Origin of the sequence: Streptomyces sp. NPDC058662, assembly GCF_042716255.1 — a bacterium.
Lineage (GTDB): Bacteria > Actinomycetota > Actinomycetes > Streptomycetales > Streptomycetaceae > Streptomyces.
Genome location: NZ_JBHXRU010000025.1, coordinates 1 through 57,474 on the forward strand (window position 1 = coordinate 1; position 57,474 = coordinate 57,474).

General features: G+C 72.9%; 48 protein-coding genes and 1 tRNA gene (1 of these 49 only partly in view). 23 read left to right on the top strand and 26 right to left on the bottom strand.

Translation table 11 applies throughout. The features are described from left to right. The 5 genes from ACFWUQ_RS12055 to ACFWUQ_RS12075 all read left to right on the top strand — a co-directional run. Positions 1-197: hypothetical protein (locus ACFWUQ_RS12055; RefSeq protein WP_384536569.1), on the top strand; the 197-nt coding region annotated here is incomplete at its 5' end. Between the two features lie 105 nt (positions 198-302). Then, positions 303-1,514: a polyprenyl synthetase family protein gene (locus tag ACFWUQ_RS12060; RefSeq protein ID WP_384536396.1), complete on the top strand. Its 1,212-nt coding sequence runs from the start codon at positions 303-305 to the stop codon at positions 1,512-1,514. Further along, positions 1,511-3,046 carry a phytoene desaturase gene (locus tag ACFWUQ_RS12065; RefSeq protein ID WP_384536399.1) on the top strand — a complete coding sequence of 512 codons (1,536 nt, stop codon included), beginning with the start codon at positions 1,511-1,513 and terminating at the stop codon, positions 3,044-3,046. Before ACFWUQ_RS12060 ends, ACFWUQ_RS12065 begins: the two co-directional genes overlap by 4 nt. Then, the gene (locus ACFWUQ_RS12070; RefSeq protein WP_384536402.1) at positions 3,043-4,014 is read left to right on the top strand and encodes a phytoene/squalene synthase family protein; all 972 of its coding nucleotides are present in this window, start codon (positions 3,043-3,045) and stop codon (positions 4,012-4,014) included. Before ACFWUQ_RS12065 ends, ACFWUQ_RS12070 begins: the two co-directional genes overlap by 4 nt. Then, positions 4,011-5,009 carry a DUF5914 domain-containing protein gene (locus tag ACFWUQ_RS12075; protein WP_384536405.1) on the top strand — a complete coding sequence of 333 codons (999 nt, stop codon included), beginning with the start codon at positions 4,011-4,013 and terminating at the stop codon, positions 5,007-5,009. Before ACFWUQ_RS12070 ends, ACFWUQ_RS12075 begins: the two co-directional genes overlap by 4 nt. Positions 5,010-5,105: 96 nt before the next feature. On the opposite strand, the gene ACFWUQ_RS12080 is transcribed toward ACFWUQ_RS12075, so the two are convergent. The 4 genes from ACFWUQ_RS12080 to ACFWUQ_RS12095 form a co-directional block, all read right to left on the bottom strand. Further along, a complete protein-coding gene (locus tag ACFWUQ_RS12080) occupies positions 5,106-6,659 on the bottom strand; it encodes an FAD-dependent oxidoreductase (RefSeq protein ID WP_384536408.1) in 1,554 nt (517 codons plus the stop codon). Further along, complete coding sequence (locus tag ACFWUQ_RS12085) at positions 6,656-7,366, bottom strand: class I SAM-dependent methyltransferase (RefSeq protein ID WP_384536411.1); 711 nt, start codon at positions 7,364-7,366, stop codon at positions 6,656-6,658. Before ACFWUQ_RS12085 ends, ACFWUQ_RS12080 begins: the two co-directional genes overlap by 4 nt. Positions 7,367-7,375: 9 nt before the next feature. After that, a complete protein-coding gene (locus tag ACFWUQ_RS12090; RefSeq protein ID WP_384536414.1) occupies positions 7,376-8,587 on the bottom strand; it encodes a lycopene cyclase family protein in 1,212 nt (403 codons plus the stop codon). 85 nt (positions 8,588-8,672) lie between these two features. Beyond that, positions 8,673-10,808, bottom strand: a complete 2,136-nt coding sequence (locus tag ACFWUQ_RS12095; RefSeq protein ID WP_384536417.1) for a SpoIIE family protein phosphatase — start codon at positions 10,806-10,808, stop codon at positions 8,673-8,675. A gap of 253 nt (positions 10,809-11,061) precedes the next feature. Here ACFWUQ_RS12095 and ACFWUQ_RS12100 point away from each other — a divergent pair, with 253 nt between their 5' ends. The 3 genes from ACFWUQ_RS12100 (at position 11,062) to ACFWUQ_RS12110 (ending at position 13,804) form a co-directional block, all read left to right on the top strand. Then, positions 11,062-12,246 (top strand): alpha/beta fold hydrolase, encoded by a 1,185-nt coding sequence (locus ACFWUQ_RS12100; RefSeq protein ID WP_384536420.1) that lies wholly within the window; start codon positions 11,062-11,064, stop codon positions 12,244-12,246. A 328-nt stretch (positions 12,247-12,574) separates the two neighbouring features. Further along, positions 12,575-13,261: a HemK2/MTQ2 family protein methyltransferase gene (locus ACFWUQ_RS12105; RefSeq protein ID WP_384536423.1), complete on the top strand. Its 687-nt coding sequence runs from the start codon at positions 12,575-12,577 to the stop codon at positions 13,259-13,261. 105 nt (positions 13,262-13,366) lie between these two features. Beyond that, positions 13,367-13,804 (top strand): hypothetical protein, encoded by a 438-nt coding sequence (locus ACFWUQ_RS12110; protein WP_384536425.1) that lies wholly within the window; start codon positions 13,367-13,369, stop codon positions 13,802-13,804. Between the two features lie 87 nt (positions 13,805-13,891). Here the strand turns inward: ACFWUQ_RS12110 and ACFWUQ_RS12115 are convergent, their stop codons facing one another. Both ACFWUQ_RS12115 and rph read right to left on the bottom strand, forming a co-directional pair. Further along, positions 13,892-14,434 (bottom strand): DapH/DapD/GlmU-related protein, encoded by a 543-nt coding sequence (locus ACFWUQ_RS12115; protein WP_384536557.1) that lies wholly within the window; start codon positions 14,432-14,434, stop codon positions 13,892-13,894. A gap of 182 nt (positions 14,435-14,616) precedes the next feature. Next, on the bottom strand, positions 14,617-17,241 hold the full coding sequence (rph, locus tag ACFWUQ_RS12120) for a rifamycin-inactivating phosphotransferase (protein WP_384536428.1): 2,625 nt from the start codon (positions 17,239-17,241) through the stop codon (positions 14,617-14,619). A gap of 493 nt (positions 17,242-17,734) precedes the next feature. Between rph and ACFWUQ_RS12125 the strand changes: the two genes are divergently transcribed. Further along, positions 17,735-18,238: a GNAT family N-acetyltransferase gene (locus ACFWUQ_RS12125; RefSeq protein WP_384536431.1), complete on the top strand. Its 504-nt coding sequence runs from the start codon at positions 17,735-17,737 to the stop codon at positions 18,236-18,238. A gap of 995 nt (positions 18,239-19,233) precedes the next feature. Here the strand turns inward: ACFWUQ_RS12125 and ACFWUQ_RS12130 are convergent. The 15 genes from ACFWUQ_RS12130 to ACFWUQ_RS12200 all read right to left on the bottom strand — a co-directional run bounded on the left by ACFWUQ_RS12130 (position 19,234) and on the right by ACFWUQ_RS12200 (position 37,342). Next, positions 19,234-19,309: transfer RNA gene (locus tag ACFWUQ_RS12130), tRNA-Gly, on the bottom strand. Between the two features lie 116 nt (positions 19,310-19,425). Beyond that, entirely contained in the window at positions 19,426-20,925 is a 1,500-nt protein-coding gene (locus ACFWUQ_RS12135) for an alkaline phosphatase family protein (protein WP_384536434.1), read from the bottom strand. Further along, positions 20,922-22,094, bottom strand: coding sequence for a metabolite traffic protein EboE (gene eboE, locus ACFWUQ_RS12140; protein WP_384536436.1), 1,173 nt, complete (start codon positions 22,092-22,094; stop codon positions 20,922-20,924). The genes ACFWUQ_RS12135 and eboE overlap by 4 nt, the downstream gene beginning before the upstream one ends. Positions 22,095-22,105: 11 nt before the next feature. After that, positions 22,106-22,954: a TatD family hydrolase gene (locus ACFWUQ_RS12145; RefSeq protein ID WP_384536439.1), complete on the bottom strand. Its 849-nt coding sequence runs from the start codon at positions 22,952-22,954 to the stop codon at positions 22,106-22,108. Further along, complete coding sequence (locus tag ACFWUQ_RS12150) at positions 22,954-23,607, bottom strand: EboA domain-containing protein (RefSeq protein ID WP_384536442.1); 654 nt, start codon at positions 23,605-23,607, stop codon at positions 22,954-22,956. Before ACFWUQ_RS12150 ends, ACFWUQ_RS12145 begins: the two co-directional genes overlap by 1 nt. Further along, positions 23,604-24,497 (bottom strand): sugar phosphate isomerase/epimerase family protein, encoded by an 894-nt coding sequence (locus ACFWUQ_RS12155; RefSeq protein WP_384536445.1) that lies wholly within the window; start codon positions 24,495-24,497, stop codon positions 23,604-23,606. Before ACFWUQ_RS12155 ends, ACFWUQ_RS12150 begins: the two co-directional genes overlap by 4 nt. After that, positions 24,494-25,645, bottom strand: coding sequence for an SCO3242 family prenyltransferase (locus ACFWUQ_RS12160; protein WP_384536448.1), 1,152 nt, complete (start codon positions 25,643-25,645; stop codon positions 24,494-24,496). The genes ACFWUQ_RS12155 and ACFWUQ_RS12160 overlap by 4 nt, the downstream gene beginning before the upstream one ends. 59 nt (positions 25,646-25,704) lie before the next feature. After that, entirely contained in the window at positions 25,705-26,853 is a 1,149-nt protein-coding gene (locus tag ACFWUQ_RS12165) for an inositol-3-phosphate synthase (RefSeq protein WP_384536451.1), read from the bottom strand. Positions 26,854-26,994: 141 nt separating this feature from the next. After that, a complete protein-coding gene (locus tag ACFWUQ_RS12170) occupies positions 26,995-28,002 on the bottom strand; it encodes a sugar phosphate isomerase/epimerase family protein (protein ID WP_384536454.1) in 1,008 nt (335 codons plus the stop codon). A gap of 12 nt (positions 28,003-28,014) precedes the next feature. Continuing rightward, the gene (locus ACFWUQ_RS12175) at positions 28,015-29,253 is read right to left on the bottom strand and encodes a Gfo/Idh/MocA family protein (RefSeq protein ID WP_384536456.1); all 1,239 of its coding nucleotides are present in this window, start codon (positions 29,251-29,253) and stop codon (positions 28,015-28,017) included. Positions 29,254-29,390: 137 nt separating this feature from the next. Then, complete coding sequence (locus ACFWUQ_RS12180) at positions 29,391-30,437, bottom strand: substrate-binding domain-containing protein (RefSeq protein WP_384536459.1); 1,047 nt, start codon at positions 30,435-30,437, stop codon at positions 29,391-29,393. Between the two features lie 133 nt (positions 30,438-30,570). Beyond that, on the bottom strand, positions 30,571-31,608 hold the full coding sequence (locus ACFWUQ_RS12185) for an ABC transporter permease (protein WP_384536462.1): 1,038 nt from the start codon (positions 31,606-31,608) through the stop codon (positions 30,571-30,573). Further along, a complete protein-coding gene (locus tag ACFWUQ_RS12190; RefSeq protein WP_384536465.1) occupies positions 31,605-33,128 on the bottom strand; it encodes a sugar ABC transporter ATP-binding protein in 1,524 nt (507 codons plus the stop codon). Before ACFWUQ_RS12190 ends, ACFWUQ_RS12185 begins: the two co-directional genes overlap by 4 nt. Before the next feature lie 273 nt (positions 33,129-33,401). Then, entirely contained in the window at positions 33,402-34,583 is a 1,182-nt protein-coding gene (locus tag ACFWUQ_RS12195) for an ROK family transcriptional regulator (protein WP_384536560.1), read from the bottom strand. 362 nt (positions 34,584-34,945) lie between these two features. Next, positions 34,946-37,342, bottom strand: a complete 2,397-nt coding sequence (locus tag ACFWUQ_RS12200) for a ricin-type beta-trefoil lectin domain protein (protein ID WP_384536468.1) — start codon at positions 37,340-37,342, stop codon at positions 34,946-34,948. 434 nt (positions 37,343-37,776) lie between these two features. Between ACFWUQ_RS12200 and ACFWUQ_RS12205 the strand changes: the two genes are divergently transcribed. From ACFWUQ_RS12205 to ACFWUQ_RS12220, 4 genes are all read left to right on the top strand, one after another. Then, positions 37,777-40,623 carry a lectin gene (locus ACFWUQ_RS12205; RefSeq protein WP_384536471.1) on the top strand — a complete coding sequence of 949 codons (2,847 nt, stop codon included), beginning with the start codon at positions 37,777-37,779 and terminating at the stop codon, positions 40,621-40,623. 17 nt (positions 40,624-40,640) lie between these two features. Further along, positions 40,641-42,392 (top strand): ThuA domain-containing protein, encoded by a 1,752-nt coding sequence (locus ACFWUQ_RS12210; RefSeq protein WP_384536473.1) that lies wholly within the window; start codon positions 40,641-40,643, stop codon positions 42,390-42,392. A 227-nt stretch (positions 42,393-42,619) separates the two neighbouring features. Beyond that, positions 42,620-43,246, top strand: coding sequence for a glyoxalase (locus ACFWUQ_RS12215; protein ID WP_384536476.1), 627 nt, complete (start codon positions 42,620-42,622; stop codon positions 43,244-43,246). A 158-nt stretch (positions 43,247-43,404) separates the two neighbouring features. Beyond that, entirely contained in the window at positions 43,405-43,590 is a 186-nt protein-coding gene (locus tag ACFWUQ_RS12220; RefSeq protein ID WP_384536479.1) for a hypothetical protein, read from the top strand. Positions 43,591-43,752: 162 nt separating this feature from the next. On the opposite strand, the gene ACFWUQ_RS12225 is transcribed toward ACFWUQ_RS12220, so the two are convergent. The 4 genes from ACFWUQ_RS12225 to ACFWUQ_RS12240 all read right to left on the bottom strand — a co-directional run bounded on the left by ACFWUQ_RS12225 (position 43,753) and on the right by ACFWUQ_RS12240 (position 46,910). After that, the gene (locus ACFWUQ_RS12225) at positions 43,753-44,325 is read right to left on the bottom strand and encodes a dihydrofolate reductase family protein (RefSeq protein ID WP_384536482.1); all 573 of its coding nucleotides are present in this window, start codon (positions 44,323-44,325) and stop codon (positions 43,753-43,755) included. 160 nt (positions 44,326-44,485) lie between these two features. Then, positions 44,486-44,824 (bottom strand): STAS domain-containing protein, encoded by a 339-nt coding sequence (locus ACFWUQ_RS12230; protein WP_384536485.1) that lies wholly within the window; start codon positions 44,822-44,824, stop codon positions 44,486-44,488. Then, on the bottom strand, positions 44,821-46,107 hold the full coding sequence (locus tag ACFWUQ_RS12235; protein ID WP_384536488.1) for a PP2C family protein-serine/threonine phosphatase: 1,287 nt from the start codon (positions 46,105-46,107) through the stop codon (positions 44,821-44,823). The genes ACFWUQ_RS12230 and ACFWUQ_RS12235 overlap by 4 nt, the downstream gene beginning before the upstream one ends. Continuing rightward, on the bottom strand, positions 46,107-46,910 hold the full coding sequence (locus tag ACFWUQ_RS12240) for an alpha/beta fold hydrolase (protein WP_384536491.1): 804 nt from the start codon (positions 46,908-46,910) through the stop codon (positions 46,107-46,109). Before ACFWUQ_RS12240 ends, ACFWUQ_RS12235 begins: the two co-directional genes overlap by 1 nt. 139 nt (positions 46,911-47,049) lie before the next feature. Here ACFWUQ_RS12240 and ACFWUQ_RS12245 point away from each other — a divergent pair, with 139 nt between their 5' ends. Further along, positions 47,050-47,472 carry a YjbQ family protein gene (locus ACFWUQ_RS12245; RefSeq protein WP_384536494.1) on the top strand — a complete coding sequence of 141 codons (423 nt, stop codon included), beginning with the start codon at positions 47,050-47,052 and terminating at the stop codon, positions 47,470-47,472. Between the two features lie 262 nt (positions 47,473-47,734). Then, complete coding sequence (locus ACFWUQ_RS12250) at positions 47,735-47,941, top strand: hypothetical protein (protein WP_384536497.1); 207 nt, start codon at positions 47,735-47,737, stop codon at positions 47,939-47,941. 122 nt (positions 47,942-48,063) lie between these two features. On the opposite strand, the gene ACFWUQ_RS12255 is transcribed toward ACFWUQ_RS12250, so the two are convergent. After that, a complete protein-coding gene (locus tag ACFWUQ_RS12255; protein ID WP_384536500.1) occupies positions 48,064-49,179 on the bottom strand; it encodes an AI-2E family transporter in 1,116 nt (371 codons plus the stop codon). Positions 49,180-49,505: 326 nt separating this feature from the next. Between ACFWUQ_RS12255 and ACFWUQ_RS12260 the strand changes: the two genes are divergently transcribed. The 8 genes from ACFWUQ_RS12260 to ACFWUQ_RS12295 all read left to right on the top strand — a co-directional run. Continuing rightward, positions 49,506-50,960: a hypothetical protein gene (locus ACFWUQ_RS12260; protein WP_384536502.1), complete on the top strand. Its 1,455-nt coding sequence runs from the start codon at positions 49,506-49,508 to the stop codon at positions 50,958-50,960. A gap of 107 nt (positions 50,961-51,067) precedes the next feature. After that, entirely contained in the window at positions 51,068-52,546 is a 1,479-nt protein-coding gene (locus ACFWUQ_RS12265) for a hypothetical protein (RefSeq protein WP_384536505.1), read from the top strand. 166 nt (positions 52,547-52,712) lie between these two features. After that, a complete protein-coding gene (locus ACFWUQ_RS12270; RefSeq protein WP_384536508.1) occupies positions 52,713-53,495 on the top strand; it encodes a lysophospholipid acyltransferase family protein in 783 nt (260 codons plus the stop codon). Between the two features lie 163 nt (positions 53,496-53,658). Continuing rightward, entirely contained in the window at positions 53,659-53,970 is a 312-nt protein-coding gene (locus tag ACFWUQ_RS12275) for a hypothetical protein (RefSeq protein ID WP_384536511.1), read from the top strand. Positions 53,971-54,213: 243 nt separating this feature from the next. Continuing rightward, positions 54,214-54,726, top strand: coding sequence for a toxin-antitoxin system HicB family antitoxin (locus ACFWUQ_RS12280; protein WP_384536514.1), 513 nt, complete (start codon positions 54,214-54,216; stop codon positions 54,724-54,726). A gap of 105 nt (positions 54,727-54,831) precedes the next feature. Continuing rightward, positions 54,832-55,674, top strand: a complete 843-nt coding sequence (locus ACFWUQ_RS12285; protein WP_384536516.1) for a DUF4097 domain-containing protein — start codon at positions 54,832-54,834, stop codon at positions 55,672-55,674. Positions 55,675-55,756: 82 nt separating this feature from the next. Next, positions 55,757-56,746, top strand: coding sequence for an ATP-binding cassette domain-containing protein (locus tag ACFWUQ_RS12290; RefSeq protein WP_384536519.1), 990 nt, complete (start codon positions 55,757-55,759; stop codon positions 56,744-56,746). Then, positions 56,743-57,474: the 5' portion of an ABC transporter permease gene (locus ACFWUQ_RS12295; protein WP_384536522.1), read on the top strand. It continues 54 nt past the right edge of the window; the window shows 732 of its 786 coding nt (coding positions 1-732); it begins with the start codon at positions 56,743-56,745; the stop codon falls past the right edge of the window. Before ACFWUQ_RS12290 ends, ACFWUQ_RS12295 begins: the two co-directional genes overlap by 4 nt.

Consider the following 57,474-nt stretch of genomic DNA (forward strand, 5'->3'; position numbering starts at 1 on the left):
TGCGCGACCTGCGCCGCTCGCTCGCGGACCCCCTGATGGACGTCCTGCACCGGGTCCTGGCCACCACCGGCCTGGAGGTCGAGCTGTCCGCCTCCCCGCAGGCGCTCGCCGCCCGCCGCCGCGCCCGCCCGCCCCGCGACCCCGGGCCGGTCACCCGATGCGTCCGTTGGGGCGATCGGCTGTCCCGTTGTGTCTGAGCCGCTCGCCCCGCGGGGGACGAATGGCTTGCGTCCCCAGCGCATCCGTCCGCCCGGTGAACGCCGAACAGGTGGCAAGCGCCACTTCACGACACGGAGGACTGAATGCACGCGAAGTCGGTTGCTCGGCATCTCATCACGACCCCCCAGAGGCAGACCACGTACACCACACCGCACAGCGCGGCGGCCGCCGTCGACACCGACGTGGCCGCCGCCGTCAACCGTGAACTGGATCTCGTCTGCGGCGAGTTCGTCGAGTACAGCCGCTCCCTCGACGCCGTCTTCGCGAGGGACGTCGCCGAGCGCCTCGCCGTCTTCGTCCTCGGCGGCGGCTCACGGATCCGGCCCCGCTTCCTGTGGTGGGCCATGCGGGCCTGCGGCGGTACGGACTCCCACGCGCCCGGGGCCCTGCGCGTCGCCGCCGCTCTCGAACTCATCCAGAGCTGCGCCCTCATCCACGACGACGTCATGGACCAGTCGACCGTGCGCCGCGGCAGGCCGTCCTTCCACACCCAGATCGCACTCCAGTACCCGGCGGCCGAGCCCCCGCACGGGGCCGGGCCGTCACCGTTCGCGCAGTCGGCGGCCGTCCTCGCCGGAGACCTCGCGCTGTCCTGTGCGGACGACCTGGTCGCGGACGTCGACCTGGAGCCGCCCGTACGCACGCACGTCCTGCGGATCTGGCGGGCCATGCGGACGGAGATGGTCGCCGGGCAGTACCTCGACCTGCACGGCCAGGCCACCACCTCCCGTTCGGCTGTCCAGGCCATCCGGACCGTCTGCCTCAAGACGGCCCGCTACACGGTCGAACGGCCCCTGGCCCTCGGCGCGGCGCTGGCGGGGGCCGACGACGCCACCACCCGCGCCCTGACCGCCGCCGGCCGCTGCGCCGGCATCGCCTTCCAACTGCGCGACGACCTCCTCGGCGTATTCGGGGACCCGCAGGTGACCGGCAAGCCCTCGGGGGACGACATCCGCTCCGGCAAGGCGACGTACCTGCTGGCCCTGACCCACTCCCGGGCCCGCGCCACCGGTGCCACAGCCGTCATCGACCTCCTCCGGGACTGCCGGGGCAGCGGCGACCTCTCCGGTCCCACCCTGTCCGCCGTCCGCGACGCCCTGCGGTCCACCGGGGCCCCGGCGCAGGTCGAACGGCGCATCGAGCGCCTGGTACGCGCCTCCGAGCGCCACTTGGCCGCGGCGCGCATACAGGGCCCCGCCGCCCACCACCTCGCCAAACTCCTCAGACGGGTCGCCTCACCCCCGCGCCACGCCACCGCCGCAGCACCGGCCGACCCCCAGGGAGACTCCCGATGAGGACGATCACCGGGCGCACCGACCATGTGGTCGTCGTCGGCGCGGGCCTCGCCGGCCTCTCCGCCGCCCTCCACCTCCTCGGCGCGAACCGCCGCGTCACCCTCGTCGAACGCGACCCCGTCCCCGGCGGCCGGGCCGGCCTCATCGAGCGCGGCGGTTACCGCTTCGACACCGGCCCCACCGTGCTCACCATGCCGCACCTGCTGGAGGAGGCCTTCGCGGCGGTGGGCGAGAAGATGTCCGACCGCCTGACCCTGCACCCCCTCCACCCCGCCTACCACGCCCGGTTCGCGGACGGCAGCAGCCTCGACATCCACACCGGCGCCGAAGCCATGGAGACGGAGATCGAACGTTTCGCAGGCGCCCGGGACGCGGCCGGGTACCGGCGTCTGCGCCGCTGGCTGCACGAGCTCTACCACGCGCAGACGGGCCGCTTCATCGAGTCCAACTTCGACTCGCCCCTCTCGCTCCTGCACCCCGACCTGGCCCGGCTCGCCGTGCTGGGCGGGTTCGGCCGCCTCCAGCCGAAGATCGCCCGGTTCATCACGGACGAGCGGCTGCAGCGCGTCTTCTCCTTCCAGGCCCTCTACGCGGGCGTCCCGCCGGCCCGCGCGCTCGCCGCCTACGCCGTGATCGCCTACATGGACACCGTCGCCGGCGTGTACTTCCCCGAGGGCGGTATGCACGCGGTACCCACCGCCCTGTCCGAGGCCGCCGCCGCCGCGGGCGCCACCCTCCTGCACGGCGAGACCGTCACCCGCCTGGAGCGCAGCGGTGACCGGATCACCGCCGTCGTCACCGACCGGCAGCGCATCCCCTGCGACGCGGTCGTGCTGACCCCGGACCTGCCCGTCGCGTACGGGCTGCTCGGCGCCCGCCCGCGCCGCCCGCTCGCGCTGCGCCACTCCCCGTCGGCCGTCGTCCTGCACGCCGGCACCGACCGCACGTGGCCCGAACTGGCCCACCACACGATCTCCTTCGGCGCCGCCTGGAAGCAGACCTTCCGTGAACTCACCCGCACCGGCCGCCTGATGAGCGATCCGTCGCTCCTCGTCACCCGGCCCACCGCCACCGACCCCGGCCTGGCCCCGCCCGGCAAGCACACCCACTACGTGCTCGCCCCGTGCCCCAACACCGCCGTGGGCCCCTCGGCCGCCACCTGGAAGGAACTGGGCCCCCGCTACCGGGACAGCCTGCTGCGCGAGCTGGAACGCCGCGGCCTGACCGGCTTCGAGGACGCCATCGACACCGAGGTCCTCATCACCCCCGCCGACTGGACGGCCCAGGGGCACGCGGCCGGCACCCCGTTCTCCGTCGCCCACACCTTCCCCCAGACCGGCCCCTTCCGCCCCCGCAACCTCGTGCGCGGCACCGCCAACGCCGTACTCGCCGGTTGCGGCACCACTCCCGGCGTCGGCGTCCCCACCGTGCTCATCTCCGGCCGCCTCGCCGCGGCCCGCGTCACCGGCCTGCCCGGCGCCCGCCGGTCCGCGGCCCGCCCCGCCACGGCGACGGAAGGCGACCGGGCATGACGCGACGCGAACTCGACGCCGCCGCCATCACCGACCCCGACCTGCGCGCGGCCTTCGACCGCTGCCGCCGGCTCAACGCCCGGCACGGCAAGACGTACTTCCTCGCCACCCGGCTGCTGCCCGCGTCCCGCCGCCCCGCCGTGCACGCCCTCTACGGCTTCGCCCGCTTCGCCGACGACATCGTCGACGACCTGTCCGCGCCCACCACCCCCGCCGACCGCGCCCAGCGGCTGCAGGCCCTCTCGGACGACCTGCGCGCGGCGATGGAGGGCGGCCCCGGCCGCCACCCCGTCGTCACCGCCGTGGCCCACATCGCGCACCGCTACCGCATCCCCTACGGCCACTTCGACGACTTCCTCGCCTCCATGCGCAGCGACCTGACCGTCACCGACTACGGCACGCTGGAGGCCCTGCGCCGCTACATGCACGGTTCCGCGGCCGTCATCGGGCTCCAGATGCTGCCCGTGCTGGGCCACACCGCCCCCCGGGAGGAGGCGGCCCCGCACGCGGCCGCGCTCGGCGAGGCCTTCCAGCTCACCAACTTCATCCGCGACGTCGGCGAGGACCTCGACCGCGACCGCGTCTACCTGCCCGCCGACCTCCTCGCCGCGGACGGCGTGGACCGGGACCTGCTGCGGTGGAGCCGGAGCACCGGCCGCCGCGACCCGCGCATCACCCGTGCCCTGCACGCCGCGGCAGCCCTCACCCGGCGGTTCTACGCGGAGGCGGAACCGGGTCTGGACATGCTCGATCCCGCCTCCCGGCCCTGCGTCCGCACCGCTTTCGTCCTCTACGGGGAGATCCTCGACGCCGTCGCCCGCGACGGGTACGCGAGCGTCCACCGCCGCTCCTCGGTCCCGCTCGCCCGGCGGGCCGCCGTGGCCGCCGCCGGACTGGCCAGGATCGCGGCGGTCCGCCTCAGGACCCCCGCCGCCCCCGCACCCGTGATGGAGGAGCCTTCCCGATGAGCCCGCGAGCCCCACGCCGCCGTCGCCTCCCGATCCGCCTGCGCCGCGGTCCGGTGGCCTGGCACCGGCAGGAACCGACCTGGCGGGACGCCTCACCCCGGCTCATCGACGCCGCCCTCAAGCGGGCCGGAGCCCGGCCCGCCGGCAACTGGTACGTCCTGGGCCCGAGCGCCGCCGTCCGCCCGGACGCCGCCTACGGGCGCACCGTCGAGGGGACGGAGATCGTGGCCTGGCGCGGCGCCGGTGGCGCCCTCGTCGCCGGCCCGGGCGCCTGCCCGCACCTGGGCGCGCCGCTGGCACAGGCGCCGACCCGCTGCGGCACCCTGGTCTGCCCCTGGCACGGACTCGCCCTCGACGGCGCCGCCTTCGCCGGCTGGAACCCCTACCCCGCTCACGACGACGGCGTCCTCGCCTGGGTGCGCCTGGACGAGCACGGGGGCGAGGAACCCCTCGACACCCCCGCCGTACCGCTCCGCCCCGCCGCCGCCCGCTCCCTGACCGCCGTCTACACCGGCACCGGCGTCTGCGAGCCCGAGGACGTCGTCGCCAACCGCCTCGACCCCTGGCACGGGGCGTGGTTCCACCCGTACTCCTTCGTCGACCTCACCGTCCTCGACGACGGCGCCGGGAGCGACGTCCTCACCGTGCGCGTCTCCTTCAAGCTGACCCGGCGCGTGGTCGTGCCCGTGACCGCCGAATTCACCGCCCCGGGCCCCCGTACCGTCGTCATGCGCATCACCGAGGGCGAGGGCGAGGGATCCGTCGTCGAAACCCACGCCACGCCGCTGGGAACCGCACGCGACGGCCGCCCCCGCACCCTCGTCACCGAGGCGGTCATCGCCGCCTCCGAGCGGCCCGGCTTCACCCTCGCCCGTACCGCGGCCCCCCTGCTGCGCCCCCTCGTGCGCCGCGCGGCGGGCCGCCTGTGGCAGGACGACCTCGCCTACGCGGAGCGCCGCTGGGACCTGCGCAGCACGGGCCGCTTCCCCGGCTGAGGCGGCGGCGCGCGGCCCGCCCGCCGCCCGAGCCGTCACCGCTCGCGGGCCGCCGGCCAAGGAGCCGTCACCGCTCGTGGGTTCCCGCCCGAGCCGTCACCGCTCGCGGGCCGGCTCCCGCCCGAGGCCCGCCAGCACCCGGCCCGCCGCCGAACGGCCCCGCGACGGCACCGTCCACAGCGTCTCGCCCCGCACGCCCCACCGCTCCAGCAGGGCGTTCGCCGCCATGAACCCGCTGGTGGCCGCCCGTTCCATCAGCGCCACGGGCAGCCCCGTACGCACCAGGTCGCCGGCGACCACGACACACGCGTCCCCCGTGCGTACGGCGGGCCGGTCCCGGTAGCCGCCGACGGTGAACAGCGGGCAGTCCGCGCGCCACTCGTGCCGCGCGTCGACGATCTCGGCGCCCGCCGTCTCCGGGTACACCTCGCGCAGTTGCCGCACCAGCCGCGCCTCCACCTCGGGGCGCCGCTCCGCCGCGTCGACGGCGTACGCGTGCAGTTCCACCACCGAGCCGCCCGTCCGCAACGCCCAGCGGTGCGCCTCGCCCTCCCACCGGTCCAGGACGCTCACGTTGTCGAGGCCGCCGAAGCCGCTCGTGCCGAGGAAGCCCTGGCGGCCGGCCGCCACGGGACGCGACAGCCACAGGCGCGACACCAGGAACGGCGGCGCCGTCCGCAGCCCGTCGACCCGGGCCCGCCACGCCGGGTCCACCAGCTGCGGGGACGCGCCGACCACCTCCCGCAGCCCGCCGGTGTCCAGGGCCAGCACCACCCCGTCGTACCGTTCGGCCGAGGCTTCCGCGACGACCTCCACCCGGTCCTCGCCGACGGGAGCCACCCCGCGGACCGCCGCGCCCGTACGGATCTCCACGCCGAGGCCGTCCAGGTGCCGGGCCAGCGGGTCCCACAAGGCCTGCGGGAAGGGCTCGCGCGGCACATCGAAGAGCAGTCCCTCGCTGGAGCCGAGGAAGTAGATGTGGAACATCAGCACCAGTTCCGCGGCGGAGAAGGTCGCCGGATCGGCGAAGAAGCTCCGCGAGAACACCTCGAAGGCCAGGTGGTGCGCCGCCTCGGGGAAGCGGATCGAGGCCAGGAAATCCGTGGCACTGACCCCGTCCAGGGACTCGTACACCTCCGGGACGCCCACGTCCAGAAGGGGCAGGGCGGCCCGCGCGTTCATCCGCCCCAGATCCCGCCAGCCGAAGGACGGGCTCCGCGCGACGAAACCGAGGGCGCTGAGCGGCGGCGTGCGCGGCACGCGCGCGAAGCTGTCCTGCCCGCCGTCGCGGTGGCGCAGCGGGTAGTCCGGCAGTCCCGTCAGGCCGTGCAGGCCCGGGTCGGTGCGGCGCAGCAGGGCGCGCAGGTTGTAGTACTGCCGGAAGAAGGCGTGGAAGCCCCGGCTCATCGTCACCTCCGAGCCGTCGGCCAGGCGCGTCCCCCACCCCGCCAGCCGGCCGCCCAGCTGCGCGTCCCGCTCGTACAGGACGACCCGTACGCCGCGCTCGGCGAGCACCGTCGCCGCCGCCAGCCCGGCGATGCCCCCGCCCACCACGGCCACCCGCGGGCCGACGCCCTCGATCTCGGAGCGGCCGGGTCGGGCGCCGACGCGCCGGGCCCGCCGGTCGCGGCCCGGGTAGGCCCCGTTCACGCGGCGACCCGTCCGACGAAGGTGTGGGTGATCCCGGTCTGCCACCCCGGCAGCGGCAGTGCCCGCACGTCCGTGAAACCGGCGGCGCGCATCCGGGCGGCGAACGCCGGCGCGGTGTCGAAGCCGAGCACACTGCGCCACAGGTGCTCGTACAGTCCCGCGTCCCCGCCCGCCCGGCCGAGCGGCATGATCACCGCCCGGCACACGGCCGTCCACAGCGCCCGGTGCACCGGCTTCCCGCTGAGCGCGTACTCGTGCACGGCGATCCGCCCGCCCGGCGCCATCCGGGCACGCACGGCGGCCAGGGTGCGGTCCGGGTCGGGCACGTTGCGCAGGAGGTAGGCGGCGAAGACGGCGTCGAACGGCCCGTCGACGCCGGCCTCGCCCAGCCGGTCGGCCGACGCCTCGACGAAGCGGACCCCCGTCGGCCATGTCTTGGCGGCGGCCCGCTCCAGCATGCCCGCCGAGGCGTCCACCCCGGTGATGTCGGCCCGGCGCGCGGCCGACAGCAGCGCGGCCGTCGACGCGCCGGTCCCGCAGCCCAGGTCCAGGACCCGGGCGCCGCGGCCCTCGTCCGGCAGGCCGAGCCTGCGCGCGGAGCGGCGCAGATGCCCGTGGTAGCCGGGACTCGCCGCGACCAGCAGGTCGTAGCGTGCCGCGGCACGGTCGAAGGCAACCGACAGGGCCTCGTCGCGCAGCAGTGACATGTCAGCCTTTCAACGGCGTCCCGGCACCGCGGCCGGGACGGTTCGGGGAAGCAGCGGCAGTTCGAGCAGCGACCGCAGCATGGGGACGACAGGGGTGCGCAGACCGATCCCCAGGTCCTCGAAGGGCGAGGTCGCCCCGTCCAGGAACCGCAGGACCCGCTCGGCCGGCACGGAGGAGAAGAGGTGGGCGAAGAACGGCCCGCCGGCGACCCGGCCGGTGTCCAGCGCCCGCAGCAGCACCGCGTCCATCGCCCGGGCCCGCCGCCCGTGCACGGCCGGCACCCGGGCGGGGGAGCGTCCCGCGCGCACCGCCCCGGCCAGCTGGCGGCTCTGGCGCTGGATCGCCGCGAAGGTGTATCCCGTCGACGGCCGGGTCGCCCCGCCGGCGGTTCCGATGAGGAAGACCCGTCGCCCGGCGCGGCGCGGGAAACGGCCGTCGCTCATCGGGATCACCCCCTGCTCGCGCTCTCCCACGGTGTAGTCGCCGAGGCCGAGGGCCGTCGCGCAGTAGTCGCGCAGCGCGCGCTCGTAGGCCGCGTCGTCCAGGACGGCGGGTGAGAACTCCGTGTACTCGACCAGCGCCTCGTACCGGCTGAGCGGCAGGACGTACCCGAAGGCGAGGCCGCGGGACGGCTGGGGCACCCGGAAGTCCATCAGGGTCGCCGCGCCCGGATCGAAGGCAGGCGCGGGCGTACGCACGAACCATCCCGTGAAGTGCTGGAGCAGCGTGGTCCGGGCGGCGGGCAGCAGCCGCGGTGGCCGCGAGTCGAAGACGAGCCCCGACCGGAGCACCGAGGGAGCCCCCGACGCGTCGCGGCCGCGGACCAGCGCCGCGCCGCCGGCGTCGTGGACCGACTCCACCGCCGTCCGCCGCACCTCCACCCCGTACCCGGCGAGCCGCTCCGCCATGGCCGCCTCGAACCGGTCGGAACGCAGCATCTTGTACCTCAGCGGCCCCAACGGCCGCTCGATCACGGCGCCGTCCGGGCCGTGGACGCGCAGCCGGTCCCAACTCGCCGCCAGCAGGCCGTCGTACGGCCCCGCGCCGGCCTCCCAGTAGCACCAGGTCCGCGAGGGGGACCGCAACGGCCCCGGCGGCGCCTCGACCACGAGCACGCGCGGCGCCGGCCCGCCTCCGGCCCGCGGCGCGGCGAGCTCGACCGCCAGGGACAGCCCGGCCGCCCCCGCGCCCACCACGGTCACATCAGCGTCCCAGCTCACCCCGGCCTCCCGCCCCGCGCGCCAACGGTCCCTCTTCCGCGCCGGGCCCGCCGGCGGATGCAGGCGACGGCCGGCTTCCGTCCGGTCACGGCGTGAGGGTCTGCTCGGTCCAGACCGTCTTCCCCGCGGCGTCGTAGCGTGTGCCCCATCTCTGCGCCAGCTGGGCGACGATGAACAGGCCGCGGCCGCCCTCGTCGACGGTGCGGGCGTGCCGCAGGTGCGGGCTGGTGGCGCTCGTGTCGTGGACTTCGCACGTGAGCGTGCGGTCCTTGATGAGGCGCAGCCGCAGCGGCGGGGTGCCGTAGCGGAGCGCGTTGGTGACCAGCTCGCTGACGATCAGTTCGGTGGCGGCCGCGGTGTCGCCGTCCACCTCCCACTCCTCCAGCGTCCGGGACGCGAGCGCGCGGGCGGTGGCGGCCTCGGTGAGCCGGTCGCCGAGGAGCCAGGTGGCCGCGGCGGAGGCGGGGAAGGCGTGGGCGCGCGCGAGCAGGAGGACCGCGTCGCCGTCGCCGCGGGGGTCGAGCGTGTACAGGGCGTCGTCGCACAGGTCCTGCAGGGACCGGTCGGAACGGGCGAGGACATCGTGGAGCGGGCCCGGGGCGCTCTGCGCGGAGGCGCTCAGGAACCGGGAGGTCGGGAGGGCGAGGGTGCTGCCCTCGGCGAGCTCCACGGTCGTGGTGGCGAAGGGCCAGCCCTCGGCGCTGCCCAGGGGCGGCCCGACGCTGATGTCCGCGCAGGTCGGGGCGCCGTGGGGAGCGACGACCACCGGCGGCGCGCTGTGGCCGGCGGAGGCGAAGGTGCAGACGCGGTTGAACGGGTCGTAGACCGCGTAGAGGCAGCTCGCGGACAGCGGCCGCTGGTACATCGGGTCACCGGCGGGGAGCGCCGCGCGCTCGGCCGCGAGGGAGACCGTCGTGTCGTTGACGCGCGCCAGCAGCTCGTCCGACTCCAGGTCCAGGGCCGCCAGGGAGCGCACGACGGTGCGCAGCTGGCCCATCGCGGTCGCCGTGTGGATGCCCTGCCCGGCCACGTTGCCGACGACCAGGGCCGTACGTGCGCCGGACAGTGCGATCGCGTCGAACCAGCCTCCGCCCCCGCCCCCGTCGGCGCCCGGGACGTGCAGGTGCGCCGTCTCCACGGTGCTCTGCCGCGAGGGGTGGCGGGGCAGCAGGTGGCGCTGGACCGTCGCGGCGACGGTGTGCTCACTCGTGAAGCGGCGGGCGTTGTCGACACACAGCGCCGTATGGGCGCTCAGGTCCCGGACCAGGCCGAGATCGTCCTCGGCGTAGGGACGGGAACGCCCGGTGCGGTAGAGGCTCACCAGGCCCAAGGCACTCCCGCGCAGCGCCAGGGGAGCCACGAGCAGGGAGTGGGCGCCCGCGGCACGGATCGCGGCCGCCCGGTCCGGGTCGGCCTCCAGCCAGGGGGTGTCGCCGCTGAGCGCGACCAGCCGCGGCCGCAGGTCGGCCAGGGCCTGGGTGAAGGGGGTGGGGGACTGGAGGCTGCGCACATCGCCCACCGGATGGGCCTGCGCCTCATCCGGCCCGCCGCGCGACCGGAACGAGGCGCGCCGCAACGGCACGTCCGGGGTCGCCGGCCCCGTGGGGGGCTCCTCACCGCGCACCACCGCCTCGACCACCTCGACCACGGCGACATCGGCGAAAGCCGGCACCACGGTGTCCACCAGCTCCTGGCACGTGGCGATCACATCGAGGGTCTGCCCCACCCGCTCGCGCACCGCGTCCAGGACACGCAGCCGGGCGCGCGCCTCCTCCGCCTCCGTGACGTCGACGGCCGCGACCGCCACCCCCAGGACCGCTCCCCGTGGGTCGCTCAAGCGGAACACCGAGACCGCGTGCGTCCTCTCCCGCCCCTCGTCGAGCCGCGAACGCACCAGGCGCCCGCGCACCGGCACACCGCTCGCCAGTACCCCGCGGATCAACCCCTCCGCCTCGCCGGGCGAGCGGAGACCGGCGAACACCTCGGTGAAACGGCGCCCCAGGAGCCGCTCCGCGGGAACGTGGTGCAGGGGCTGCGTCGCGGTGTTGATCCGCACCAGCCGCAGCTCCGGATCGAGCACGTGCAGGCCCACCGGAGACTGGGTGAACAGGGCGTGGAGAACCGCCGTGTCCACGTTCCCGTTCTCGTGCCCGTTCTCGTTGTCGTTCTCGTTGTCGGGGACGGGCTGCCGCGCCCGCCGGGACGGGTCTTCGAGCCCCACAGCGACCACCTCCGCTCCCCACCCTGCCCCACGCGGCCCACCACCGGTCCCGCGCACAGCCGCGCAGTACCCCGATCAGCCCCAGGGCCGGTGGTGGCGGTGGCGGCGGTGGTGGCCGTCGGATCGCCGCCCGGGGCATGCAGGACCGTACGGGGCATGAAAGACCGTGCAGGCGGAAAGGCGCCAGGGTATGGGGACACCGGCGAGGCGGGCGGCCGTCGAGGGCCGCTTCCGCCACCGTGGAGCCGAACTGGTGTATGACGACGCCGGGATCGGGCCGCTGGCCGTGTACGCGCACGGCGGACTCGCCAGCCAGGCGCTTGAGCAGCGGATGGACCTGTTCGACTGGACGCCCGTCCTCCGGGCGGGCCGGCGCCTGGTCCGCTACGACGCCCGCGGACACGGCCGCTCCACGGGCCGCCCCGTGGACGAGGACTACACCTACCCCTCGCTCGCCGACGACCTGCTGGGCCTCCTCGACCACCTGGGCACCGCGGAGGCCGTGGACGCCATCGGCGCCTCGATGGGCTGCGGAACCTGCCTGCACGCCGCCGTCCTGGCACCGGACCGCTTCTCCCGGCTGGTGCTGCTCCTCCCGCCGACCGCCTGGTCGACCCGGGAGCCGTACGCCCGCGCCAATCGGGCCGCGGCCGACACCGTCGAACGGCACGGGGCGGCGGCCTGGCTCAGTGCCCGGGGAGAACGGCCGCGCCCCGCCGTGGTCGCCGACGTCCCCGACCTCCCGCCCGCGCCGCCGGAGCCGCTCCTGCCGTCCGTGCTGCGCGGGCTGGCCCGCTCGGACCTTCCCCCGCCCGCCGTGCTCGTCGCGTTGCGCTGCCCGGTCCTGATCCTGACCTGGGCGGACGACCCCGGCCACCCCGTCTCGACGGCTGCCGCCCTCGCCGACTGCCTGCCGGACGCCGAGCTCCACGTCTCCCGGACCCGCGCCGACGTACGGACCTGGGGCTCGCGCATCGCGGACTTCCTCACCGCCCTCCCCGCCCGGACCCGGGGCGACGCCAGGGTCCCGCCCGGGGCGGGAGGCCCCGGCCTCCCGCGCGCGAGTGGGGCGCCGGGGGCGGGGCAAGCGGAAGGCGAAGGGCGGAGAACCGCACCGTCCCACCCCGCGCGCAAGGAGAGTGCCATGAACAGCGCCCCGCCCGAGCCCGAACTCCCGGACCGCGTTCCGGAGAAGCGCGACGCCGTCACCCCCGACCTGCCGCCGCTCGGCCCGACCGCCCCGGACCTTCCGGTCGCCGCGAAGGACCGGGCCGCCGGGGACGACCCCGAGGACGGCAAGGGCGAGCAGGCCCCCGCCGAGGGCGCCCCGGACGAGGCGGCCCCGGACGAGGCGGCCGGAGGGAACGACGCCGGCGAGAAGGGGGAGCGGCCCGCCGCCGGGCCGGGGAACGAGACGCCGCAGGAACCGACCGACTGACCCGCGGACCGGGGCCGGGCCGCCTCCGCCCGTACCTCCGTTCATCCGAATGGCCTAACGGGATCGCGCCACCGTCGCCGACCCGGCGGGCCGCTCCTCCCCTCGCGCACGGCCCGGGCGGCGCCCGGATCGCCGCACCGAACACCCCCGCGCGGTCCGCCGCCGCCCGGCGCGGTGCGGGGGAGCGGGCCTCCCCGAGCGGCGTTACGTTGGTCGCTCCGAAGATCGCCGACGGCCGCATGCGGGGCCCGACTCGGGGCAGTCGCAGCCTGTCGTCAGTGGAAGCGGTGTGCACGGCGCGTGCCGCGTTCGATCCCGGAGGTACGCGATGTCCAGTACGGCCCTGACCTCGGGAAGGCTGCCCGGCCGCTTGCTCGCCCTCCCGAACGTCTACCGCCCGCAGGCGGACACCCGCCTCCTCGCCGCGGCACTCGCCCACGAGGAGCTGGGGCCCCGTACGGACGTCCTGGAGATCGGCACCGGTACCGGCGCCCTGGCCCTGCACGCCGCGCGCAGGGGCGCCGCCGTCACCGCGGTCGACGTGTCGTGGTCCGCGGTGGTCACGGCGCGGATGAACGCCCTGCTCCACCGCGTCCCGCTGCGCGTCCTGCACGGCGACTTCGCGGTACGGACCGCCGACCGCCGGTTCGACCTGGTGGTGTCGAACCCGCCGTACGTGCCCGCTCCCGGGGCCCGGCTGCCCTCACGCGGCCCCGAGCGGGCCTGGGACGCGGGGCACGACGGCCGCACGGTCATCGACCGGATATGCGCCACCGCTCCGGCGCTCCTGCGCCCCGGCGGTGCTCTGCTGATGGTGCACTCGGGCATGTGCGGACCCCAGACGACCGTGGACCGGCTGACCGAGGCCGGCCTGTCGGCCGAGGTCACCGCGAAGGCCTCCGTCCCCTGGGGACCCGTCCTGCGGTCGCGACGGGCGTGGCTGGAGCAGCAGGGCCTCGCCGGCGAAGCCGAGCAGTGGGAGGAACTGGTGGTCATCCGTGCCCAGAACCTCTGACGCCGCCCCACGCAACAACCGAGCGACCCGGCCGGCCGGCCGAGGACAGGAACCCGTGATGCCCCCTCGCACCACCCCCCGCCCGAACCCGGCGGGCACCGCGTCATGACGCCCCGCGACGAAGGCCCCGACCCCGCCCACCGCCGGCCCGCAGGGGTCGGCGACACGACGGTGGAGGGCCTGGGCTCGCTGTCCAAGGCCCTGGAGACGGTCGAACGGGCCCGCGGCCACCTCTACGGATTCCATCAGCTGACGGGGACGGCCGACCTGGAGCTGGACCGTGCGGTCAAGCTGCTGCGGGATGCCGGCCACGGGGACTGGGCGGACCGCATCGAGCGCGAGGTCCTGGGGCGCAACGTCATCCCCGGCCACTGGACCTTCCAGATCGTGGAGGCGTACAACCGCACCTACTACGAGCCGTTCCGGGACATCGAGCGGCAGGCACTGCACGACCTGGCCGACGGCAAGGACCACCTCTACGAAGCGGAAATGAAAGAAGCCCGCCGCACCACCGGCCACCCCGACCACACGGCCGGCCCGTAGTCCCGGGCGCCGCGACACGGCTCTCCGGGAGTCGCTGAGCGAGCGGATGGTCTCTCAGTCGGACTCGGCGTGACCCAGGAGAAGCCGTCACCAGCTTCGGTGCACGGTTGCCTTACCGCCGGTCACCAGGCTGGCCGGCGGAACGTCGTCGGCCACGACCGCGCCGGCGGCGACCACGGCGTCACGGCCGATGCTGACGCCGGGCAGGATCGTGGCACCGGCACCGATCCACACATTCTCCGCCACGTCGATGGGCGCGCCGGTGAGGTACAGCCGCCGCTCCTCGGGATCAACCGGGTGGCCGCTGGTGATGAACGTGACCTTCGGTCCGATCATCACGCGCTCGCCGATTCGGATGCCGGCATAGTCCAGGAACGTGCAGTTCTGGTTGATGAAGACGCGCTCGGCGAGGTCGAGGTTCAGGCCGTGGTCCGTGTAGAAGGGCGGATAGATCGTGACTCTCGGCGGCAGCGGCCTGCCGAGGATCGCCGCGAACAGTTCGGCCTTGCCCGCTTCGTCGTCGAAAGGCAGGACGTTCAGGCGGGAGGTGAGCTCGGTGACCCGCAGGACCCTCTCCGACATGGCCCGGAACTCGGCGCTGTGAATGCGCATGAGACGGTCGCTGGACATGCCGTGGTCCTCTCTCGATCGCCGACACGGCCGGATGCGCGTCGCCACCGGGGTGTGCATGCCGGCCGGCTCGATTACCCGGCACGATCCCCACTCGCTGGTCGCGCATTCTGGCACGGTCACCACGTACGGACACACCCCCGACGCCAGCCGGCCGGTCCCCACCCCGCCGGCCGACGGGATCACGGCAGGATCTCGACGTATCCGTCGGTTCCGTGCACACGGATCCGCTGCCCGTCCCGGATCATCCGGGTGGCCTGCTCCACGCCCACGACGGCCGGCAGGCCGTACTCCCGGGCGATCACCGCGCCGTGCGTCATCAGGCCGCCCACCTCCGTCACCAGGCCCGCGATCCCGACGAACAGCGGCGACCAGCTGGGATCCGTGAACGCCGTGACGAGGATGTCGCCCGCTTCGAGGTCGGCGTCCGCCATGTCGAGGACGACGCGGGCCCTCCCCTCGACAGTCCCCGCGGAGACCGGTACGCCGACCAGGGACCCGGCCGGCACGTCGTCCCGCCGGTACGCCCCGGTGACGGCCTCGCCGTCCGAGGTGAGCACCCGGGGCGCCGAGAGGGCGTGGTACGACCGGAACTCCTCCTTGCGCCGCTCGACGAGCCGGGCATCCACCCGCTGGGAGCGCACGGCCTCGTGGAGTTCCTGGAACGTGAGGTAGAAGACGTCCTCCTCCTCGGCGACCACGCCCGCCAGCACCAGGCGGCCGGCCTCCGCCAGCAGGGCCTGCTTGTAGACGAAGTACCGGCTGACGATGCCGTACTTCGGGTACTCGCGGTACCCGATGAAGGTCCTGACCCGGTCGATCATCCGCTTCGTCTCGGCCGCCTTGAGGTCACCGTCCGGCAGTTCCCGCAGCCGTGACAACACGTCATGTTCCTTCGCCCGCGCCTTCTGCCGTCCCTCCTCGAAGCGCCGCCCGGCGGCGCCCGGCCCGAAGTTCCTGACGTTGTCGAGGATCACGGGCACGAGCGTCGCGGGGCGCTCGCGCCAACGCGGCCTCGTGATGTCGATCTCCCCGACGCAGCGCATCCCGTACCGGTCGAGGTACGACTCCAGGGCGGCGCGTGCTTCGGCGCCGCCCGCGAGCTCCGCCAACCCGTCCAGGAAACCGTCGTCCCCGACGCCCTGCAGGAACGCCACCACCTCGGCGTGCGGACGGATGACGTCCGCGACGTCGAGCAGGGCCAGCCCCATCTCCGACGTGATGTTGCCGGGGGCGGACAGCGTGAGCGTATCGGCCGCGTTCTTCTCGCCCAGCCACTCATGCAGCCTGTCGTTCAGCCACCACGTGGCCTCCATCCCCGCCATGATCGCCTGGAAGTTCAACGGGTCGCCGAGTCCCCGCTTGTGCTCCTCGAAGGCTTCCAGCAGGAAGTCGAACAGTGCCGGTCCGCTCTTCGACCGGATGTCGCGCTCCAGCGCGGCGACGGATGCCCGGCTGCGCTCGACCAGCTCGGTGACGAGGGCCGGATCCGGGTCCACGGGCGCGGAGGCACCGCCCGCCGGTGGCGCGGCGGGATCCGCGTCCGGGAGCGGGGAGAGGAAGCCGTCGCGGTCGAGGACGGTCTCCAGCGCGTCCCTGATCAGCGGATCGGCCTTCCCCATGGCGTCCAGGAGTGCAACCCGGCTCGCGGGCGAGGCCAGGCGGCGGGTGACGTCGACGAACAGCCTCCCGCCGGCCTCGACCATCGGCACCAGGGCCGTCAGCTGCCACATGGAGAGTCCCAGGGGCTTCATGGGGTCGGTCATCATCTGCCCGTGGCCGACGGAGACATAGACGCGGTTCTCCGCGGCGCCGGCCCCGCCGGCCCCGCCGGCCGAAACAGGGACGGGGACGGGGAAGAGCGTTGTGATCGGCCGGCTCTGCACGATCTGGAAGCCGTCGTCGGCCAGGCACCATTCGATGTCCTGCGGGCGGCCGAAGTGCGCTTCGATCCGCCGCCCGAGCCGCACGAGCGCCACGGCCTGCGCATCCGTCAGCGCCGGCTGCTGCTGGAGCCGCGCGTCGACCGCCACCTCCTCCGTGCCGCCGTCCGGCAGGGCGTGGACGGCCCGCTTCTTGACGGCGATCGACTTGGCGACGACTTCGCCGTCCCGCACCGTGAAGACGTCCGGATCGACCAGCCCGGAGACCAGGGCCTCGCCGAGGCCGAAGCCGGCGTCGACAGCGGCTGTCTTCCGGTTGCCCGTGACGGGGTCGGCCGTGAACAGGATGCCCGCCGCGTGCGGGAAGACCATCCGCTGCACGACCACGGCCATGTCGACCGTCCGGTGGTCGATGCCGTTGCGCCGGCGGTAGGTCACGGCCCGTTCCGTGAACAGAGAGGCCCAGCACCGGCTGATGTGCTGGACGACGGCCGCCGGACCCACGACGTTGAGGTACGTGTCCTGCTGGCCGGCGAAGGAGGCCGTCGGCAGGTCCTCCGCCGTCGCGCTGGACCGGACAGCGCAGGCCGTGCGGGTGCCGAGCCGGGCGAGCGCGCGGGTGACCGACTCCGCGAGATCCGCCGGGACGGGGATCCCCTCGACGGTCCGGCGGATCCGCGCGCTGAGCGTACGGACCGCCTCCCGGTCGTCCGGGTCCAGGCGTGACAGCTGATCGAGCTGTTCGTCCAGGGAGGGCGCTCCCGCCACGATCCGGCGGTAGGCAGCGGTCGTCACGCAGAACCCCTCCGGGACACGGATCCCCTCGATCCGCGACAACCCGCCCAGGTGAGCACCCTTGCCGCCGACGACCGCCACCTGCGTCTCGTCGACCTCTCGCAGATCCAGCACGTACCGCTCGCTCATCGCGACACCTCCGGGGCAACCGTGGTCCGTCGGGCCGCCGTCTCCCGTCGCCCCGCACCGGCCGGCCGCATCCTCGGCGCCCCGGTCCGGCGCATCCGCACGCTGGGTCCTACCCGCGGTCCCACCCGCGGTCCCACCTCTCGGCGTCCCTCGTCCGTCGACAGCAACACACGCACGTCGTGCCCTCATTTCCGCAGGTTGTGGCCTCGGCCGACGATTCTGCGCCGTGACGGGGGCCTTGCCGCAAGCCCCCCGGTGCGCTATACCTTGAGAGTGGCAAGGAGACGTCTCTCCTTGCCTTTGCTTGTTTCTGCGTCCGACGAGGCTGCCGGCGGCGGCCCGAGGCGGCCAGAAGCCGTTGCCGTACCGGTCATGGAGTCTGCCGATCGACCGGGTGATCGCGCGAGCTTTGCCCGGCACGAGAGCAGAGCCTGGCGGCACACGGGGAAAATCCAGGGGAGCGGACGGCCGCGCGCTGCTACGGTCGGGCGCCATGAGCTGGCTTCCCGATGACTTCGTCCACCCCGTCCTGATACCGCTGCCGGGCGGCGGTCATCACCTACGGCCGATCCGGGAGGCGGACACCCCGCTCGACTACCCGGCTGTGATGGGTTCGCGCGAGCGGCTGTGGACCATCTTCGGCCCGGCCTGGGGCTGGCCCGCGGCCACCATGACCTACGAGGCCGACCAGGCCGACCTGTTGCGGCACGAGAAGGAGATCGCCGCGCACCAGTCCTTCAACTACGCGCTGTTCGACGCGGCGGAGACCGAACTGCTGGGCTGCGTCTACATCGACCCGCCGGAGAGGGCCGGCGCGGACGGCGAGATCTCCTGGTGGGTGGTGGACGAGCTGGTGGGCGGCAAGGTCGAGCAGGCCCTCGACGCGCTGGTGCCGCAGTGGATCGCCGCCGACTGGCCGTTCGAGCAGCCGCGCTTCCTCGGCCGCGAGATCTCCTGGTCGGACTGGCTCGCCCTGCCGCGGCATCCCGACGCGTAAGTGGGGGTTACCCGTACCGATCTGCAAGTCTGTCGGCCGAACGGGGTCGAGCCGGTGACTGCGGTGGTCTCCGTGCGTGGAGGCAGGGCCTCTTGGTAGCTCGATGGACGTTTACGCCAACAGGCTGTTCAGAAGGCCCTGTTGGGCCAGTGTGCAGTGATCAACATCGACAAGTTTTGATGTCGATAGCGTGTGCGATTGAGGATCGCGGGGGCTGCTTCATAATCCAGCTGTGGACATATCGACCGAAGCTGGAACCCCGTCAGCGCCTCGTGACGCAGCTCCGGCGCTTCGGGCGACGGCCGTTCATGCGCTCCTCGACAGCACGGGAGTGGAAATCGTCGGGTGAGCCCAGGAGTGCCGTCAGTGTGGTCTGTACGTGACGCCGGTTGGCACTTGTCGTTCTCGCCGTAGTTGTTCCGATGGTCTTTGACGTAGCTCAGCCGCTTCTTCTCCTGGGGTGTCTTGCGCTTCACCCTGGGCCTCCTCCGGCTCCCAGGAGCGCCAGAGTAGCCATGTGCGGGCGTGTCGGCCGCGCCGTTTCTGGGCGCCGGACGGCAAGTGAATTCTGCGCCAGAACGGTGCGGACCTTGGCAGACGGTCTGCACACGGTTCCGCCGCTACGCGGTCGACGGGATGTTCACCCTGGCCCTGCAGGATTCGGGCCCACGCGCTTACGGGCGGCGTCACTTAGGGTCTTGGGATGATCCAGCCTCTTACCGGGCCTCCGACGTGGAGGCATCCTCTCGCCGCGTTCGTGATGATATGTGTCGTGTCTGCCTGCTGGTACGGACTGCAGCCGGTCCCGCAGGGGTGCGTTCTGCTGCATGGAGGGGGGACCAGTTGGCAGGAGGCGTACAAGCAGGCCGTCGAGTCGGGCCTGTGCGAGGAGCCGGCGCGTTGGAGGACGTGGATCGAGTGATCCGTTCGAAGCCGACCTCGATGACTCGAAAGGCGCGTTCTGCGGATCCGGCGATCGCGCATACGCACGGCGGGGGGTCAGGGCCGGATTCGAACCGGCGTCATCCCCTCCTGGCAAGAGGGCGCGTCGACCTCTGCGCTACCTGGCCCCCCGCCGCGGTGACACCAGAGTAAGCCACGCCGCTGCGCAAGATCCGCTCGGGCAGTGAGGTGGATTCCGTGGCCTTCTCGCGGAGGCCCGCGTCGGCGAGGGGCACGACCGACGCTCACGCCGGGTCCGGTTCGAGTCCGGCCAGGCGCAGCAGCAGGGACTTCACTTCGGTGGCTGCCAGGCGGTCGTTCACGGCGTGGGGGGTGGAGCACAGGACGAGCGGGCCTTCCTCGTCGTTCGCGGGGAGGCGCCCGTGGCTGCCGCGGACGGGTGAGGGGTCCAGGGGTACGACGGCGAGGCGGTAGCGCATGCCGAGTTTCTTGCGTGCCAGGGCGCCGGCGGCCCGGAGTCGCACCAGGGGGTCCTCGGGGTCCATGAACAGTTCGGCGGGATCGTAGCCGGGTTTGCGGTGGATCTCGACGAGCTGGGCGAAGTCGGGGGCGCGGGCGTCGTCGAGCCAGTAGTAGTACGTGAACCAGGCGTCCGGGTCGGCGACGGCGACGAGTTCGCCCGAGCGGGGGTGGTCGAGCCCGTAGGCCTTCTTGCCGTCCTCGTCGAGCAGTTGCTCGATACCGGGCAGCCCAGCGAGGGCCTCGCGGGTGGCCTCCACGTTCTCCTGTCTGGGCACGTAGACGTGGGCGATCTGGTGGTCGGCCACGGCGAAGGCGCGGGAGGCGGCCGGGTCGAGGTACTCCATGCCGTCCTGGGTGTGGACTTCCAGGAGCCCGGCCCGGCGTAGGGCGCGGTTGATGTCGACGGGGCGGCTCACCCTGGTGATGCCGTACTCGGACAGGGCCACGACCGTGCGTCCCTCGCGCCGTGCGTCGTCGAGGAGGGGGCCGATGACGGTGTCGAGCTCGGCGGCGGCCCGGTGGGAGCGCGGGTCGTCGGGGCCGTAGCGCTGGAGGTCGTAGTCGAGGTGCGGCAGGTAGCAGAGGGTGAGATCCGGACGCCGGGTGCGCATGATGTGCCGGGTGGCCTCGGCGATCCAGCGGCTGGAGACGATGTCCGCGCCCGGGCCCCAGAAGTGGAAGAGGGGGAAGGTGCCGAACTCCTCGGTGAGTTCGCGGTGCAGGGCGGGGGGCCGGGTGTAGCAGTCGGGCTCCTTGCGGCCGTCGGCGTAGTAGACGGGGCGCGGCGTGACGGTGATGTCGGTGTCGGCGCCCATCGCGTACCACCAGCAGATGTTGGCGACGGTGTACCCGGGCCAGGCGCGGCGGGCGGTGTCCCAGAGCTTGTCCCCGGCGACGAGGCCGTTGTGCTGGCGCCACAGCAGTACCTCGCCGAGTTCCCGGAAGTACCAGCCGTTGGCGACAACGCCGTGCTCCGACGGAAGCGTGCCGGTGAGAAAGGTGGACTGGGCGGTGCAGGTGACGGCGGGCAGGACCGTGGTCAGCGGTGCCCGGGAGCCGGTGGCGGCGAGCGCCCGCAGGTTCGGCATGTGGGTGAGGAGCCGGGGGGTGAGGCCGACGACGTCCAGGACGAGAAGCGGAGTGGGACGCTGGATGCCGGGCACGGCGGGGGAGCCGGTCGTGTCGGGGACGCCGGTCGTGTCGGGGACGCCGGTCGTGTCGGGGGTGCCGGTCGTGTCGGGGGTGCCGGTCGTGTCGGTCATGGCAGTTCCTTGAGCCCGAGGTCGGTCAGGAGGTCGCGGGCCAGAGCGAGTTCCGCGGCGATGCCGTGGGCGAGCTGGGCGCGGGTGACGGGCCGCATCCCGGGTGGGAGGGCCTGCCAGGTGTACGTCTCGACCTCCAGGTGGCGGGTACGGGGGACGGGGCCGCCCACGAGGAGTGCCAGGGTGTCCTTGAGTACCGGGAGGGTGGAGGTCAGCGGGGGTGCGGGCCGGGCGTGCAGGGGGACGTGGAAGTGGGAGCGCCAGGGGCTCGCATCGGGCAGGGCCGGTCCTGAGACGGCCTCGTCGAGGTCGTCGGTGCCGCGCAGTCCGTCGGGGGTGAGGGTGCGGGTCTGGTGGAGGAAGCGGGGTTCGGCGAAGGCGGCCAGCGCGTCGCGTACCTCGGGGAGGTGCGGGTGCTCGGCGTGCAGGGCGGCGGAGAGCTGGGCTTTGGGGATGGTGACGCCCGCCGCGTCCAGGGCGGCCAGTGCGGTGTCCGGGTCCTCGAAGGAGGTGGCGAGGTGGCAGGTGTCGACGCAGACGCCGATGCGGTGCGGGGCGCCGACGGCGGTGAGGGGCGCGATCGCGTCGGCCGTGGTCTCGATGACGCAGCCGGGCTCGGGTTCGAGGGCGGCCCGGATCGATTTGCCCGTCAGCTCCTCCAGAGCGTCCAGGCGTGCGGCGAGCGTGGTGAGGGCGTCCCGCGCCGCCGCGGCCCGGGTCGCGTCGAATCCTCCGCGCCAGGCGAGCGGCAGGGTGGAGATCGTTCCCTCGGTGACGTCGTCGGGCAGGAGAGCGGTGAGGAGGCGGGCGAGATCGGTGGTGTACGCGAGGCGCTCGGGTTCGGCCCAGTCCGGCCTGTACACCCGGTACTTGACCTCGTTCCGGCCGAAGCCGGCGTAGGGGAAGCCGTTGAGGGTGACGACCTCCAGTCCGCGGCGGTCCAGCTCGGCCCGTAGGCCGCGCAGCGCCCCGGGATCGTCGACCAGGGCGCGGGAGGCGGTCCTGGCGAGCCACAGGCCGATGCCGAGCCGGTCCCGCCCCAGCCGCCGGCGGACGGGCTCGCAGTGGTCGCGCAGTTGGGCCAGGACTCCGTCGAGCGTCTCGGCGGGATGCACGTTGGTGCAGTAGGAGAGGTGGACGACGGACCCGTCGGGGTGGCGGAAGCGCATCGGTGGCCCCCTCATTCCCCGCCGCGGAGAACGGAGTTGCCCTCGTGCGGGCTCCCGGCCGCTGCGACGTCGAGATGCAGGCGGCCGCTGAGCCCGTAGAAGGAGACGGGGTTGCGCCACAGGACCCGGTCGACGTCGTTCTCGTCGAACCCGGCGGCGAGCATCGCCTCACCGACCCGGCGGGTCTTCAGGGGGTCGCTCCGCCCCCAGTCCGCGGCCGAGTTGACGAGGATCTGCTCCGGCCCGTACGTCTTCAGGAGGGCGACCATGCGGTCCTCGTCCATCTTGGTGTCCGGGTAGACGGAGAATCCGAGCCAGCAGCCGCTGTCCTTGGCCTCCCTGACCGTCGTCTCGTTGAGGTGGTCGAGGAGGACGTGCCCGGGGTCGACCGCGGACTCCCGGACGACGTCGATCGTGCGGCGCAGGCCGGTGAGTTTGTCCCGGTGGGGGGTGTGGACGAGCGCGGGCAGGGTGTGGTCGGCGGCGAGCTGGAGCTGGGCGGCCAGGGCGGTGTCCTCGGCGGGGGTCATGGAGTCGTAGCCGATCTCGCCGACGGCGACGACGGAGTCTTTGACGAGGTAGCGGGGCAGGGCGTCCAGCACCGGGGCGCAGCGCGGGTCGTTCGCCTCCTTGGGGTTGAGGGCGATGGCGCAGTGGTGGGCGATGCCGTACTGCGCGGCCCGGTAGGGCTCCCAGCCGAGGAGGCCGTCGAAGTAGTCGAAGAAGCTGGCCGGGGAGGTGCGCGGCTGGCCGAGCCAGAAGGACGGTTCGACGAGGGCGCGGACGCCGGCGGCGTACATGGCCTCGTAGTCGTCGGTGGTGCGGGAGGTCATATGGATGTGGGGGTCGAAGATGCGCATCAGGACTCCTGGGGCTGCGGGTGCGCCCGGACCAGGGTGAGGACACGGTCCAGATCGTGGGGGATGTCGCGGCCGGCGGCCGCGCGTTCCGCGGCGTGGTCGACGAGCATGCGGGCGAGTGCGGTGTCGCCGCGGGCGCGCCGCCGCAGCCCTGCGACCGCGTCGAGGGAGACCTGGGTGAACAGGCATTTGAGGACGGCGTGCCGCCAGGAGTGCTGGTCGAGATGGGCGGCCGCGTAGGGGCCGACGGCCGCGGCGACCAGCCGGGTGTCGTTGGTACGCAGGGCGTCGTGGACGAGGGGCAGGGCGTCCGGGCCGGTGACGAGGTGGGGCAGAGCGGCGAGCACGGCCCGTCGTTCGGCGGCGCTGCCCTGGTGGTAGAGGCGCGCGAGGGCGTCCGGGGCGGGGCGGGCCTCGATGAGGAGGAGGGAGCGGACAATGCCGGCGTGCTCGTGGCCGCAGTGCCGGCCGGCGGCGGCGAAGCGCAGCTCCCAGGCGGCGGCAGGAGAGGAGGGGCCGTCCGGGGGTGTGTCGGCGGCCCGGGACGCTTCGGCCAGCGCGTCGGCCAGCCATCCGCGGGCGGTCTCGGCGAGCTGTGCGTCGAGGACGGTCCTCGGGTCGGGGAGGGCGCCTGATGCGGGGGCGGGGGTCATTCGGTCGGGGCTCCCTTCGGGGCCGAGGCGCGGAGGAACGAGAGGGAGGAGCGGGCGAGTTCGGGCCCCGCGTGGGAGTGCCGCGGCAGTTCGACGACGGTGAGTCCCTGGTAGCCGATGGAGGCGAGGGCGTCGAGGACGGGCGGGAAGTCGATCTCACCGTCGCCGAACGGGAGGTGCTCGTGGACGCCGCGGCGCATGTCCTCGATCTGGACGTGGCGCAGCCAGGGCGCGGCGGCCCGGACGCACACGTCCGGTGGCGCCGGCTCAAGGCACTGGCAGTGGCCGATGTCGAGGGTGAGGCCGAGGGAGGCGGGGTCTCCCATGGTGGTGCGCAGCCGGTGGAAGTCTTCGAGGGTGGCGAGGAGATGCCCGGGTTCGGGTTCGATCGCGAGGGGGACACCGGCGGCCTCGGCGGCCTCGATGACGGGTGAGAGGGCCTCTGCGAGGCGTTTCCAGGCGGTGTCCGGATCGGTGCCGGGAGGGACGGTACCGCTGAAGCAGTGCACGGCGTGCGCGCCGAGGTCCCGGGCGGTGTGCACGGCGGTGACGAGCAGTCGGCCGCGGGCGGCGCGGCTGTCCGGATCGGGGTCCAGGAGGGAGGGGCCGTGTTTGCGGCGGGGGTCCAGGACGTAGCGGGCACCGGTCTCGACGGTGGCGGTGAGGCCGAGTTCGCCGAGCCGGTGTGCCACGCGTGAGGTGCGGGCGGCCAGGTCGGGGGCGAGGGGGTCGAGGTGCATGTGGTCGAGGGTGAGGCCGACGCCGTCGTAGCCGAGGTCGGCGAGGAGCGCGAGGGCGTCGTCGAGCCGGAGGTCGGTCAGTCCGTTGGTTCCGTACCCGTAGCGGAGGGGCGTCGGGGTACCGGTGGCGGTCGTGCGGGCGTCGCTCATGTGGGGCTCACCCTTCGCGCGAGTCGGCGGGCCGCGGGGGCGAGGCCCAGGAGGGCCAGGCCGCCGACGGGCGCGCCGGAGCGGGCGGCCAGCGCGGCCTGCAGGGGGATCATCGCTCTGATGCCGCCGCCGACGGCCCGCTGCGTGAGGAGCGGGGACGGGTTGAGAGCGGCGTGCAGGAGGGGACCGGCGGCGGTGCGGAGGTAGGTGGTGGCGAGGAGGAGGGTGACCCGTTCCGTTGTGGAGCCGGAGACCCGGCGCGATGCGGACGGCGGCCCCGCCCGGGTGTCGAGCCGGTGGGCAGCCGGTCGGGGCGCGGCGGCCATGACGCCGAGCACCGCCGTCACGGCGAGGGCGCCCAGCGGGGCGCTCGTGGAGCCCCCCTGGGTCTCGTGCCGGGATACCGCGGTGACGGCGTACGTGTGCGCCGCGAGCGCCGCCGCCGCGGGCGCGGCGGCACGCAGTGCGGTCGCCGTACGGAGGCTCGCGGCCGCGCCCGGCGGTGGTGGTGCTCCCCGCGGTGGTGGCGCGCCCGGCCGTGGTGGGGCTCCCCGGGTCGTGGACACGGTGGCCACGGCGCCGAGAACGAGGTCCAGGCCGCGGGCGGCGGCCATGGCGAGCGGGCCGGCCGCGGTGTGTTTGAGGCGGAGGTCGTAGGCCCAGACCGTCGCGGCCAGGGCCGCGGCGACCGTCAGGGCGGGGCGGCCGGCCCGGGCCGCGAGGGAGAGCCCGGTGACGGTGAGGGCACCGGCCGCGCCGAGGGCCGCCCCGGGGCTGACGCGGCCGGAGGGGAGGGGACGGTGAGGGCGCTCGACGGCGTCCTCGTGCCGGTCCGCCCAGTCGTTGAGCGCCATGCCCGCCTCGTAGAGGCACAGGGAGGAGCCGACCGCCCAGGCGGTACCCCTGCCGGGCCGTACCCCCGCGGCCGCGGCTCCGGCGAGGGCGTCGCCGGGGACGCTGAACAGCGCGGAGACGCGCAGCAGCTCGCTCCACGCCCTGAACGTCTCTCGGGCGGACGCGCCGGGCCCGGTGGGAGCAGGGCCGGTGGGAGCGGCCTCGTGCGGGGCGGCGGCGGGGCCGCCCCTCGCACCTCGCGCCGTGGCGGCGGGGTCCGTCACCGCCGGCGAGCTCCCCCGACGGCCGGGCATCACCCGAGGGAGCGGGAGGTGGATCCCCCTGCCTGTCACCCTGCCTGTCCCCTTGCCGATCACCCCGCCTCCCGGAGGCGGTCCGCGAAGGAGACGAGCGCCTCGAACTGCTCGGCCAGGCCGGCGGGGCCGCCGTCCGGGTCCTTGAAGTAGAAACCGAGTTCGGGCAGGGGGCCGGCGAGCCCCGCCTCGTGAGCGCGGGCGACGAGCCGCGCCAGGTCCAGGACCAGGGGGGCGGCGAGAGCGGAGTCGCAGCCTTGCCAGATCGTCTGGAGGACCATGCGGGAGCCGAGGAAGCCGTCGAAGACGATGTGGTCCCAGGCGGTCTTCCATTCGCCGAGCGCGGGCACGTCGTCGATGTGGACGGCGCCCTCGACGCCTGCGCCGAGCGTGTCGAGGAGGACGCGTTCCTTCCCGGCGTTCTTGGCGGCGGCCGCCGCCGGATCGGCCAGCGCCGCCCCGTCCCCGCCGCCGAGAAGGTTGGTACCGGACCAGGCCCGGACGGTCAGGGCCCGCTGGACGAACATCGGGGCGAGGACGGACCTCAGCAGTGTCTGGCCCGTCTTGCCGTCGCGGCCCGCGTGGGGAAGGCCGCTGGCCGCGGCGGCGGCCGCGAGGGCGGGGCTGTGCAGCCCGGTGGAGGGCGTGAAGTTGACGTAGGGGCAGCCGGCGCGCAGTGCCGCGGCGGCGTACAGGGAGCTAGGTGGCAGGCCGGCGGCGCCGGGTTCCGGGAGCGGCTCGGTGGAGGAGACGTTGACGACGACGACACGCGCCAGCCCGCGGCGCGTACGGAAGGCGGTGAGGTCGTCGGTGAAGCGGGAGATGAGCTCCTCGTCGGTGCGGGTGTCCCCGGGCAGCGGTCCGCCGGGGCGTATCTCCCGGTCGGCCGCGGCCAGCTCGGCGTGGACCGCCAGGGCGAGACCGCCGGGCAGTACGCCGTCTCCGGTGAGGTGCTCGGCACGTTTGGGCAGGGGGCAGTCCGCCGTGTCGTGGCCGCCGAAGACGAGCGAGGCCAGCGGGGGCAGCCCGGCCCCCGCGAGGGGCGGGGTCTGCGTGACCATGCCGGTGGGCGGGCGCAGTCCCGCGGTGACGGCCGCGCATCCGGCGACGGCGGTGGTCGCCACCGATCCGCGTGCCCCGACGAACCAGACTCCGGTGCGTGCCTGCCGGTCGTGGATCAGCCTGTCCGTCGCGTCCTGGTGGTTCACTGGCCGCCTCCCTGCCGATATCGGTGTCCCTGCGGGTGGAGAAGACGGCGGGCGAGGGGTACGGCGCCTCCTCGCCCGCCGTCGCTTCATGGGGGTGTCCCTCTGCGAGGGCGTGTTCTCGCCTCCCGGGCGGTGCGGTGCCTACGGTTCACGGCCGGAGAACGCGGCGTCGAAGGAGGAGCTCGGCGGGTCGAAGTCGAACCGCTTGAGATGGGCGAGCGCTTCCGGCGCACCCGTCAGCCGGTCCATGCCGGCGTCCTCCCACTCCACCGATATCGGGCCGTCGTAGCCGATGGAGCGCAGCATCCGGAAGACGTCCTCCCAGGGGACGTCACCGTGTCCGGCCGAGACGAAGTCCCATCCGCGCCGCGGGTCGCCCCACGGCAGGTGGGAGCCCAGCCGGCCGTTGCGCCCGTCGAGGCGCTTGCGGGCCTCCTTGCAGTCGACGTGGTAGATGCGGTCGCGGAAGTCGTAGAGGAAGCCGACCGGGTCGAGGTCCTGCCAGACGAAATGGCTGGGGTCGAAGTTCAACCCGAACGCGGGCCGGTTCCCGACGGCGGCCAGGGCCCGCTGAGTCGTCCAGTAGTCGTACGCGATCTCGCTGGGGTGCACCTCGTGGGCGAAGCGGACGCCCTCGGTGTCGAACACGTCGAGGATGGGGTTCCACCGCTCGGCGAAGTCCTCGTAGCCCCGCTCGATCATGCTCTCGGGGACCGGCGGGAACATGGCCACCAGGTGCCAGATCGAGGACCCGGTGAAGCCGACGACGGTGTCGACGCCGAAGGCCGCGGCGGCCCGGGCGGTGTCCTTCAGTTCGGCGGCGGCCCGCCCGCGCACCTCCTCCGGCTCGCCGTTCCCCCAGATCCGGCCGGGCAGGATGCCCTTGTGGCGTTCGTCGATGGGGTGGTCGCAGACGGCCTGGCCGACCAGGTGGTTGGAGATGGCCCAGCAGCGGAGGCCGTACTTCTCCAGCAGCGCGCGCCGGCCATCGAGGTAGGAGGGATCGGACAGCGCCTTGTCGACCTCGAAGTGGTCGCCCCAGCAGGCGAGTTCGAGTCCGTCGTAGCCGTTGTCGCGGGCGAACGCGCAGACCTGCTCCAGGGGCAGGTCGGCCCACTGGCCGGTGAACAGCGTGAAGGGACGGGGCATCGGCTCTTCTCCTCAGACCTGCGCGGGCGCGCGCTCGGCGCCGCGCGCCGGGGCGGGTACGGGAACGTGGGTGTAGACGGCGTTCTTCGCGGCGCTCTCCTCCACGGCGGCCAGCACCCGCTGGACCTGCAGTCCGTCCGTGAAGGACGGCGCGGGATCCGTCCCGGCGGCGATGGCCGTCACCAGGTCGCGCGCTTGGTGCGCGAAGGTGTGCTCGTACCCCAGGACGTGGCCCGGCGGCCACCACGCCTCCAGGTACGGGTGTTCCGCCTCGGTGACCAGGATCCGCCGGAAGCCGGCGACGGCGGCCGGTTCGCGGTGGTCGTGGTAGAGCAGCTCGTTGAGGCGCTCCAAGTCGAAGGCGAGGGAGCCGAGTTCACCACTGATCTCCAGGCGCAGGGCGTTCTTGCGGCCTGGCGCCATCCGGCTCGCCTCGAACGTCGCGAGTGCCCCGGAGGCGAGCCGGCCGGTGAACACGGCCGCGTCGTCGACGGTCACGGGTCCCCGCCCGGAGCTGCCGGACGCGCTCAGGCCGGCCGACACGCTCGCGAGCAGGGGCCGCTCGCGGACGAACGTCTCCAACTGCGCCGAGACCCCGACCAGCGGCTCCCCCGCCAGGAACTGGGCGAGGTCCACGATGTGCGCTCCCAGGTCACCCAGGGCGCCGGAACCCGCGTGCCGTCGCTCCAGCCGCCAGGTCAGGGGGAAGTCGGGATCGACGAGCCAGTCCTGGAGGTAGGTCAGCCGCACATGGCGCAGGGCGCCGATCCGACCCTCGCCGATGAGTCGGCGGGCGTGTGCGATGGCCGGTACACGGCGGTAGTTGAAGCCGACCATGGCAACTTGGCCGCGCGCCCTGGCCCGCTCGGCGGCGGCCGCCATGGCCTCGGCTTCGGCGACCGAGTTGGCCAGCGGCTTCTCGCACAGCACGTGCTTGCCCGCGTCGAGCGCGGCGATGGCGATCTCCGCATGCCGGTCACCCGGCGCGCAGATGTCGACGAGCTGTACGTCCTCGCGGGCCACCAGGGCCCGCCAGTCGGTCTCCGCCGCCGCCCAGCCGTGTTTGGCGGCCGCCGCGCGCACCGCCGTACGGTCCCGGCCGGCCACGGCGGCGAGTACCGGGCGCAGCGGCAGGTCGAACACGCGGGCCACGGTGCGCCACCCCTGGGAGTGCGCGGCGCCCATGAACGCGTATCCGATCAGACCGACGCCGAGCGTCGGCGGCGCCGTCTCGCTGTGCCTTGGTTCCATGGGTCTCCTATCGCAGGCACCGGCCGCAGCCGGTGCAGATGGCGGTTCCGTGGAGCGCGCGGGGCCGGGGGCCCCGCCCGGGCGGTGTCCGGCGGTCGGGGGGCCGCCGGGATTGCGCCCGGGCAGCGCTCACGCCGTCAGTTGAAGCCGATGGGCAGGTACTCGTCGACGTTGTCCTTCGTCACCACGGCCGAGTAGAGGGTCACCGAGGACGGGATCTCCAGCTCCGCCATGCCGCTGACCCCCTTGCCCTGTCCCAGGGCGCGGGCCAGGTCGACGGCGGAGGCGGCCATGGTCGGCGGGTAGAGGACGGTGGCCTTCAGTACGCTGTCGTCGGCCTTGATGGCGTCCATGGCGGATTTGGCGCCGGCGCCGCCCACCATCAGGAAGTCCTTGCGGCCGGCCTGGGCGATGGCGCGCAGCGCACCGACCCCCTGGTCGTCGTCGTGGTTCCAGAGTGCGTCGAACTTTGCCTGGGCTTGCAGTAGTTGGGCCATCTTGGCCTGGCCGGACTCCACGGTGAACTCGGCAGCCTGGCGGGCCACCTTGGTGATGTTGGGGTAGTTCTTCAAGGCGTCGTCGAAGCCCTGCGTGCGCTGCTTGGTCAGTTCCAGGTTGTCGAGCCCGGCGAGTTCCACGACCTTGGCGTTGGGCTTGTCCTTGAGCTTCTCGCCGATGTAGCGGCCTGCGTTGAGGCCCATTCCGTAGTTGTCGCCGCCGATCCAGCAGCGGTACGCCTGCGGGGAGGCGAAGACGCGGTCCAGGTTGACGACGGGGATGCCGGCCGCCATGGCTTGCAGCCCGAGCTGGGTGAGCGCCTTGCCGTCGGCGGGCAGGATCACCAGGACGTCGACCTTCTTGTTGATCAGGGTCTGGATCTGGCCGATCTGGGCGGCGGTGTCGTTGGAGCCCTCGGTGATCTCCAGGGTGACGTCGGGGTACGTCTTCGCGCGGTCCTTGGCGTTCTGGTTGATGGCGTTGAGCCAGCCGTGGTCGGCCTGCGGTCCCGCGAAGCCGATGGTGATGGCCTTGCCCGGCGTCTCGGCTGCGGCGGGGGCGCCTTGGGGTGCGGCGGCCTGCTTCTTCGGCTCGTTGCTGGTGCAGGCCGTCAGGAGAGCTCCGGCGGAGACGGCGGCGGTGCCGAAAAGCAGTCCTCTGCGGCTGGGGGTACGGATTTCTGGCATGGCGGATCTACCTCTTCGACTGAGCGGTACGGGCGCGGGAGGTGCCGGGACCGGGGGTGAAAGGGGGACGGGGCGGGATGGCGCTGGGGGCGGTGACGGGGCCGCGGGCGTCGGGCGCTTGCGGCCGGGGGTGTCAGTCGTCGCGCAGGGTGCGGCGCTGGATGAGGACGGCGGCGACGATGATCGCGCCCTTGGCGATCTGCTGGACGGCGCTCTCCAGGTTGTTCAGAGCGAAGATGTTGGTGATCGTCGTGAAGATCAGGACTCCGAGCACCGAGCCGATGATGGTGCCGCGGCCTCCGCTGAGCAGAGTGCCGCCGATGATGGCCGCGGCGATGGCGTCGAGTTCGTAGAGGTTGCCGTTGGTGTTCTGTCCGGAACCGGCCAGCACGATCAGCATGAACGCGGCGACACCGCAGCACAGCCCGGACAGCAGGTAGAGGTGGAGGCGCTGGCGTCGTACGTCGATGCCGGCCAGTCGTGCGGCCTCCGCGTTGCCGCCCACGGCCACCGTGCGGCGCCCGAAGGTGGTGCGGTTGAACAGGAGCCAGCCGATGAGGGTGACGGCCGCGAAGACCAGGACGAGCGGTGGTACGCCGAGGATGTACGCGTCCCGGACGCCGAGGTCGAGCACCGAGTCGACGGTCACGATCTGGGTCTTGCCGTCGGTGAGTTGGAGGGCGAGGCCCCGGGCGGAGGCGAACATCGCGAGTGTGGCGATGAAGGGGACCATGCCGCCGTACGCGACGAGCAGTCCGTTCACCAGTCCGCAGCCCACGCCTACGGCCATGGCGGTGAAGAGGATGCCGGCGAACCCGTACTCCTGGGTCGCCAGCGTGGTGGCCCAGACGGAGGCCAGGGCCACGATCGCCCCGACCGACAGGTCGATGCCGCCCCCGGTGATGACGAAGGTCATGCCGACGGTGACCACACCGATGATGGACGCCTGGGTCAGGACGAGTTGCAGATTGCTCGTGGCGAGGAACTCGGCGGGTCTGGTGATGCCCCCCACCGCGACGAGCACGGCGAGGACGCCGAGCAGGGACAGGTTGCGCACGTCCGGGCGCAAGCCCAGCGGCCGGTGCGCCGCGGGCTGCTTCCGGTCCGGCGTGGACGGGGCGGGTGCGAACGGCGGCGCGTCCTGCCCCGCCGGAGTGGCTGACTGCGTCATGCCGTCGGGCTTCCTTCCATCACGAGATCGAGTACGCGGTGCTCGTCGAGTTCCCGGGCGTCGCAGGTGTGCACGACGCTGCCTTCCCGCAGTACCAGCACGCGGTCGGCGAGTCCCAGGACTTCGGGTACCTCGCTGGACACGAGGAGGACGGCGAGGCCGTCGTCGGCCAGCCGCCGGATGACGGCGTACAGCTCGGCGCGGGCGCCGACGTCCACACCGCGGGTCGGCTCGTCGAGCAGCAGGACCTTGCAGCCGCGCAGCAGCCAGCGGGCGAGCACCGCCTTCTGCTGGTTGCCGCCGGACAGGGTCCGGATCCGGGTGTCGGGGTTGTCGGGCCGCAGGGACAGTTCGCGGGTCGCCCGCTGGGCGGCGGCCCGCTCCCGCTGCTGGTCGAGCCAGCCGCCGCGGGAGAATCGGGAGAGGGTGGAGACGGTGACGTTGCGGGTGACGGACTCCATCATCAGCAGGCCCTGTGCCTTGCGTTCCTCGGGCGCGAGGCCGATGCCGGCGCGGACGGCGGCGCGGACACTGCCCGGCCGCAGGGGGACCCCGTCGACGAGGACGCGTCCGGCGGTGGGCCTGCGCGCCCCGTAGACCGTCTCCAGGATCTCGCTGCGTCCCGATCCGACGAGCCCGGCGATGCCGACGATCTCGCCGGGCCGCAACTCCAGGTCGACGGGGGCGAACTCACCCTTCCTGGCGAGTCCTTCGACGCGCAGCACGGGTTCGGCCGCGGAGGCGCCGCTCCGGTGGGGGCGTTCCGGGAAGACGTGCTCCACGGTGCGGCCGGTCATCAGCCTGACGACTTCGTCGGTCGAGGTGGACTTCGCGGGCAGTCCGACCGCGACGGTCCGGCCGTCCTTGAGGACGGTGACGCGGTCACCGATGCGGCGGATCTCCTCCAACCGGTGGGAGATGTAGATGACGGCGACGCCCTCGGCGGTCAGGTCACGGACGGTCCGGAACAGGTTGTCGACCTCTTCCGGGTCGAGGGCCGCGGACGGCTCGTCCATGACGATGAGCCGCACCTCGTGGGAGAGCGCGCGGGCCATGGAGACGATCTGCTGCTGGGCGGCGGAGAGCTCGCTGACCTGGCACGCGGGGTCGATCTCACGGTGGCCGAGACGTTGCAGCAGATCGGCGGCCGCGGTTCGGGCGGCTCGCGCCCGGACGAAGAGGCGCGCGGTGGTGGGCTCGTGGCCGAGGAAGATGTTCTCGGCCACGGACAGCCCCTCGACCAGGTCGAGCTCCTGGTAGATGGTGGCGATCCCCAGGCGCATGGCCGCGATCGGGGAGCCCGGCGCCACCTCCTCGCCGCGCCAGGTGATCGTCCCCCCGTCCGGCTGGTGGGCGCCGGCGAGGATCTTGATCAGGGTGGACTTGCCGGCGCCGTTCTGACCGAGGACGCAGTGGACGTCTCCGGCCCGGACCTCCAGATCCACGCCGTCCAGGGCGCGGACGCCCGGAAACGACTTGGTGATGCCTGACATGCTGAGCAGGGGTGGTTCTGGTGCCATGACGATTCCTCGGCTTGTGCGGGCCGTGAGCGGACAGGGCGAGCGGGGACTGCGGCGGCGCGTGAGCTGTAGCGGCGCCGTGCCGGGAGGAACACGGGCGGAGCGGGGCGTTGCCGGGGCTCCGGCGGCGGTCCGGCCGCCGGCGCAGGCGGGGTACGAGTGGTGCGGCTGCTGTGGCACCATCCGGCGTCCCAGTGCCGGGGGACGCCGGTGTGGCAGGTCGTACGGAGGTAGCCGGCTCGGCGCCTCGCGGTGCCGGCCGACCGGCTCGGATCAGGCCGGCGAGAACAAGTGGTCGCTGATGAGCCGGGCCGCCCCGATCACACCGGCGGTCGAGCCCAGTTCGCCCAGGACGATGGGCAGGTTCCTGGTGGCGAGGGGCAGGGAGCGCCGGTACACCTGGGTGCGCACGCTCGCCAGCAGCGTGTGCCCCAGTCCCGTCACCCCGCCCCCGATCACGACCAACCCCGGGTTGAAGAAGCTCACGAGTCCCGCGATGACCTGGCCGAGCCGGTCGCCGCCCGCCCGGATCAGGTCCAGGGCCGCGGCGTCGCCGGCCGCCGCCGCCGCGGAGACGTCCGCGGCGGTCAGCTTGCCGACGGCTTCCAGCCGGGCGGCGAGTTCCGGCGAGCGGCCCCCGCGCGCCGCGTCCTCGGCGTCACGGGCGAGGGCGGATCCACTGAAATGGGCTTCCAGGCATCCCCTGTTGCCGCAACCGCACACCCGGCCCTCCGAATCGACCTGGATGTGCCCGATGTCGCCGGCGCTCCCCGTCGGGCCGCGGTGGACGTCCCCACCGACGACGATGCCGCAGCCGATCCCAGTACCGATCTTGATGTACAGGAAGTCGCCCACCGATCGGGCCACCCCCGCGTGTTGCTCCCCCATGGCCATCAGGTTCGCGTCGTTGTCGACCATCACGGGGCAGCCCAGGTCCTGGCTGAGTGCTTCCCGGACAGGGAACCCGTCCCATCCGGGCATGATCGGAGGGGCCACCGGAACGCCCTCGGGGAAGCGGACCGGGCCCGGTACACCGATGCCCGCGCCGTCCAGCCCGTCGGCCAGACCGGAGGCCTTGAGCTTGCCGACCATCGACAGGACCTGCTCGAAGACCGCGACGGGGCCCTCCCGGACGTCCATGGAATGGCTGAGATGCCCCAGGACCTCCAGTTCGGCATTGGTCACCGCGACATCGATCGAGGTGGCGCCGATATCCACGGCGAGGAAGCGGAGAGTGGGCGCGAGCCGGATGTTGTGGGACCGGCGGCCGCCGCGCGAGGCGGCGAGACCGTCCGCGACCACCAGGCCCGTCTCCAGGAGCCGGTCCACTTCGACCGCGAGTTTGGAGCGCGAGAGGTCGACCTGATCGCTGAGCTGGGCACGCGAGTTGGGGCCGCCGTCGCGCAGCAGCCGGAGCAGTCGTGCCTGATGTGCGTTCCCGGGTCGAGCCGTCATGCGCCTCACGTGCCCCTCCTCTCACCTGGTGGTCCGTCGCTGGTCCGCCTGGGCGTACACCACGGCTCAGTCCGGACGACAGGCCTCGCGCTCGCCCCTCGGTACGGGGGAACTCCGCCCTGTCCGTCTGCTTTCGAGGGGAACGTAGCAGCACTCCACCCGGCAGGGAAGAACTTGCGCACAGTTCCCGTCCGACTTTCCCCACACTCAGGACAAAGGGCGGGACGGAGCCCCTGGCGGCGGTTCGCGAATGCGCCAACTCCATCCAGCGGACCGGCCGTTGCAGCCCGTGAGGGCCGAGGAATCCCCGGCCCTCACGTCATCGACCTCACGGCCCGCGTACGGCCGGACCGGACGCTAGGTCACGGCAGGACCCACTTCTGGTTGGAGCCCGTGTGGCAGGTCCATATATGGATGGGGGTACCGTCGTTCCAGATGCCTCCCGAGGCGTCGAGACACTTGCCGGACTGCGGGTTGCGGAGCGTGCCGTCGGCCTGCCCCGCCCACTTCTGAGCGGAAGTGCCGTTGCAGGTCCACAGCTGGACCTTCGTGCCGTCCGCCGAGCCGCCGCCGGAGACGTCCAGGCACTTGCCGAGGGCCTTCACGGTGTCGCCCGCCACCGTCCACCGCTGGGCGTCGGTGCCGTTGCAGGTCCACAGTTGGATCTTCGTCCCGTCGGCGGTCTGGGAGTTGTCGACGTCCAGGCACTTGTTGTTGACGCCCTTCACCTCTCCCGTCCCGGAGGCCCCACCGGGCAGCTGGTTGAGTGTGTACCAGGCCTCGGTGCTCCACAGGGTCTCGCCGGCGGACGAGCTGAAGGGGCGGGGGGAGCGGATGTGGACCACCCGGTCGGCCTTGAGGCCCGGGATGCCCAGGGTGACCGTCTTGCGGTCGGCGGAGAGGGTGGCCGACTGCGCGGTGAGGGTCTCTTCTCCGATCTTCGGGCCGCCGTAGTCCGCGGTCGGCGCATAGCGCCACTGCTTGATCTTGTAGCGCTTGGCCAGATCGGTGGCCGTGGCCGTCGACAGCGGTTGGGTGTAGTCGAGGGCGAAGCCGCCCGGTACGGCGCGCATGGCGCGGATGTCGAAGGCGCTGGAGCCGTTCGGCGTCAGTTTCTGCAGTCCGTGGGAGAGCTTGCCCTCCTGGCCCCAGTTGCCGCCCGCGCCCAGCCCGCCGGCGTACAGCGCGCCGTCCGGGCCGACGCTGATCCGGGTCACACCGGCCTCCAGTCCCTGGGTGAGCCGGAAGACCGCGCCCTGGTACTCGCCGCCGACCTTCTCCAGGAAGCCGCGCTGGATTCCGCCGTAGGTCACGTCACCGAACAGCATCTGTCCGGCGAACGGGCCCTCGGTCAGCTGCAGTGGAGTGCTCGGTGAGTTGGCGATCTCGTTCTGGGGCAGCCAGAGCACCGGCTTGGTCACCGGCTGGGAGTCGAAGGGACCGTCCGGGTTGGTGTAGTGGTTGAAGAAGCGGCCCTGCTTGACGTGGACCAGCTTCGACGAGGGCAGCCAGCCGCCCTGGTTGTCGGTGACGAAGATGTCGCCCTCGGGGCCCCACCCGATACCGTTCGGAGTACGGAGGCCGCCGGCGACGTAGGAGACCTCGCCGGTCTGCTTGTTCACCTTGATCGTGGTCCCGCGGTTCTGCGCCGGCTGCGGATCCGTGGTCGCTCCACCGTAGTTGATCGAAACCGACAGGTTCAGGTAGAAGAACCCGTCCCGGTGGAGCAGGCCGAAGGCGAACTCGTGGAAGTTGCCGCCGAAGGGCCAGGTCGCGACTCTCCGGTACTGGTCGGTGACTTCGTCGCCGTTGGTGTCGTTCAGCTCGGTCAGCTCGTGCTTCTGGGAGACGTAGAGCTTGCCGTCGACGTACTTGACGCCCATGGGCTCCTTCAAGCCCGAAGCCACCTTCTTCACGGTCACCTGGCCGGGGCCGGTACTTCCCGTGACGTTGCCCAGCAGGTAGACCTCTCCCGCGGTGTTGTTGCTCCCACCCCAGGTGGTCACGGCCAGACGGCCGTCCGGAAGCCAGTCCATCGCGGAGACCTGCGGCTGGAAACCGCTCGGCCGGAGGTTGGTGAGGGTGTAGTTGGGGTGCACACCGGTCAGCGGCAGGCCGTCACCGGGAGAGTCCGTGCCGGCCTCGCACTCCTTGCGGCCCGGCGCGGTCACCCGCACGACGCCGGCGTCCGTACTCAGGGCCGCGTTCGGCACGACGGCGAAACCGGAAGCGCCGGGCGGCTTCCAGGCCAGCGTCAGCTGCTGGCCGCCGTCCCGTTCGAAGTGCTCGATGCGCAAGGAGTGGTGGCCCGCCGACAACTCCACCGCGGCGTCCTTGGGCTCCGGACCGTGCAGGCCGTCATGGCTGATGACCACCTGGTCGTCGATCCAGAGGCGCGAGCCGTCGTCGCTGGTCAACCGGAAGGTGTAGCTGCCCGTCTGCGGGGCGTCGAGATTGCCGATGACATGGGTGACGAAGTTGCTCTCCAGCCCGAAGTCCCCGGCCGCGGACCAGTCGACCACCGGCATCAACTTGTCGATGTTGGGGGTCTGTCCCGCCTTCAGCGTGCATATGCCGCTGAGCGGGACCTGTACGTCGAAGACGCGGAGCGTGACCCCGGGCTCCTGCGGGGGGAGCGCCGCCGAAGCGGCGGTGTCCGCGGGTGACGGCGTCGCCGACAGACCGAGGGCCAGTAACGAAGCGGTGAGAGTTCCGGCGAGGCGCCGGCCCAGTCGGCGGGGTAGCAGCCGTGCATGCACGTGACCTCCTGACGGCCCCTCGTCTGACAAGGAGCTCGATCGGGGTGAGCGGGGGATCCACCGCTGCCGGGAACGCGCCGTCGCCCCGGATACGGAGGCACTGCGGGCGGGACTCCAACGGGTCCGCGCCGTCGCTGTCGGACACAGTAGGGACTTCTCCCGAGGCCGTCCACACTTTGTCCTGAGTGCGCGGAAAGCTCCGACCCGTCCGTGCCCGCAGTGGCCGAAGACCACTTTGTCCCGCGCATGGAGAAAGTCGCGAGAACTTGCGCGTACCGGGTTCCGGACTCCAACAAAGCCCGCTAACTTCCCTGAAACGAACCGGACTTGGAACCGCAAGCCGGCTCCCGCGGCGTGACGGCGCACGCCCGTGGGCACACGCGGCAGCCCGACGAGGCTGCCGTCACCCCTTACTTCAGGAGAGCTCTGTGCGCATGAGACCGCCCAGACACAGACGCGTCCGTTTCCTCTTGACCGCCGTGGCATGCGCCGTCGGCCTCCTCCTCCCGGTGTCGCCGGTCACCGCGGCGCCCACACATCAGGGCGGCGAGGCGCATGCGCCGACCGCGCATGAGTTCCAACAGGTCACCCTCGCCAAGGGCGTGGCCGAGACGGGCGAGCCCATGACCCTGGCGGTGCTTCCGAACCGCTCGGTCCTGCACACGTCGCGCGACGGCACGCTCCGGCTGACGGATTCCGCCGGAACCACCACCGTGGCGGGCAAGCTCGACGTGTACAGCCACGACGAGGAGGGCCTGCAGGGCGTCGCGGCCGACCCGGGATTCTCGTCCAACCGTTACGTCTACCTCTACTACGCGCCCCGGCTCGCCACCCCGGGCGGAGATGCCCCGGCGGACGGCACGGCCGCCGACTTCGCCCCGTTCGACGGGGTCAACCGGCTGTCCCGGTTCGTCCTGAAGGCGGACGGCACCCTGGACATGGGCAGCGAGAAGAAGATCCTCGACGTGCCCGCCTCCCGCGGCACCTGCTGCCACGTCGGCGGCGACATCGACTTCGACGCGGCCGGCAACCTGTACCTGTCATCGGGCGACGACACCAACCCGTTCGCCTCGGACAGCTACACCCCGATCGACGAGCGTCCCTCCCGCAACCCCGCCTACGACGCACAGCGTTCCGCGGGCAACACCAACGACCTGCGCGGCAAGGTCCTGCGGATCAAGGTCAACGCCGACGGATCGTACTCGGTCCCGAGCGGCAACCTCTTCCCGCCCGGCACCGCGAAGACCCGCCCCGAGATCTACGCGATGGGCTTCCGCAACCCCTTCCGGATGAGCGTCGACAAGGCCACGGGCATCGTGTACCTCGGCGACTACGGCCCCGACGCCGGCAGCGCCAGTGCCTCGCGCGGCCCCGCCGGCCAGGTGGAGTTCAACCGGATCACTCAGCCCGGCAACTACGGCTGGCCGTACTGCACCGGCGACAACGACGCCTACGTCGACTACAACTTCGCCACCGGCACCTCGGGCTCCGCGTTCAACTGCGCCGCCCCCAGGAACACCTCGCCCAACAACACCGGCCTCACCGACCTGCCCCCCGCCCGGCCCGCCTGGATCCCCTACGACGGCGGTTCCGTACCGGAGTTCGGCAGCGGCTCCGAATCGCCGATGGGCGGCCCCGTCTACCGCTACGACGCCGCTTCCACCTCCGCGGTGAAATTCCCGCAGGAGTACGACGGCGACTACTTCGCCGGCGAGTTCGGCCGTCGGTGGATCAAACGTATCGAGTCCGACGGCGCCGGCACCGTACAGGCCATCGAGCCGGTCCCCTGGAGCGGCACCCAGGTGATGGACATGGCCTTCGGCCCGGACGGCGCCCTGTACGTCCTCGACTACGGCACCGGCTACTTCAACGGCGACCAGAACTCCGCCCTCTACCGCATCGAACACGTCACCGGCGGTCTCGCACCGACCGCGCAGGCCAGGGCGAGTACCACCTCCGGCAAGGCACCTCTGTCCGTCTCCTTCTCCTCGGCCGGCAGCACCGACCCCGACGGCGATGCCCTCGGCTACGCCTGGACCTTCGGTGACGGCGCCACCTCCACCGCCGCCAACCCCTCCCACACCTACACCTCCAACGGCCAGTACACGGCGACCCTGACGGTCACGGACACCACCGGCGACTCCGCGTCGGCCTCGGTGCAGATCACGGTCGGGAACACCGCCCCCACGGTGAAGCTGGAGCTGCCACTGAACGGCAGCATCCACGACTTCGGTGCCGCGATCCCCTTCAGGGTGACGGTCACCGACCCGGAGGACGGCGCCATCGACTGCTCGAAGGTGAAGGTCAACTTCGTTGTCGGGCATGACAGCCACGGCCATCCGCAGACCTCGGCCACCGGCTGCGCCGGCACGCTCCAGACCCTGGCGGACGGCGAGCACGACCCCAACGCGAACATCTTCGGCGTCATCGACGCCGAGTACACCGACAAGGGCGCGAACGGCCAGCCCGCGCTGACCACGCACGACCAGCGCGTCACCCAGCCGACCCACCGGCAGGCCGAGCACTACGGCGGCTCCGCCGGTGTCCAGGTCGTCACGCACGCGCCGGCGCACGGCGGCAAAACCGTCGGCTACATCGACAACGGGGACTGGATCTCCTTCACCCCGTACGCGCTCCACAACGTGGCGCGGTTCACCGCCCGGGTCTCCTCCGCGGGCGCGGGCGGCACCATCGAGGTACGGGCCGGGTCTCCGACCGGCACCCTGCTCGGCACGGCGACCGTGCCGGTCACGGGGGGTTGGGAGACCTTCCAGGACGTCACCACGACGCTGGGCAACCAGCCGGCCGACTCGACCACCCTCCATCTCGTCTTCAAGGGGGGCAGCGGTTCCCTGTTCGACGTCGACGAGTTCTCCTTCACCACCTCCGGCAGCGGGACACGCTCCGGTGAGGTCAAGGGGGTGGGCGGCAGGTGCCTGGACATCGACGGCGGCGGGGCGGTCGACGGGACACAGGCGCAGATCTGGACGTGCAACGGTACGGGCGCCCAGAAGTGGACGGTTCCCGGCGACGGCACGCTGCGGGCGCTCGGCAAGTGCCTGGACGTGTCGGGCGGGGGCAGCGCGAACGGTACGAGGATCCACCTGTGGACGTGCAACGGCACGGGGGCCCAGCAATGGGCGGCCCAGGCCGACGGCACGGTCCGCAACCCGCAGTCCGGCAAGTGCCTGGACGCCTCGGGAGGCACCTGGAACGACGGAACCCCGGTCCACCTGTGGACCTGCCACACCGGCCCCAACCAGAAGTGGACCCTGCCGTAGAAAGGAGGCGACCGTTCATGCGTACCTACCTGAAAGCATGTGTCGGCCTGTTCGCCGGCGCGGTGCTCGGCCTGGCACCCCAGGCCGCGGCCCTGCCCACCCCGGCGAGTCATGCCGTCGCCGTGGAAGCGCGCGCGGCGGCCGATCCGGCATACAAGATCCTCGTCTTCTCCAAGACGGCCGGCTTCCGGCACTCGTCGATCGACGACGGCGTCGCGGCCCTGCGCGGCTTGGGCGCGGCGAACAACTTCACCGTCGACGCCACCGAGGACGCCCAGTCCTTCACCACCGCCAACCTCGCCCAGTACCGGGCGATCGTCTTCCTGTCGACGACAGGGGATGTGCTGGACGCCGCCCAGCAGACCGCGTTCGAGCAGTACATCCAGGGCGGCGGCGGATACGTCGGCATCCACGCCGCCGCCGACACCGAGTACGACTGGCCCTTCTACGAAGGCCTGGCCGGGGCGCTCTTCCATTCCCACCCGGCCATCCAGTCCGCCACCGTCAAGGTGGAGGACCGGGCGCACGACGCCACCGCGCACCTGGGGAGCACCTGGCAGCGCACCGACGAGTGGTACAACTACCGCACCAACCCGCGCACCAGCGCCCGCGTGCTGGCCTCGCTCGACGAGTCCAGCTATACGGGCGGGAACATGTCCGGAGACCACCCGATCGCCTGGTGCAAGGACTACCGGGGCGGCCGGGCCTTCTACACCGGAGGCGGCCACACCGACGAGTCCTTCACCGAGGCCGCGTTCCGCCGGCACCTCCTCGGCGGAATCCGCTGGGCCGCGGGCCTGACCGAGGCGGACTGCCGGCCCGAGTCCGGTTACACGGCCCTCTTCGACGGCTCGTCCACCACCGGCTGGAAGCAGGCCGGACCGGGTGGATTCGCCCTTGAGGACGGCAGCCTGATCACCCGGGGCGGGCTGGGCATGCTCTGGTACTCCGCGAAGGAGTTCACCGGCGACTACTCCCTCAAGCTCGACTGGAAGGCCACCGCGGACGACAACTCCGGCGTCTTCGTCGGCTTCCCGGCCTCCGACGACCCGTGGTCGGCGGTGAACAACGGCTACGAGATCCAGATCGACGCCACCGACGCCGCCGACCGCACCACCGGGGCCGTCTACGGCTTCCGGTCCGCCGACATCGCCGCGCGCGACGCGGCGCTGAATCCGCCGGGGGAGTGGAACACGTACGAACTCCGGGTGACCGGGGAGCGGCTGGAGATCTTCCTGAACGGCAGCAAGATCAACGACTTCACCAACACCGACCCGGCCCGGAGCCTGCGCCAGGGACACATCGGCCTCCAGAACCACGGGGACGGCGACGAAGTGGCCTTCCGCAACGTCCGGATCAAGCAGGGCGGCGGTCAGCAACCCGGCCCCCGCACCGGTGAGGTGAAGGGGGTCAACGGCAAGTGCCTGGACGTCGACGGCTCCAACACCGCGGACGGTACGCGGGTACAGATCTGGACGTGCAACGGTACCGGCGCCCAGAAGTGGACGCTCTCCGACGACGGGACGGTCCGGGCGCTCGGCAAGTGCCTGGACGTCTCGGGCGGGAGCAGCGCCAACGGCACGAAGATCCAGCTGTGGGGCTGCAACGGCACGGGTGCCCAGAAGTGGGCGCCCCAGGCCGACGGCACGGTCCGCAACCCGCAGTCCGGCAAGTGCCTGGACGCCTCGGGAGGCACCTGGAACGACGGAACCCCGGTCCACCTGTGGACCTGCCACACCGGCCCCAACCAGAAGTGGACCCTGCCCTGACGGACCGGGTGCGATGAACCAGCCGCGGGCCGCAGCGAGGGGAGCGCTGCGGCCCCACGGCGCTCGACCCCGCCTGACGCGGGCGCGACCCGGGGGCGGAGTCGGAGCGGATCCGGCCGGCGAGCTCCCGCCCTCCAGCCTGGTGCTCACCGGCACGTTGACGGCCGGCCGGCATCGAGCAGGAATGGAGAAGCGTCCGTGCCCGGCCCGCGACTAGCGTTCAGGGCATGGCAATCATCGACAGCGTCACCCTCGAAGTGGCCGACCCCACGGCCGCCCACCGCTTCTACGCCGCCGCCTTCGGCCCCGCCGCGCGGGTACGCCTGCGGGCCGGCGAGGCGGCCACGGCCGGCTTCCGCGGGTACATCCTGGCACTCACGGTGTCGCAGCCCGCCGACGTCGACCTGCTCGTCTCCGCGGCCCTCGCCGCCGGCGCCACTTCTCTCAAGCCCGTCACGAAGTCGCTGTGGGGCTACGGCGGGGTGGTCCAGGCCCCCGACGGCGCGATCTGGAAGATCGCCACCTCGGCGAAGAAGAACACCGGCCCCGCCACCGGGACCGTCGACGAGGTCGTCCTCCTGCTGGGGGTCGAGGACATGGCCGCGAGCAAGCGCTTCTACGTGGCCCAGGGCCTCACGGTCGCGAAGAGCTTCGGCCGCATGTACGCCGAGTTCGACGCGGGGTCCGGCCCGGTCAAGCTCGCCCTGTACCGGCGCCGCGCCTTGGCGAAGGACGTCGGCGTCCCGCCCGAGGGCACGGGATCGCACCGCCTGCTCATCGGCGGCGGCGCCGGGGCGCTCACGGACCCGGACGGCTTCGTCTGGGAGGCCGCCGCCCCGGCGCTCGCTCCCTGACCCGCGCCCGGACCGCCCCGGCGGCGGGAAGGGGGCCGAACCACCGCCCCCGCCACCGTGGGTAGCCGAAATAATGCGAAGAGTCACACGCCGTGCGAGGCTGATGGTGAGGGATCCACTCCCGGATCCCCGACCCCCCGCATCAAGGAGTCACCGTCATGGGCGGTAGGCAGGACAAGCGCCAGGAGCCGGACAAGGGCCGCGAGGAGCAGCGGCCGCAGCGGCCCGGTCAGGACCCGGTCCACCCGGAGCCCCGCACTCCCTCCCGCCCGGGACAGCGTCCCGAGCCGATGGAGCGGCGCCGCGAGGAAGACCTGCTGCGCGGCGAGCGCCGGGACTTCTGACCTGACGCTGTACCCCACGAACGCAGAGCCCGGCCGGACCGTAGTCACCGGCCGGGCTCTGTCACGTCCCGCCGCCGGCCCGGAGCGAGTCGGCCCGGAGCGAGTCGGCCCGCGGCGCCGGCTCGCTCCGCGGGCTCGCGGTGCGGGCCGGGCCGGACGGGGTCAGCGGACGACGTCGAAGACGTTCTTCTGCAGGCCGTTGGAGTAGGCCTCGTGCTCGACCAGCCGCAACTTCTGCGCGTCCTTGTCCGTGTCGCTGAAGAGCCGCTTGCCCGCACCGAGCAGCAGCGGGAAGACGAGCAGGTGGTAGCGGTCGATCAGGCCGGCGTCCGAGAGGGCCCGGTTGAGGGAGGCGCTGCCGTGGACGATGATCGGTCCGCCCTCGGTTTCCTTCAGCGCGGCGATGTCGTCGAGGGAGCGCAGGATCCGCGTCTCGCCCCAGTTCCCCACGAGGTCGTCCTCGGTGAGCGTGGTGGAGGCGACGTACTTGGGCATCGCCTTGTAGGCGACGAAGTCCTCCATGTCCGGCCAGACCTGGCTGAACGCCTCGTAGCTGGTCCGGCCCAGCAGCATCGCGGCCGCCTCCTCCTGCTCCCGGCCCTTGATCTCGAACGCCTCGGGGACGAACTCGACGTCCTTGAAGGTCCATCCCGAGTTCCGGTAGCCGGGCTCGCCCCCGGGGGCCTCCATGACGCCGTCGAGCGAGATGAAGGCGGTACTGATCAGCGTGCGCATCTGGGGTTCCTCGGCATCTCGTGTCTGCTTCTCCATGGGCGCGGCCGCCGTCTGCGACGACCACCTGCGGGCCGCGGTGCACCCGTACATGATCTCTGACCGTCGATCCCCGCAAAACTCATCGGTCCGCTCCCCGCGGTCTCCGGTGGGCGGGGCGCGGTCAGGACCCGGCGGCGGCGTCGCTGTCGGGGTACAGGGGGAAGATCTGGTCGAGGCCGACGATGCGCAGGATCCGCAGGGTGTTCGCGGGGACGGCGGCGAGCGCGATGTCGGCTCGGGCGGCCTGGGCGTGGTTGCGGGCGGCGATCAGGGCGGTGATGCCGCTGGAGTCGCAGAATTCCAGCTCGACCAGGTCCATGACGAGACGCTGACCCGGCTGGAGCGTGAGCGTGGGGAGAAGTTCACGCAGCTCGGGGGCGGTGTTGTAGTCGAGGTCGCCGATGATCTTCAGGACGGGGCCGGTCGCCGCGTCTCGGGTGGTGATCTGCAGGGGGCTCATCGCGGGTTCTTCGTCGTAGGGGCGGCGGCGGGTACGCCGATGGCGAGCAGGGCGGTGTCGTCGTCCAGGCCGTCGCCGAAACCGTCGAGGAGGCCGGTCAGGGCCTCGATGACGGCGTGCGGGGGTGTGCGGGCGTGCTCGGCGGCGAAGGCGAGCAGGGCCTCGTCCCCGTACAGGCTGGTGCGCCCCTCGCCGGTGCGGGCCTCGGTGAGGCCGTCGGTGTAGAGCAGGAGGGTGTCGCCGGGGGAGAGGACGGTGGTGGCGGAGGTGAAGGGGGCCGCCGGCATGATGCCCACGAGCAGGCCGCCAGGGGTGTGCAGGTAGTCCGCCGTGCCGTCGCCGCGCAGGACGAGGGCGGGCGGATGGCCGCCCGAGGCGAGCCGGACGGTGACCTGTCCGGCCGCGGGGTCCGGGTCGAGGATGCCGAAGATCGCCGTGCAGTACCGGGGATCGCCCCCGCTGTAGCGCTCGTGGAGCACCTGGTTGAGGGTCGACAGGGCGGAGACGGGGTCGGGGTCGTGCAGGGCGGCCGCGCGCAGGGTGTAGCGGGTCAGAGAGGTGACCGCGGCTGCCTGGGGGCCCTTGCCGCACACATCGCCGAGGAAGAAGGCGAAGCGCCTGTCGTCGATGGGGAAGACGTCGTAGAAGTCGCCGCCGAGCCGGTCCGGGGAGGCCGTGCGGTAGTGCGCGGCCGTCTCGACGCCGGGTATCGACGGCAGTATGTCGGGCAGCAGGGACTGCTGGAGCACGGCGAGGGCGTCCTGGAGCCGGGCGCGGTCCCGCTCCGCCTCCTCGCGCGCTCCCTCGGCCGCCTTGCGCGCCCGCAACAGCTCCTCCTCGTAGGCGCGGCGGTCGCGGGCGTTGAAGACGGTGGTGCGGATGAGCAGCGGCTCGCCGGTGGCTCCCCGCTTGATGACGGAGGAGACCAGCACCGGGAGCCGGCCGCGGTCGGTCTGCTTGAGCTCCAGGGCGACGCCTCCGATCTCGCCCTGCATGCGCAGCAGCGGCGCGTAGTGCGTCTCGTGGTACAGCCTGCCGCCCACGGTCAGCAGGTCGGTGAACCGCATGCGGCCCACCGCCGCCTCGCGCGTGAGGCCGAGCCACTCCAGCAGGGTGTTGTTGATCTTCGCGATGGTGCCGTCCATCAGCGTCGACAGGTACCCGCACGGCGCGCTCTCGTAGAGTTCCTCGGCACTGTCCTCCAGCAGCCCCGCGAACACGGCGTTCGAGGTCGCCCCGCCGCCGGTGTCGTGCGGGTCGGGTTGTGACCCGGTCCGCGACATCACCGCAGTTCCGCGAGGAAGCCCGTGATCGCCTCGTTGGTCGCCTCCGGCGCGGACAGGTGCGGGCAGTGACCGGTCGCGTCCAGGGTGACGAGCGTCGAGCCGGGGACCGTCCGGTGGACGTAGGCGCCCACCTCGCGGGGGGCGATGGCGTCCTGGGTGCACTCCAGGACGAGGGTCGGCACGGTGACCTTCTTCAGGTCGTCCCGCGAGTCCGACAGGAACGTGGCCCGGGCGAAGACGCGCGCCATCTCCGGGTCGGTGGCGCAGAAGCTGTTGGTGAGCTCCTCGCCGAGCTCGGGCCGCTCCGCGTTCCCCATGATCACCGGCGCCATCGCCGCCGACCAGCCGAGATAGTTCGCCTCCAGCGACTCCAGCAGCTCGTCGATGTCCTGGGCGCTGAACCCGCCGCGGTAGCCCTCGTCGTCGATGTACCGCGGGGACGGGGCGACCATCACCAGGGCCCCGATGCGTTCCGGGGCTCTGTCGGCCGCGAGTACGCCGATCATCGCGCTGACCGAGTGCCCCACGAACACCGCGTCCCGCAGGTCCAGCGCCTCGCATACGTCGACGACGTCCTGGGCGTACCCGTCGAGCGAGGAGTAGCGGGCCGCCGAGAAGGCGGACAGGTCGGAGCGGCCGGAGCCCACGTAGTCGAACAGCACCACTCGGTAGTTCTCCACCAGGGCGGGCACCGTCAGACGCCACATGTTCTGATCACAGCCGAACCCGTGTGCGAGCACCACGACCGGACCCTGGGGGTTGCCGGTGACGGTGACGTTGTTCCTGCGATCGATATCCATACCCGCAGTCTCGCAGGCCCCGGCTTCGGCCCCGGCCCCGAATCGCCCCCTCCGCATCCCGCCCGCGATCTCCACGGGGTCGACGGCCGGTGCGCCGCACGGTGTGCGGGGCATTCGGTACGGCGTCACGATGGAGCGCATGGCAGACAGTCTCACCACACGAACCATCGAGATCACCACAGGATCCACGGAAACCGTTCACGACCTGACCGCCGCCTGCGCCGCCTTCCTGCGCGAGGCGTCCCGGGGGCGGGACGGGCTGCTCAACGTGTTCACCCCCCACGCGACGGCGGGGCTCGCCGTGATCGAGACGGGCGCGGGCAGCGACGACGACCTCCTCGACGCACTGCGCTCGCTGCTCCCGCCGGACGACCGCTGGAGGCACCGGCACGGTTCACCCGGGCATGGGCGGGACCACGTACTGCCCGCACTGGTGCCCCCGCACGCCACGCTGCCGGTCGTCGGGGGCGAGCTGGCGCTGGGGACCTGGCAGTCGGTGGTCCTGGTGGACACGAACCTGGACAATCCGCACCGCACGGTGCGGCTCACCTTCCTGGGCTGAGCCTGGCCCGGCGCGGGCGGCGGGAGCCCGGACAACGCCCGCGGGCGTGGCCGCGGTACGGGCGGGTAGGCGCGGCCCGTGGGACCAGTACGCCGACCGGGTCGACCGGCGGTCGAGGAGAGGCGGGCAGGCCATGGGAGAGCAAGGCGCGTCGAGTCACGGCGGGGCGAGCGGCGCCGGAGCCGGCGCCGGCCGGGACGACCGTCCGCGCCGTACGCGAGCCTCGGCCGCTGAGGGACCGCGGCCGCAACGGCCGGAGCCCGTGGCCGAGTTGCCCGACGAGGGCGCGCCGGTCGACGAGCACGGCCGGCCCCCCGGGGCCCCGTCGCGCACCGGCACCGGATCCGCCGCGCCGCCGGCCGACCCGGAACGGGTCGAGCGGGCCGCCCCCGCCGGTCCGGCCGCGAGCGCACGCCCGTCCCCCCGCGGGACGGCCGACGACCGCGAGGAAACCGGCCGCAACGGCTAGCCGTCCGCCCGTAGGCCGCCTGCGCGGACAGCGCACGTCTCGCGGCGGTCCGGTGCCGCCGGGGAGCTGCGCCGCCCCCGGCGGCACCGGTGTGCCGCGTACCGACCGGTGTGTGCCGCGTACTAGGCGGGGGCGACGGCGCCGGCGGGCGGCTCGGCCGTCTCCGGGCCGGGTGACGGCTCGCTGAGCTGCTCGCGCAGGTAGTTCCACACCACCGAGACCAGCGCCGCCAACGGTACCGCCAGCAGGCTGCCCACCACTCCCGCGAGACTGCCGCCCAGCGTCACCGCCAGCAGGATCACCGCGGCGTGGAGACCGAGCCCGCGGCTCTGGATCATCGGCTGGAACACGTTTCCTTCGAGCTGCTGCACCACGACGATGATCGCCAGCACGATCAGCGCGTCCGTCAGGCCGTTCGAGACCAGCGCGATGAGCACCGCGACCAGACCGGCGAACAGGGCTCCCACGATCGGCACGAACGCGGACACGAAGGTCAGCACCGCCAGCGGCAGCACCAGCGGGACGCCGACGATCCACAGGCCCAGACCGATGAAGACGGCGTCGAGCAGCCCGACGAACGCCTGGGAGCGCACGAACGAACCGAGCGTGTCCCAGCTGCGCGCGGCCACGACCGGGACGTGCGTGGAGAGCCGGCCGGGGAGCTGGCGGGTCAGCCACGGCAGGAACCGCGGCCCGTCCTTGAGGAAGAAGAACATCAGGAAGAGCGCCAGGATGGCGGTGACCAGGCCGTTGAACACCGAGCTGACGCCGGTGACCACCGTGGAGACCGCGCTGCCGACGCTGTTCTTGATGCGGTCGACGGCCGAGTCGAAGGCACCGGTGATCTGGTCGTCACCGATGTTCAGCGGTGGCCCCGCCGCCCATTCGCGCAGCCTCTGGATCCCCTCGACCACGCCGTCGGCCAGCTCCCCGGACTGCGAGGCCACGGGTACGGCGATCAACGCCACGATGCCCGCGGCGAGAACGAGGAACAGCACGGTCACCGCCGACGCGGCGACGGCGGGGCGCCACCCGCGCCGGCGCAGGAAAGCGGCCACGGGCCACGTCAGCGTGGTCAGGAACAGAGCCACTATCAGCGGCCACACGACGGACCACATCCGGCCCAGAAGCCACAGCGTCACCGCGGCCATCACGAGGACCAGTAGTGACTCGCCGGAGACCCGTGCGGATACCCGCAGCGCGGCTGCGGTCTTTCTAGAACTCAGCGTGTCAGACATGGGATCACCCTATGGGCACCCCGGGCACCTCCTCCGGGCCCCCGCCAGGTACGCCCCAGCGGCGTGCGGAACGTACGCGTCAACACGGTGACCCCGTTCTCATCCTCCGAGGCGGGGGGATCGCCGGGGCGGCCGCAGCGGGGGCCGAGTCCGCCCGCCGGCCCGAGGAATCGGGGGCCGGCGCGGGGAGATGGGGCGGCCCTAGCCAGGTCGCGGCGGGTCCGGGACCTCGGGGGCGCGCGGAGTGGATCACTTCTGGTGCCACGATGCCCGGCGGAAGCCGGGCAGCGCGGTGAAGCGGCCGCACAGCGATGAGAGGGAGAAACGTGACGCCTCATCAGGTGGTCGACGAAGCAGCTCAGCCCATCCCGGGGCAGTCCAGGCCGGCCCCGGACGCACGGGGCGCCGCCCACCGGCCGGCCGGGTCCGCGTCACAGCGCCCCGACGCGGAACTCCTGATCGCCGCGTCCGTCCTGCTGGCGGACGCGGCCGTCACCGCGAAGCAGACCGGCGCGGAACTGACGGACGCGCTGAGCAGCTGGAGGCTCGGCCTGGCCGCCCTGACCCGTCCCGCGTGGGCCATCGGTACGGCGGTGTCCTGCGCCAAGGCGCTGACCAGCCCCTCCGGACTCGGCTTCGCCCCCAACGGCGGTGTCCTCGGGGAGCTGGCCCGCATGGCGGGGAGTGTGACCTACCGCCGCCCGGCCGCCGTGGCCATGGCCGTGGACGCCTTCGCGCTGCGGATCGAGGCCGCGGTGGTGGAACACCCGAACCTCGACTCCGCACTGGCCAGGCGGCTCACCGACGCCATGGTGGACGGGAACCGGTGGGAGGCGCTGCGGGCACTGCACGCGCTGGTCGAGCGTCTCGGCCTGACCCGCGCCCTGACCACCATCAGCCCCGTGATGATGGAGCTGCTGGCTCTCCTGGGGCTGCTCGACGAGAACCCGGTCAACGACGGCTTCTCCTGGGTGACGCTCGCCGGCGGCGTGCCGACCACGGATCCCTTCCTCGGGCTGCCGAGTTCGGTGCTGCGGTACCTCAACCCCGGACCGGGACGCGCGGAGCGCGTCGAGCCCGACTCCATCCTCGCCGACGTCCTGGCCACGTCCCGCAACGACATCGTCAGCTACGCCAACGACATCGGTACGCTCGGCAACCACGGGCTGGTGCTGCTGCGGCGCATCGCCTGCACCGACGGGCGCGTCAAGTACGTCCTCCTGCTGCCCGGTACGAGCTTCGGGCTGCCGAGCAACAGCACCCCGCAGGACCTGGTCGGCGCGTTCGACGGAGCCCTGCGCTCCGACACCACCTACACGCGCGCGGTACGCCGGCTGCTGCGCCGGGCGGGGGTGCCGGCCGGGTCGGAGCTGATGTTCGTCGGCCACAGCCTGGGCGGCCTGACAGCGATGAACCTGGCGGCGGACGTGGAGCTGGCGTCCACCTACCGGATCACGCATGTGGTCACGCTCGGCTCGCCCATCGACAACAAGCGCCCGGCCGACCACACCACGCAGGTGGTCAGCCTGGTCAACAAGCACGACGTGATCCCCATGCTCGACGGGCGCGGGCCCGCCTCCCCCCAGGACATCCCGGCGGGCTGGGTCGAACTGTCGTGGCTGGACACGTCGTACGACTACCCGCTGTCCCATGCCCCGCAGGCGTACTCCGCCACCCTGCGCGGGGAGATGGCGGGCTACCGGGACCGGGTGAACGAACTGATCGCGGCCTACGACGGCGAAGTCGTCGGAAACCAGCCGTACATGCTCCGCGACAAGTGACCACGTGACCGTGTGACCACCTGGCCGTGTGACCACGTGCCCGTGTGCCCGTGTGCCCGTGTGCCCGTGTGCCCGTGTGCCCGCGTGACCCCGAGGGAGACCGACCGATGACCCGACCGACGACCCCTGCCGACGGCGCTGCCACGACCAGTGCGCGGCCCGAGACGGCCCATGCCGTGGAGAACCTCCTGTTCAGCGCCGCGCTGGTGGCCCGCCGCCTGCCCTGGGCGGACCTGCCCGCACGCGCGCTGGGTCTGGACGCGCTGACCCGTGAAGGACTGACGCGCCGGCTGATGACCCACCTGCGGGGCCGCCGGCACGGTGGCCCGGTCCGGCTCCGTACGTCCTTCGGCACCTTCCTGGTGCCGGTGAGCCGGGCCGATGCGCGGAGCCTGCTGGAGGGCGCCGACGCGGCGGGCGCGCTGGGAACCGCGTCCGGGCTCGCCACCGACGGGAGCCGGTACGGCCTGTCGCCGCACACGGCCCCGGCGGGGGCGTGGGACGTACTGACCGAGGACGAACTCGACGGACTGACCGCCCGGGTGACCGAGAACCTGCTGCCGGTGCTCGGTGCCCGGCGGGAGGACGGCATCCTGGACGGGGACCACTGGCGGGCCGGCATGCTGCGGCTCAGTCGCAGCATCGTGCTCGGGTCCGGAGCCACCGAGGACACCCTGCTGAGCGAGATGGTCACGGCGGCGGCCCACGCCGCGGGCAGCCGCGCGTACGCGGAGCGGGAGGCGGCCGTGCGACGGCGGCTGGCCCCGTACCTCGCCGATCCCGACCCGGGCTCCCTCGCCGGCCGGCTCGCGGCGCGGGCCCCGGACGCCTCCGAGGCGGACCTGGCACTCGCGCACGCGCTGGCCCTGGTGTCGACGGCCACCAGCGTGTCTGGGCTCCAGGCACTGGCCCTGCTCGCAGCCGGATGTGCCCCCGCACCAGCCCCCGCATCCGACCCCGGATCCGCCGCCGAGGCCGTCACCTCGGCGGAGGGCGCCATGGACCTCGCCCTGGCGCACTACCCTCCCCTGTCCGCCGTGGTGTACCCGGTGCGCGCGCCGTTCGGCACGGACAGGGCGGCCCTCGCCCCCGGCGAGGAGATCCTTTACGCGGCCGAACTCGTGGAACGGCCCGCCCCGGGCGAGCGCGCGGATCCGGCGCGGGCGCTCTGCGGCCGCCCGTCCGGATGCGCCGCCGCGCGCTTCGCGGCCCTCGTCGGCCGGGAGGTCGTCCGCGGGGCCACCACCGGCGTACGCCCCGTTCTCATCGCGCCGGCGTTCACCGCCGACCGGCTGCCGGACACCCTCTCTCCCCGGAGCGTGCTCGTAGCGCTCGCCGCGTCCGACGGCCCCGGCGGGACAGCGGCCGGGCACGCCGGGACGCGCGCCGCCCGCGGGGCGCGCGGGCAGGCCGGTGCGGACCGGCTGGACCGCCACGCGGAGCGCCTGTCCGCCTGCGCCGCCGACGCCGGCTGGAACGGGAGCGAGGCCGGCGAACGGTTCCGCATGTTCCTCCTCGCACATGCCGACCGGTGCGCGAACGCGGCCTCCGACGTCCGACGGGCCGCGCGGCGGCTCTCGGACTGACGTCCGCCGCGCGGGGGCCTCCCCGTCCCGCCCCTCGAACGGACGATCTCGTTCCCTACGTTCCGACCAGCCGTGATCAACAGCCTCCGCGGACGTTGAACGGGCTGTAACCCGTCCGGTCGACATGCCGTCGACGACCAGCGATGCACGAGTGAGAGGTCCGACCGTGAGGGACAGTGTGGCCGAGATGATCAAGGCGGCGGGGGCTGAACTCGGCTCCGCCAGGCGCCTCCTCGGGGAAGCCGGTGAGGTGGCGTGGGACCGCCTGCTGGACTGGCTCGTCGACGACTACTTCCGGGTCGTCTCCCTCGGCCTGGAGAACATCCCCGCGGAGGGCCCCGCCGTGATCGCGGTCAACCACTCCGGCGCCTGGGGCCTCGACGCGTTCGTCCTGGACAAGGTCCTGGGCAGGGCGCTGGACCGCCGGGTGCGCTTCCTCGCGGCGCCGTTCGTCTTCCGCACGCCCATCCTGGGCCGGCACGCGCGCCGCAACGGCGCGCTCCCGATCGGTCCGACGGCCGGGGTCGACCTGCTCAACGCGGGCAGGCTCGTGGGGGTGTACCCGGAGGGCATCGCCGGTCTGGAGAAGCCGTTCACCGAGCGGTACCGCCTGCGGTCCTTCAGCCCGGGCTTCGCGGTCGCCGCCATCCGCGCGGGCGCTCCCGTGGTGCCGGTCGGGATCGTCGGCGCGGAGGAGGCCTGTCCCAAGCTCGGCGAGGTGCCGACCCTCGCCCGGCTCCTCGGGGTGCCGTACTTCCCGGTCACGACGCCCTTCCCGCTGCCGTCCAACTGGACCATCACCGTCGGGGAGCCGATCCCGGCGCCGGCCCGGCCCGAGGGCCTCGCCGCCCGCCGCGACGCCGCCCGCCTGCTCGGCGAAGCCACGCGTACCGCCGTCCAGGAGCTCATCGACCGAGAATTGGCCGAGCGGGAGAACCTGTTCGACTGAGCCGCCGTACGCGCACGGGCCGACCGGGCGACACGGGCGGCCCGGCAGCGCCGCGGGTCCGCGTACGGCGGCCTCCGGTGGCGCGTCACGGCGTACGGAGGCGGGCGGCGACCGGGCCGAGCCGGGACGGTTGGCCGCCGCCGGATGCGGGCAGCCGCAGGCCGTGACCTCGAAACCCGCACCCGCCACGACCCCCGACGGGCACTACGTCGTCATCGACGGCCGCCGCTGGCGGGCCACCGACCCGGCCGTCCCCGAGGAGGCCGGCGCCAGGCTGCGCGTCCACCTGATGGCGGCCAGGCGGGCGATCGCGGCTGCCCACCGCGCCGACGACCCGCGGGCCGAACGCGCCGCCCGGGACCGGGTGCAGCTGGCGAAGGTGGCCCTCGGCGAGCGCGGCGTGCCGTGGTGGGAGCAGAGCACGCCGGAGCGGCGCACCCGCTGGACGGACGGCCTGGCCGCGCTCGACGCCTGAGGCTCCGAGGGTCGATCCAAGGGCACGCGCCAGCACATGGCACCGCGTGGTGCCACATGGCACCGCTTGGCGCCACTTGGTGTCACCGGGTGCCGCGTGGCGTCGGTGCCAGCCGTTGGTGCCATCCTGGCTCACGTCGCTCTACGCTCATTCGTGCAGGTCAGGGCGATGGGCAGAACTTCTTCGCCGTGGCTGACATCGAAAGGCTTGCCGTTGGCGCCATAGTGGTGTCATAGTGGCGCCATGGACCTGACCCCGTATGTCGACACCCTCCGCCGCGAACTCGCGGTGGCCGCCGCGGCCGGCGGGGAGGATGCCCGCGAACTGGCCGAGCGGCTCACCGCCCCGTTGGAGTCGGCGACCCGGCTGACCATGCTGCACGTGCTCTCCGCCGCGATGAACGAGATCACCCGCGAGCTGGCCCCCGGTTCGGTCGACGTCCGGCTGCGCGGGGTCGACCCCGACTTCGTGGTCACCCTGCCGCCCGTCGCCGGAGCCGCCGAGCCGGCCGCGGCCGCCGAACCGGGCCGGGCCCAGGCGCCCGCCGATGCCGACGAGGGCGGCACGGCCCGCGTCAACCTGCGCCTGCCGGCCCATCTGAAGGCACGCGCGGAGGAGGCCGCGACCCGCGAGGGCCTGTCGGTCAACGCGTGGATGGTCCGGGCCGTGTCGGCCGCCGCCGACGGCGGCGCCCGGCCGCGTCCCGCGGAGAGGACCCAGACCGTCGGACAGGGCTTCACGGGCTGGGTGCGCTAGGCCCTCGGAGCTCCTCGCACAGCGCACCCCTCCCGGGGTGCTCCACCCCCCACATCACGTCCCACCAGCGGGGACGTCTCCAAGACCCAAGAGGACGGGACAGCCATGCCTACGTTCGACACCCCCGAACCGATCTCGACCACCGCCCGGGTGGACGCCGGCTCCATCCGGTTCAGCGCCGCGGACCGGAGCGACACCGTCGTCGCGGTCGTGCCGCGCGATCCGAAGAAGGACCTGGACGTGCGGACGGCGGAACAGACCGAGGTCACGTACGCAGGCGGCGTCCTGACCGTCAGGACACCCAAGGCGAATCTGTTCGGCCGCACCGGCACCGTCGATGTGACGGTGGAACTGCCCACCGGCTCGCGTGTGGACATGACCGGTGCGTGGGCGCAGGTCCTCGGGGAGGGAAGGCTCGGGCAGGTCCGGGTGAAGACCTCCTCCGGCGACGTCCGCCTCGACACGACCGGCCCGCTACGACTGACCGCCTCCCACGGCTCGATCACGGTCGACCGGGTCGAGGGCGCGGCCGAGATCAGCACCAGCTCCGGCAGCCTGCGCGTCGGGTTCGTCGACGGCTCCGCGGTCCTGAAGAACTCGCACGGCACCACGACGGTCGGCGCCGCGACCGGCGACCTGCGGGTGAGCGGCGCCAACGGCGACATCGACATCGCACGCGCCGAGGCCTCGGTCACCGCCACCACGGCCCACGGCACCCTGCGGGTCGCCGAAGTCGCCCGTGGAACGGTTCAGCTGGAGACCTCCTACGGTGCGATCGAGATCGGCATCCGCGAGGGCACCGCCGCCTGGCTCGACGTCAACTCCGACCACGGGCAGGTACGCAACACGCTCAGCGCCTCCACGGCCCCGGAGGAGACCGACGACACGGTCGAGGTCCGCGCCCGGACCCGGCACGGCAACATCGACGTGCGACGCGCCCGGCTCTGACCGGCTGCCCCGCGCACGCGCCCACCATCCCGTCACCTCCGCGCCCACCCCCCGTCACCTCACCCTTCGAACGGAGGGCTCCATGCCTTCTTCTGTCATGCCCATGCCTAGTGCGCAGTCGTCCGCCGCAATCGCGGCGAGCGGGTTGCGCAAGTCCTACGGGGACAAGACCGTCCTGGACGGCATCGATCTGCACATCCCGGCGGGGTCGGTGTTCGCCCTGCTCGGACCGAACGGCGCCGGCAAGACCACGGTCGTCAAGATCCTGTCCACGCTCGTCACCCCGGATGACGGACAGGTCCGCATCGCCGGCCACGACCTCGCCGCGGACCCCCAGGCCGTACGCGCCGCGATCGGCGTGACCGGACAGTTCTCAGCCGTCGACGGATTGATCACGGGCGAGGAGAACATGTGGCTGATGGCGGACCTCCACCACCTGCCCCGCACCGAAGGGCGCCGGGCAGCCGCTGAACTCCTGGACCGCTTCGACCTCGCCGACGCCGCCCGCAAACCCGCCTCCACCTACTCCGGAGGCATGAAACGACGCCTGGACATCGCGATGACCCTCATGGGCAGCCCGCGGATCATCTTCCTCGACGAGCCCACCACCGGACTGGACCCCCGCTCCCGCCACACCATGTGGCAGATCATCCGCGAACTCGTCACCACCGGCGTCACCGTCTTCCTCACCACCCAGTACCTGGAGGAAGCCGACCAACTCGCCGACCGCATCGCCGTCCTCCACCACGGCGCCATCGCCGCCCACGGCACCCCGGAACAACTCAAGCGCATGATCCCGGGCGGACACGTCCGACTGCGCTTCACCGACCCCGCCGCCTACCGCCACGCCACCCACACCCTGCACGACACCACCCGCAACGACGACGCACTGACCCTGCACATCCCCAGCGACGGCACCCCCCACCACCTGCGCACCCTCCTCGACCACCTCCACACCACCGGTATCGAGGCCGACGAGATCACCCTCCACACCCCCGACCTCGACGACGTCTTCCTCGCCCTCACCCACCCCGCCAACCAGCCCGACCAGCAGAAGGAAGACGTCCGATGAGCTCCCTGTCCCTCGCCGTCCGCGACTCGACCACCATGCTGCGCCGCAACCTCCTGCACGCCCGCCGCTACCCCTCCCTCACCCTGAACCTCCTCCTCACCCCGATCATGCTGCTCCTGCTCTTCGTCTACATCTTCGGGGGCGCGATGAGCGCGGGCATCGGCGGCGGCGGCCGCTCCGCCTACATCGCCTATCTCGTACCGGGCCTCCTGCTCATGACCATCGGCAGCACCACCATCGGCACCGCCGTATCCGTCTCCACCGACATGAACGAGGGCATCATCGCCCGCTTCCGCACCATGGCCATCCACCGCGGCTCGGTCCTCATCGGACACGTCATCGGCAGCGTGATCCAATCCGTCGCCAGCGTCATCCTGGTGGGCGCCGTCGCGCTGGCCATCGGATTCCGCTCCACCGACGCCACACCGCTCGAATGGCTGGCGGCCCTCGCCCTGCTCACCCTGTTCGCCCTGGCCCTCACCTGGATCGCTGTCGCCATGGGCATGGTCAGCCCCAACGCCGAAGCGGCCAGCAACAACGCGATGCCGTTGATCGTCCTGCCGCTGATCTCCAGCGCGTTCGTCCCCATCGAGGCGATGCCCGGCTGGTTCCAGCCGATCGCCCAGTACCAGCCCTTCACCCCCGCCATCGAGACCCTCCGCGGCCTCCTCCTCGGCAGCGAGATCGGACACAACGGCTGGCTCGCCATCGCCTGGTGCCTGGCACTG

Coding starts and splice junctions, on each gene's coding strand:
- ACFWUQ_RS12060 (WP_384536396.1), top strand. CDS start 303: ATGCACGCGAAGTCGGTTGCTCGGCATCTCATCACGACCCCCCAGAGG.
- ACFWUQ_RS12065 (WP_384536399.1), top strand. CDS start 1,511: ATGAGGACGATCACCGGGCGCACCGACCATGTGGTCGTCGTCGGCGCG.
- ACFWUQ_RS12070 (WP_384536402.1), top strand. CDS start 3,043: ATGACGCGACGCGAACTCGACGCCGCCGCCATCACCGACCCCGACCTG.
- ACFWUQ_RS12075 (WP_384536405.1), top strand. CDS start 4,011: ATGAGCCCGCGAGCCCCACGCCGCCGTCGCCTCCCGATCCGCCTGCGC.
- ACFWUQ_RS12085 (WP_384536411.1), bottom strand. CDS start 7,366: ATGTCACTGCTGCGCGACGAGGCCCTGTCGGTTGCCTTCGACCGTGCC.
- ACFWUQ_RS12105 (WP_384536423.1), top strand. CDS start 12,575: ATGTCCAGTACGGCCCTGACCTCGGGAAGGCTGCCCGGCCGCTTGCTC.
- ACFWUQ_RS12110 (WP_384536425.1), top strand. CDS start 13,367: ATGACGCCCCGCGACGAAGGCCCCGACCCCGCCCACCGCCGGCCCGCA.
- ACFWUQ_RS12115 (WP_384536557.1), bottom strand. CDS start 14,434: ATGTCCAGCGACCGTCTCATGCGCATTCACAGCGCCGAGTTCCGGGCC.
- rph (WP_384536428.1), bottom strand. CDS start 17,241: ATGAGCGAGCGGTACGTGCTGGATCTGCGAGAGGTCGACGAGACGCAG.
- ACFWUQ_RS12125 (WP_384536431.1), top strand. CDS start 17,735: ATGAGCTGGCTTCCCGATGACTTCGTCCACCCCGTCCTGATACCGCTG.
- ACFWUQ_RS12135 (WP_384536434.1), bottom strand. CDS start 20,925: ATGACCGACACGACCGGCACCCCCGACACGACCGGCACCCCCGACACG.
- eboE (WP_384536436.1), bottom strand. CDS start 22,094: ATGCGCTTCCGCCACCCCGACGGGTCCGTCGTCCACCTCTCCTACTGC.
- ACFWUQ_RS12145 (WP_384536439.1), bottom strand. CDS start 22,954: ATGCGCATCTTCGACCCCCACATCCATATGACCTCCCGCACCACCGAC.
- ACFWUQ_RS12150 (WP_384536442.1), bottom strand. CDS start 23,607: ATGACCCCCGCCCCCGCATCAGGCGCCCTCCCCGACCCGAGGACCGTC.
- ACFWUQ_RS12155 (WP_384536445.1), bottom strand. CDS start 24,497: ATGAGCGACGCCCGCACGACCGCCACCGGTACCCCGACGCCCCTCCGC.
- ACFWUQ_RS12160 (WP_384536448.1), bottom strand. CDS start 25,645: ATGCCCGGCCGTCGGGGGAGCTCGCCGGCGGTGACGGACCCCGCCGCC.
- ACFWUQ_RS12170 (WP_384536454.1), bottom strand. CDS start 28,002: ATGCCCCGTCCCTTCACGCTGTTCACCGGCCAGTGGGCCGACCTGCCC.
- ACFWUQ_RS12175 (WP_384536456.1), bottom strand. CDS start 29,253: ATGGAACCAAGGCACAGCGAGACGGCGCCGCCGACGCTCGGCGTCGGT.
- ACFWUQ_RS12180 (WP_384536459.1), bottom strand. CDS start 30,437: ATGCCAGAAATCCGTACCCCCAGCCGCAGAGGACTGCTTTTCGGCACC.
- ACFWUQ_RS12185 (WP_384536462.1), bottom strand. CDS start 31,608: ATGACGCAGTCAGCCACTCCGGCGGGGCAGGACGCGCCGCCGTTCGCA.
- ACFWUQ_RS12190 (WP_384536465.1), bottom strand. CDS start 33,128: ATGGCACCAGAACCACCCCTGCTCAGCATGTCAGGCATCACCAAGTCG.
- ACFWUQ_RS12195 (WP_384536560.1), bottom strand. CDS start 34,583: ATGACGGCTCGACCCGGGAACGCACATCAGGCACGACTGCTCCGGCTG.
- ACFWUQ_RS12205 (WP_384536471.1), top strand. CDS start 37,777: ATGAGACCGCCCAGACACAGACGCGTCCGTTTCCTCTTGACCGCCGTG.
- ACFWUQ_RS12210 (WP_384536473.1), top strand. CDS start 40,641: ATGCGTACCTACCTGAAAGCATGTGTCGGCCTGTTCGCCGGCGCGGTG.
- ACFWUQ_RS12215 (WP_384536476.1), top strand. CDS start 42,620: ATGGCAATCATCGACAGCGTCACCCTCGAAGTGGCCGACCCCACGGCC.
- ACFWUQ_RS12220 (WP_384536479.1), top strand. CDS start 43,405: ATGGGCGGTAGGCAGGACAAGCGCCAGGAGCCGGACAAGGGCCGCGAG.
- ACFWUQ_RS12225 (WP_384536482.1), bottom strand. CDS start 44,325: ATGCGCACGCTGATCAGTACCGCCTTCATCTCGCTCGACGGCGTCATG.
- ACFWUQ_RS12230 (WP_384536485.1), bottom strand. CDS start 44,824: ATGAGCCCCCTGCAGATCACCACCCGAGACGCGGCGACCGGCCCCGTC.
- ACFWUQ_RS12235 (WP_384536488.1), bottom strand. CDS start 46,107: ATGTCGCGGACCGGGTCACAACCCGACCCGCACGACACCGGCGGCGGG.
- ACFWUQ_RS12240 (WP_384536491.1), bottom strand. CDS start 46,910: ATGGATATCGATCGCAGGAACAACGTCACCGTCACCGGCAACCCCCAG.
- ACFWUQ_RS12245 (WP_384536494.1), top strand. CDS start 47,050: ATGGCAGACAGTCTCACCACACGAACCATCGAGATCACCACAGGATCC.
- ACFWUQ_RS12255 (WP_384536500.1), bottom strand. CDS start 49,179: ATGTCTGACACGCTGAGTTCTAGAAAGACCGCAGCCGCGCTGCGGGTA.
- ACFWUQ_RS12265 (WP_384536505.1), top strand. CDS start 51,068: ATGACCCGACCGACGACCCCTGCCGACGGCGCTGCCACGACCAGTGCG.
- ACFWUQ_RS12280 (WP_384536514.1), top strand. CDS start 54,214: ATGGACCTGACCCCGTATGTCGACACCCTCCGCCGCGAACTCGCGGTG.
- ACFWUQ_RS12285 (WP_384536516.1), top strand. CDS start 54,832: ATGCCTACGTTCGACACCCCCGAACCGATCTCGACCACCGCCCGGGTG.
- ACFWUQ_RS12290 (WP_384536519.1), top strand. CDS start 55,757: ATGCCTTCTTCTGTCATGCCCATGCCTAGTGCGCAGTCGTCCGCCGCA.